42 protein-coding genes and 6 pseudogenes (1 of these 48 only partly in view) are annotated in these 42,962 nt (G+C 28.6%); 5 read left to right on the top strand and 43 right to left on the bottom strand.

What is annotated here, in order from left to right; translation table 11 throughout:
• The 11 genes from HV819_RS01745 to HV819_RS01785 all read right to left on the bottom strand — a co-directional run.
• Positions 1-403 carry the 5' portion of a MarR family winged helix-turn-helix transcriptional regulator gene (locus HV819_RS01745; protein WP_154541359.1) on the bottom strand. Its footprint begins 26 nt before the window's first position, so the window shows 403 of its 429 coding nt (coding positions 1-403); the start codon lies at positions 401-403; its stop codon lies off the left edge, out of view.
• Positions 404-828: 425 nt separating this feature from the next.
• On the bottom strand, positions 829-1,281 hold the full coding sequence (locus HV819_RS01750) for a GNAT family N-acetyltransferase (protein ID WP_176269377.1): 453 nt from the start codon (positions 1,279-1,281) through the stop codon (positions 829-831).
• Between the two features lie 452 nt (positions 1,282-1,733).
• Entirely contained in the window at positions 1,734-1,889 is a 156-nt protein-coding gene (locus tag HV819_RS11770) for a DUF4357 domain-containing protein (protein WP_328700323.1), read from the bottom strand.
• 196 nt (positions 1,890-2,085) lie between these two features.
• On the bottom strand, positions 2,086-2,334 hold the full coding sequence (locus HV819_RS11520) for a GIY-YIG nuclease family protein (protein WP_235942752.1): 249 nt from the start codon (positions 2,332-2,334) through the stop codon (positions 2,086-2,088).
• Positions 2,335-2,370: 36 nt separating this feature from the next.
• Entirely contained in the window at positions 2,371-2,562 is a 192-nt protein-coding gene (locus HV819_RS11525) for a GIY-YIG nuclease family protein (protein ID WP_229771233.1), read from the bottom strand.
• 472 nt (positions 2,563-3,034) lie between these two features.
• Positions 3,035-4,285 carry a hypothetical protein gene (locus HV819_RS01760; protein WP_154541355.1) on the bottom strand — a complete coding sequence of 417 codons (1,251 nt, stop codon included), beginning with the start codon at positions 4,283-4,285 and terminating at the stop codon, positions 3,035-3,037.
• 8 nt (positions 4,286-4,293) lie between these two features.
• On the bottom strand, positions 4,294-4,572 hold the full coding sequence (locus HV819_RS01765) for a GNAT family N-acetyltransferase (RefSeq protein WP_154541353.1): 279 nt from the start codon (positions 4,570-4,572) through the stop codon (positions 4,294-4,296).
• A 75-nt stretch (positions 4,573-4,647) separates the two neighbouring features.
• On the bottom strand, positions 4,648-5,496 hold the full coding sequence (locus tag HV819_RS01770) for a pirin family protein (RefSeq protein WP_154541351.1): 849 nt from the start codon (positions 5,494-5,496) through the stop codon (positions 4,648-4,650).
• Positions 5,489-5,908 (bottom strand): MarR family winged helix-turn-helix transcriptional regulator, encoded by a 420-nt coding sequence (locus tag HV819_RS01775; RefSeq protein WP_176269378.1) that lies wholly within the window; start codon positions 5,906-5,908, stop codon positions 5,489-5,491. The genes HV819_RS01770 and HV819_RS01775 overlap by 8 nt, the downstream gene beginning before the upstream one ends.
• Before the next feature lie 96 nt (positions 5,909-6,004).
• Positions 6,005-6,601, bottom strand: coding sequence for a hydrolase (locus HV819_RS01780; protein WP_154541347.1), 597 nt, complete (start codon positions 6,599-6,601; stop codon positions 6,005-6,007).
• A gap of 110 nt (positions 6,602-6,711) precedes the next feature.
• The gene (locus HV819_RS01785) at positions 6,712-7,338 is read right to left on the bottom strand and encodes a glutathione S-transferase family protein (RefSeq protein WP_154541345.1); all 627 of its coding nucleotides are present in this window, start codon (positions 7,336-7,338) and stop codon (positions 6,712-6,714) included.
• 271 nt (positions 7,339-7,609) lie between these two features.
• Between HV819_RS01785 and HV819_RS01790 the strand changes: the two are divergent.
• Positions 7,610-8,713, top strand: a pseudogene (locus HV819_RS01790) (IS256 family transposase).
• A 63-nt stretch (positions 8,714-8,776) separates the two neighbouring features.
• Here the strand turns inward: HV819_RS01790 and HV819_RS01795 are convergent.
• Positions 8,777-9,487 carry a CPBP family intramembrane glutamic endopeptidase gene (locus HV819_RS01795; protein WP_154541343.1) on the bottom strand — a complete coding sequence of 237 codons (711 nt, stop codon included), beginning with the start codon at positions 9,485-9,487 and terminating at the stop codon, positions 8,777-8,779.
• 433 nt (positions 9,488-9,920) lie between these two features.
• Positions 9,921-10,349: an HIT family protein gene (locus HV819_RS01800; RefSeq protein ID WP_154541341.1), complete on the bottom strand. Its 429-nt coding sequence runs from the start codon at positions 10,347-10,349 to the stop codon at positions 9,921-9,923.
• Positions 10,350-10,656: 307 nt separating this feature from the next.
• On the opposite strand from HV819_RS01800, the gene HV819_RS01805 reads away from it, so the two are divergent.
• On the top strand, positions 10,657-11,871 hold the full coding sequence (locus tag HV819_RS01805) for an ArgE/DapE family deacylase (protein WP_176269379.1): 1,215 nt from the start codon (positions 10,657-10,659) through the stop codon (positions 11,869-11,871).
• 192 nt (positions 11,872-12,063) lie between these two features.
• A complete protein-coding gene (locus HV819_RS01810) occupies positions 12,064-12,576 on the top strand; it encodes a DUF308 domain-containing protein (RefSeq protein WP_154541337.1) in 513 nt (170 codons plus the stop codon).
• 227 nt (positions 12,577-12,803) lie between these two features.
• Here HV819_RS01810 and HV819_RS01815 read toward each other — a convergent pair.
• The 20 genes and pseudogenes from HV819_RS01815 to HV819_RS01920 all read right to left on the bottom strand — a co-directional run bounded on the left by HV819_RS01815 (position 12,804) and on the right by HV819_RS01920 (position 32,371).
• A pseudogene (locus tag HV819_RS01815) lies at positions 12,804-13,359 on the bottom strand (class I SAM-dependent methyltransferase).
• 1,177 nt (positions 13,360-14,536) lie between these two features.
• On the bottom strand, positions 14,537-15,181 hold the full coding sequence (locus tag HV819_RS01820) for a DUF2812 domain-containing protein (protein WP_154541335.1): 645 nt from the start codon (positions 15,179-15,181) through the stop codon (positions 14,537-14,539).
• A gap of 60 nt (positions 15,182-15,241) precedes the next feature.
• The gene (locus tag HV819_RS01825; protein ID WP_229771232.1) at positions 15,242-15,514 is read right to left on the bottom strand and encodes a PadR family transcriptional regulator; all 273 of its coding nucleotides are present in this window, start codon (positions 15,512-15,514) and stop codon (positions 15,242-15,244) included.
• Positions 15,515-16,292: 778 nt separating this feature from the next.
• Positions 16,293-16,730, bottom strand: a complete 438-nt coding sequence (locus HV819_RS01830) for a GNAT family N-acetyltransferase (RefSeq protein ID WP_229771231.1) — start codon at positions 16,728-16,730, stop codon at positions 16,293-16,295.
• A gap of 129 nt (positions 16,731-16,859) precedes the next feature.
• Positions 16,860-17,288: an L-2-amino-thiazoline-4-carboxylic acid hydrolase gene (locus tag HV819_RS01835; RefSeq protein ID WP_154538971.1), complete on the bottom strand. Its 429-nt coding sequence runs from the start codon at positions 17,286-17,288 to the stop codon at positions 16,860-16,862.
• Between the two features lie 482 nt (positions 17,289-17,770).
• Positions 17,771-18,415: an SdpI family protein gene (locus HV819_RS01840; RefSeq protein ID WP_154538972.1), complete on the bottom strand. Its 645-nt coding sequence runs from the start codon at positions 18,413-18,415 to the stop codon at positions 17,771-17,773.
• Positions 18,399-18,683 carry an autorepressor SdpR family transcription factor gene (locus HV819_RS01845; protein ID WP_154538973.1) on the bottom strand — a complete coding sequence of 95 codons (285 nt, stop codon included), beginning with the start codon at positions 18,681-18,683 and terminating at the stop codon, positions 18,399-18,401. The genes HV819_RS01840 and HV819_RS01845 overlap by 17 nt, the downstream gene beginning before the upstream one ends.
• A 998-nt stretch (positions 18,684-19,681) precedes the next feature.
• The gene (locus tag HV819_RS01850; RefSeq protein WP_154539531.1) at positions 19,682-20,719 is read right to left on the bottom strand and encodes a M42 family metallopeptidase; all 1,038 of its coding nucleotides are present in this window, start codon (positions 20,717-20,719) and stop codon (positions 19,682-19,684) included.
• Between the two features lie 4 nt (positions 20,720-20,723).
• Positions 20,724-21,755, bottom strand: coding sequence for an ABC transporter ATP-binding protein (locus HV819_RS01855; protein WP_154538974.1), 1,032 nt, complete (start codon positions 21,753-21,755; stop codon positions 20,724-20,726).
• A complete protein-coding gene (locus tag HV819_RS01860) occupies positions 21,745-22,779 on the bottom strand; it encodes an ABC transporter ATP-binding protein (RefSeq protein ID WP_154538975.1) in 1,035 nt (344 codons plus the stop codon). Before HV819_RS01860 ends, HV819_RS01855 begins: the two co-directional genes overlap by 11 nt.
• 3 nt (positions 22,780-22,782) lie before the next feature.
• On the bottom strand, positions 22,783-23,655 hold the full coding sequence (locus HV819_RS01865) for an ABC transporter permease (protein WP_176269380.1): 873 nt from the start codon (positions 23,653-23,655) through the stop codon (positions 22,783-22,785).
• A gap of 11 nt (positions 23,656-23,666) precedes the next feature.
• A complete protein-coding gene (locus tag HV819_RS01870) occupies positions 23,667-24,596 on the bottom strand; it encodes an ABC transporter permease (protein WP_154538977.1) in 930 nt (309 codons plus the stop codon).
• 124 nt (positions 24,597-24,720) lie between these two features.
• Positions 24,721-26,331 carry an ABC transporter substrate-binding protein gene (locus tag HV819_RS01875; protein WP_154538978.1) on the bottom strand — a complete coding sequence of 537 codons (1,611 nt, stop codon included), beginning with the start codon at positions 26,329-26,331 and terminating at the stop codon, positions 24,721-24,723.
• Between the two features lie 1,232 nt (positions 26,332-27,563).
• Positions 27,564-27,733 (bottom strand): annotated as a pseudogene (locus HV819_RS01885) (replication initiator protein A); the annotation flags it as partial.
• An 86-nt stretch (positions 27,734-27,819) separates the two neighbouring features.
• Entirely contained in the window at positions 27,820-28,104 is a 285-nt protein-coding gene (locus HV819_RS01890) for a CD1845 family protein (RefSeq protein ID WP_456236999.1), read from the bottom strand.
• A gap of 285 nt (positions 28,105-28,389) precedes the next feature.
• The gene (locus HV819_RS01900) at positions 28,390-29,448 is read right to left on the bottom strand and encodes a HAMP domain-containing sensor histidine kinase (RefSeq protein ID WP_176269382.1); all 1,059 of its coding nucleotides are present in this window, start codon (positions 29,446-29,448) and stop codon (positions 28,390-28,392) included.
• Entirely contained in the window at positions 29,438-30,118 is a 681-nt protein-coding gene (locus HV819_RS01905; RefSeq protein ID WP_154538980.1) for a response regulator transcription factor, read from the bottom strand. The genes HV819_RS01900 and HV819_RS01905 overlap by 11 nt, the downstream gene beginning before the upstream one ends.
• Before the next feature lie 18 nt (positions 30,119-30,136).
• The gene (locus HV819_RS01910; protein WP_176269383.1) at positions 30,137-30,907 is read right to left on the bottom strand and encodes an ABC transporter permease; all 771 of its coding nucleotides are present in this window, start codon (positions 30,905-30,907) and stop codon (positions 30,137-30,139) included.
• Between the two features lie 14 nt (positions 30,908-30,921).
• Complete coding sequence (locus HV819_RS01915; protein ID WP_176269384.1) at positions 30,922-31,647, bottom strand: hypothetical protein; 726 nt, start codon at positions 31,645-31,647, stop codon at positions 30,922-30,924.
• Positions 31,640-32,371, bottom strand: a complete 732-nt coding sequence (locus tag HV819_RS01920) for an ATP-binding cassette domain-containing protein (RefSeq protein WP_176269385.1) — start codon at positions 32,369-32,371, stop codon at positions 31,640-31,642. The genes HV819_RS01915 and HV819_RS01920 overlap by 8 nt, the downstream gene beginning before the upstream one ends.
• Positions 32,372-32,587: 216 nt before the next feature.
• Here HV819_RS01920 and HV819_RS01925 point away from each other — a divergent pair.
• Positions 32,588-33,667: pseudogene (locus HV819_RS01925) on the top strand (IS256 family transposase).
• Positions 33,668-33,853: 186 nt separating this feature from the next.
• Here HV819_RS01925 and HV819_RS01930 read toward each other — a convergent pair.
• From HV819_RS01930 to HV819_RS01970, 10 genes and pseudogenes are all read right to left on the bottom strand, one after another.
• The gene (locus HV819_RS01930) at positions 33,854-34,750 is read right to left on the bottom strand and encodes a GIY-YIG nuclease family protein (RefSeq protein ID WP_176269386.1); all 897 of its coding nucleotides are present in this window, start codon (positions 34,748-34,750) and stop codon (positions 33,854-33,856) included.
• 129 nt (positions 34,751-34,879) lie between these two features.
• Positions 34,880-35,322: pseudogene (locus HV819_RS01935) on the bottom strand (N-acetylmuramoyl-L-alanine amidase); the annotation flags it as partial.
• Positions 35,323-35,639: 317 nt separating this feature from the next.
• Positions 35,640-36,017 carry a hypothetical protein gene (locus HV819_RS01940; protein WP_176269387.1) on the bottom strand — a complete coding sequence of 126 codons (378 nt, stop codon included), beginning with the start codon at positions 36,015-36,017 and terminating at the stop codon, positions 35,640-35,642.
• A gap of 33 nt (positions 36,018-36,050) precedes the next feature.
• Positions 36,051-36,680 carry an ABC-2 transporter permease gene (locus HV819_RS01945; RefSeq protein ID WP_154538985.1) on the bottom strand — a complete coding sequence of 210 codons (630 nt, stop codon included), beginning with the start codon at positions 36,678-36,680 and terminating at the stop codon, positions 36,051-36,053.
• On the bottom strand, positions 36,677-37,525 hold the full coding sequence (locus tag HV819_RS01950; RefSeq protein WP_176269388.1) for an ABC transporter ATP-binding protein: 849 nt from the start codon (positions 37,523-37,525) through the stop codon (positions 36,677-36,679). The genes HV819_RS01945 and HV819_RS01950 overlap by 4 nt, the downstream gene beginning before the upstream one ends.
• Entirely contained in the window at positions 37,518-37,898 is a 381-nt protein-coding gene (locus HV819_RS01955) for a GntR family transcriptional regulator (RefSeq protein ID WP_154538987.1), read from the bottom strand. The genes HV819_RS01950 and HV819_RS01955 overlap by 8 nt, the downstream gene beginning before the upstream one ends.
• 145 nt (positions 37,899-38,043) lie before the next feature.
• Positions 38,044-38,274 (bottom strand): annotated as a pseudogene (locus tag HV819_RS11535) (N-acetylmuramoyl-L-alanine amidase); the annotation flags it as partial.
• Positions 38,275-38,642: 368 nt separating this feature from the next.
• Positions 38,643-40,088 carry an ABC transporter ATP-binding protein gene (locus HV819_RS01960; RefSeq protein WP_176269389.1) on the bottom strand — a complete coding sequence of 482 codons (1,446 nt, stop codon included), beginning with the start codon at positions 40,086-40,088 and terminating at the stop codon, positions 38,643-38,645.
• A complete protein-coding gene (locus tag HV819_RS01965) occupies positions 40,075-41,616 on the bottom strand; it encodes an ABC transporter ATP-binding protein (RefSeq protein WP_176269390.1) in 1,542 nt (513 codons plus the stop codon). Before HV819_RS01965 ends, HV819_RS01960 begins: the two co-directional genes overlap by 14 nt.
• A 284-nt stretch (positions 41,617-41,900) precedes the next feature.
• Positions 41,901-42,458 (bottom strand): hypothetical protein, encoded by a 558-nt coding sequence (locus tag HV819_RS01970; protein ID WP_176269391.1) that lies wholly within the window; start codon positions 42,456-42,458, stop codon positions 41,901-41,903.
• A 121-nt stretch (positions 42,459-42,579) separates the two neighbouring features.
• On the opposite strand from HV819_RS01970, the gene HV819_RS01975 reads away from it, so the two are divergent.
• On the top strand, positions 42,580-42,962 hold a 383-nt coding region (locus HV819_RS01975), incomplete at its 3' end, for a transposase (protein WP_176269392.1).

Here is a 42,962-nt window from a genome sequence, read left to right on the forward strand (position 1 = left end):
TTCTCAAGTTATTTGATAATATTTCGGATAAACGAACAAACTCTTTCTGCTCTTCTTCTGTAAAAAATTCTAAAGCTATTTTATAAAGTGAATGATGCTTTTCTGATATACTCTCTAAAAGAGACTTGCCTTCATCAGTTAAACTTGTGTATAACTCTCTTCCATCGGATTTGTTGGGAAACTGCTCTATATACCCCATAGATTTTAGACCTTTAAGAGCCTTTGACAACTTAGTACGTGAAACACCAAGAATAATACTTAAATCTGAAGGCAGAGATTCTCCTTCTTTATTCACTTGATACAAGATATCATATTGTAACCATGTAATATCTTTTGGGTTTACAAGGTTTCTCTCAGCAACCATCTCACATTGTAAATCTATAAGCGCTTTCTTTAAATCCATAACTTAACTCCCCCCGAATATAATTTCTTTATAGAAATTATATCATAATTGAAATTATTTTTAAAATTTATTTTCAAACTTATGACTATATCTTAAAAAATACCATCCTTATTGCTTGTCCAGAAAAGAGGGTACATATCAGATTAGAACAAGATTAATTATATATTTCAATGAAAATTACATTTAATCTTACCTAAGCATATGATAACTCATCAATAACTTAACTTATATTCCCTAATTTATACTTTATTATCTTAATCTCCTAGTATAACTTATTTGTTAATCTATATTTTTTATTATAATAATTTATATAAAATACTTTATATGAAAAATATTAACATTTATTTACATTATCATAATGATTCATTCTCTAATATAGAAATAAATCTTAATTTCATATCAAAATACACCAATTATTAATAATCTTATTTTAGAGATTTCTTATAAAAGTAATCTTTACCATGCTTATCTCCATAGATTACTTCTTGAAGTTTATAGCCATATTTTTCATAAAGGTCCTTATGTTGTGTCATGATATAAGCCTTATCATATCCTAACTCTTTAGCCTTATCCTCCAAAAATAAAGTCATTTTTTCTGATAATCTTTTTCCTCGAGCTTTAGGATCAATATAAATCATGGCAATCCAAGGTTTAAGTCCTGGTTTTCTTATATAATCTTCTTTTACTAGAGAACCAAAAGCTAGAGGCTTGTCATTTTCTAAATAAAAGAAAAGACCACCATCTTTGCCAAATTTTTCTTCATACTTTCCATCTTTAATCTTCTTAGCAGTTAAAGGACCTGGTTTCCACTCTGCGTTTTCTAAAAATTGTAATAATTTTTCTTTATCTTTGCTATCTTTGTATTCTATAAATTCCATAATATCTTCCCTTCTTAAATTTCAGATAATTTAGCCTTCTGAATATAATTCACTATTATAAATATCAATCATTCCCATAATATAAAATCAATTTATTATAAAATAAAATATTTTGTTGTATATAAATTAGCATGATATAATAACATCTATCTTTACTAGACAATACAAAGTTTGAAACTATAGAATAATACTATTTCTTTATATTACCTATCCTAATTTTTATAAAAATTTTCATCTATTATTTTTAATTAAAAAATATTCAATTATTAAAATATTAAGTACCTAGTTAAAATAACACCTCTTAGAGTTTAATTTTTATCTCAATAATTTATTTCTAATATCTATATACGAGATTTTTTAATCAAGTTTTACCATTTATGATTTTTTATTTTATATTTATAAAAACATTAGCTTTAAATAAGTTATGCTTAAAGAAACTTATCTAAGATTACCTATTCTTGTATTTCACTTTCTTCCAACTCTTTCAAAGTTATGCCTTCTTTAATTTTCCAGTCTGTTTTTCCATTAGTATTCATCCCAAGTAAGAAAGCTGATGCATATGAAGGACTATTAAATAGATAATCTTTAGATATTGTCCCATTTATTATTCTTCATTTAATTTACATTTTCTTCTTAAGTCTGCTATTGATTTTGGTATTGCTTTAGAGTCTTTTTCTTCAATTTAACTTCCTGATAAAACTACAAATCCCTCACTAGTTCTCTTGCACTTTGCTTCTATAATCTTATTAGATTTTCTGCTAGTCCTTGATAAATATAAAACTTCATCTTCTTTAAAGCTTTCTACTATACTAGGCTTATCCTTTTATCTAATATAGGAACAAAAAGTTTATACCCTAATACACCAAGAACTATCTTAGAATATTCTAAAAAATCAAAAAATTCAGATTCCTTTTCTTCAGTCACATTTCCTGGATTAGAATCATTTACATTTATTACTTTGTACCTATCTATTTCCATAGCCATATTAGTGAAATTATTTTCTAAATGTGAAATCTCTGTTTGTCCAAAAGAATTATTCTGAGTTGTGAGCATGAAAACCTCAGAAAAATAGAATTTGTCCTTTAAATGTTAACCTATCCTATATAAAACTCCTTCTCCATTTTTCCTTATTCCTGCTTGACCAATGTAAACCTCATCTTCATCATTTTCTTTTTTTCCATAGAGAAAATATATACCACTCTGCTTTAAATCTGACCTGTCTTTACACTTATCTAAATAAGATCTTGGAATTTTATAAGCTAAACCAGTCCAATTGCCCATAGTACATTTTATTCTTCCAGTAACTTCTCCATCAATTAAGAAAAGATTAAAATTTTTACTATTTTTATATCTAAAACTTCACTTAATATTATTATATTATACAAAATTTGATTCACATATATAGAAAGAAAAATCCAATCCCATTAATGTTATACAATATAATTTAAAGTATTTCATAAAATATGATTATTTTAGTAATTTAAAAATGATAAATTACCTTGGGATTCTAAAGCTAAAACTATAAAGAGATAATAAATGAAATAAACTGACATATTAAATAGTTTGATTAAGACAAAATTAAACGGAACATATTCTATAATATATATGATACATTCCGATTAAAATATTATAAAGTCATTCCATATCTAAATACATATGCGACTTTTAAAATTTTATGCATAAACCCAAATCATAATAAAGAATAATGATTGACACAAAATTATTTATGGACTCTCATAGACCAATTATTGACTTACACATTTCTTTCTTTTGAACCTCTCCCCTTTGCAATAATTTCTCCCTTTATTTCAAATTCTTTAACTTCGCCGCCATCAATATTAAAACTTATAACCCCATCGCCATTTGTTTCAATGTTTTCTCCAACAACTAAATTTTCTATTACTGCGCCTTCAAGCACACTTATGCCGTCTGCTTTTAAAGTTTTTATAACACCTTTTACAAGTGTTTCCCCTTCTCCACCAAAGGTTTCAACTGATTTAGTGATAGTGATCTTCCCTACTGGTTTTGAAAATTGCATACCAATAGATCCATCACCAAGAGTTTTTATTGAATAAAATGTGGCATCATTTATAGTACCGTCGTATTGGTTGAATCCTCTGGCACCTTTACCATAAGTTTCAATTGAACTGTTTGCAAGGAATTTTTTAACTGTTCCAAAATTTACAAATCCGATACCACTTGAGCCATAGCTAATTACTTTTTCATTTGTTGTCCAATCATCGACAACTCCCCAAACATCAAGAACCATATCGTTGTTTCCATATGTTTTAACAACTCCATTTGAAACAATTTTCTTTGCATGAGCACCATATACAATAAATATAGCACCTGTAATTAAATTAGGTTGACCTGTTGGAATCATTCCGTTAGAGTAGATGTCTTTTGTTTCAAGTTCATTTACTGTAACTTTTCCTCCTTCGTCATTAAATCCTGATACAAATACTCCACTTCCAAGGACAGGCGCAAGTTCTCTTCCTATTTTTAATCCCTTAATATTTGCTATTATTTCGCTATCCTTAGATGGATTAAAGTTATAAATTGTAAACGCTCCTTGATATACAATTACGCCGTATTTCATAGGCCTTTCCGTAAATCCCCTTGCATCTGCAGAAACAATATCAAGATTTTCAATGTCTAAATTTAAAAATTTATTATTTCCTCTTGTAAGAATTTGAACTACACCTGTAACTGTAAGATCTTTTAGGTATATATCTTTTAAATCTTCTAGTTCTGAATTTATAAAGATAGCCCTTTCTTTATGTGATGTTTGAATTGCAAGATTCTTAATCTCATTATCGCCTTCAAGTCCAATTCCTCCACCATTCATAAAACTTATAAGCACATTTTTATTTTTACCAATAAGTTTCTTTCCTTTTTTCAATGTGATTGAATTTGGAATTGTAAATGAATTATAAATTTCAATTAAATCGTCATTTGAATTTAAAGCCTTTTGTAATTCTATATAGTTTTTTACCTTCATCATCCAACCTCCTATTTAAAAAGCACATCATCATATTCAGAATGTTTTTCAAACTCTCTTTTTGCATATGGGCATAAGGGAATAATCTTTATATTTTTTTCTCTCGCTCTTTCAATTATCTTTTCCACAAGTTTTGAAGCATATCCCTTACCTCTTAAACTTTCATCCACATATGTGTGATCTATAATCCATTTCATATCGGAAAGTGAAAACGTAGACTCTCCAACAAGTTTATTTTTCTCATCGTAAAGTACCACTCTATTTCTGTCTTTTTTAAATTCTACTCTCATTATTTCTCCTTTTTTCTAACAAAATAAAATCATCTTTAATTTTTAAAAGTGATTTTAAAAATTCGCTTTTCTAATTTAATCAGCATTAAATTCAATTTTTTCCTTTATAAATGTTCCATTTCTAAGATCTTCATAAGCTTGTCGGATTTCTTTCGAAGTATTCATTACAATAGGTCCTGCCCATGCAACATCTTCATTAAGCTTGTTGGAACTGATAAATAATACTTGTGCATTATTGTCTCCATTTTTAATTGTTAGTTTATCACCTTCTGATAGCTTTGCAGCTGTTTTTTCTTCAATATGCTCATCTCCAACATAAACATCTCCTACTAGTGTAAAAATCATGACGGATTTATCGTTATCTGTTTCAATTGTAAATTCTCTATTTGGCTCCAAATGAATATCATAATAATCAAGTGGCAAGTGTTCTCCTTTAAAACCATTATGATCCTTGTAGCTTCCAGAAATCAAACGAATCTTACCGCCCTCAATATCAATTTCTTCTATCTCATCCTTATGAATTTTAGTGTAAGTTGGTTTACTCATCTTTTCCTTTTGTGGAAGATTTAACCAAAGTTGAACACCAAGAAGTCTATCAGCTGCTGGAACCATTTCCTCATGTTCAATTCCAGATCCAGAGTTCATCCATTGAACCTCTCCATCGCTAATTCCATCTTCATTTCCAAGAGTATCTTTATGAACCATCTTTCCCTTAGAAAGATAGCTAACTGTTTCAATTCCTCTATGTGGATGCATTGGAAAACCTGCAGTATATTCATCTGGATTTATACTATCAAATGAGTCAAGCATCAAAATCGGATCGAAATCCTCCACAGTTTGATTACCTAAAACTCTTACCAAGCTTACTCCAGCACCATCTTTCGTTCTAAAACCTTGTACTTTTTTAATTACTTCTCTATCCATAAATACCTCCAATTTTCTTTAAAATTATTAACAAATTTTCTTTTTCTTCTTCTGTTAACATCGAGAAAGATTCTTCTAGCATTTCTGTATTTTTAACAATAACCCTTTCAATAATATCTCTTCCCTTATCCTTTAGGTGTAAAATACAAACTCTTTTATCATTTTTGCAAGAAAGTTTTTCGATATAACCAAGTTTTACCAAGTTGTTTACAATAACAGAAATAGTTCCTACACTACTCAAAATCTTCTTCATTACATTCCCGATACTCATATCTCCCTTGCTATAAAGAACTTCTAAAACTTCAAACTGACCAAAGGTTAAACCTTCTTCTTGAGCAAGTTTCATTGTTCTTTTATCGATTTTATCGATGCTCCTATGAAGTGCTATTATTAATTTTAATGAAATATTCATATATTCCCTCAACGATCTAACTCTTATATTGAAAAACGAAATAATTTAAAATAAATACCCATTCTTACAAGGTAATCCTTATTAAATTAGCCTCTATTAACTAAACAAAATTTTTGCAAATTCTTCTTTTGTTTCTTCCCTGTTCCAATCTCTTTGAAGTTCACAAGCAAGTTGTGTAAAACTAATAAGTTTTGCTCCAGCTTGTTCCATACGTCTAAGAGCAACTTTGTGTGCTAATTTACTTGTACCTCCAACAGCATCTACTACAACATAAACCTCATATCCTTCCTTTAGAGCATCAAGTGCTGGAAAACTAAGACATGCCTCAGTCCAAAGTGCTGTTATAATAAGCTTCTTTCTTCCAATTTTCTTTACAGCCTCATAAAATTCCTCATCTTCCCAAGAATTTATTGTAGTTCTATCAACTGGTTCAATATTTGGAAAAATTTCTTCGATTTCTTTTATTTGTGGTTCATTTTCACCACTTTTTACATTAACTGTGCTTAAAACTGTTGGAAGCTTAAAAATTTTTGCAAGTTTTGCTGTCTTTGTTATATTATTTACAAGTTCTTTTTGATCCATACTTTTTATGGAGCTAACTTGAATAGGTTGATAATCAATTGCTATAAATGCTGCGTTTTCTGGTGTTAATAAATGATCGAATTTTTGATCTCTAATCTTTTTTGAATTCATAATATTCTCCTTAAATTATATCTAATTAGATATAATTTCTTTTTAAAAAAATAGCATAAATTTAAGTTTAATTTTTACAAAAATCATGCTAAATCTACTCTAAAGGTCTCTTAAAATCTATTGAATTTTTTTGTAGAAAGCTCTATAATCTTTTGAACTTCCTCATCATTTTCCATAGTTTCCATAAACTTCTTTAAATTTGGATATTCTGTCCAAGACTTTGGAGTCTTTGAAAGCCAACGACTTAAAATATAAGCATATGCATCAAGAACTGTCTTTTTATTCTTATAGATATGAGTCTTTCCTTCAAGCATGTTATCCAAAATCATCGCAACACTATTAATCTTTTTATATGCAGCTTCAATAACCTTCTCTAAATCTTTCTCATCTCTGCTTGATGTATAATCTTCTGGACCAAACATTGGCCAAAAAGCTGGATGATAATCTGCAGATAAAAATGCTGAAATCTGATTGAACAAAAATTCATTTTCAAGTCCTTCATCTGGCCCTAAATCTTTTTCTTTATACTTACTTGCAATATATGATAATATTGCACCTGCTTGAGTTTTTATGTTTCCATCTTTTGTATCAAGAGCTGGAACTGCTCCTGATGGATTGATCTTCTTATATTCATCAGAACCTAACTCAACTCTTTCTACCTCAAAATCTGCTCCCGCCCATTGAAGAGAAATCCAAACGGATACAGCACATGTACCCGGTGCGTAGTAAAGTTTCATAAAATCCTCCTTTTATAATTTATAAATAACTTATAAGAATTCGTTCTAAATTCTTATATTTATTTTATACCCATTATTTAGACAAATATTCGTCTATTAATTTTTTCAATTCAATAATAAAATATTTTCACAATTTACTATTAAAAAATAACAAATGAAACAATCAAATTAGAAGATAGAGTCCGTATAATTGTGTAAAAAGAAAAAGGTCATTTAAAACCCAAACTAGTACAATGTTTTTAACAAACCAAAACTAAACTAGGAGGAACAAATGACCCAATTACATTTTACATTAAACATAGAAGATATTCAAAACTTAATTAACTAAGAAGTTAAAAATGATATGGCAAGAACTATTCTAAGTAAAATATTTAACGAGCTTATGGAAAAAGAAATAGATGAATATTTAGAAAATACAGCCTATCAAAGAGATCCTAACAGAATCACCTACCGTAATGGATACTATGAACGTGACTATACAACCAAAATAGGAATATTAACTTTAAGAGTACCTATTGCAACCATGCTAGAAATGTATGTTCAAGGAGTATCAAGAAGAAAAGTATCCAAGGTGATAGAAAATATATGTGGCAAAGCATATTCTAAATCCTTTGTATCATCTTTAAATAAAGAGCTTGACGAAGAAGTAAAGCTATGGAGAAATAGTGATTTAAGCAAACTAAAAATTCCGTATCTAATTGTAGATGTGGTCTACATAAAAGTAAGGGAAAACAATCGTGTAGTATCAAAAGCTTGTCATATTGCAATAGGAACAACTGAAAAAGGAAATAGAGAAATCATAGGCTTAGACCTAAGTTCTAGTGAAAGTGAAAATTCATGGTCAAACTTCTTTGAATATTTAAAAGCTAGAGGACTATCTGGACTTAAAATGGTAATATCAGATGCTCACAAAGCTCTAGTAAAAGCAATAAAAGAAACATTCGTAAATGTAATATGGCAAAGATGCCAGGTACATTTCTTAAGAAATATCCTATCAAAAGCACCAAAGAAAAACACAGAAGAATTTAGAACTGATATCAAAGCACTATTTAAAATCCAAGATATAAACTTAGCAAGAAAAATGAAAGAAGAAATATTCTCAAAATATGAGAACGAAAAGAAAATTCAAAATTCTTTAGACACCTTAGATGAAAGATTTGAAGATGCTTTTTCCTATTTATCTAATGGAGTAATTAATAGTAGACTTAAATCAACCAATTGCTTAGAAAGACTAAACGAAGAAGTTAGAAGATGTGAAAAAGTGATTAGAATATTTCCAAATCAAGAATCGGCTATTAGACTAATAGGAGCAATCCTCATTGATATCAATGAGGATTGGATAACATCTTCTAAATTGTATATTAGAATGAAATAGTAAATATTGAACTAGGATAATTTACACAATATTATGGACTTGACTATTTTAAAACTTATAGTCTCATATTTTTCTTCTTAATTGCTTTAATAAAAAATATATGATAGCAAAAATCTCTCCTCCAATTACTAATAATAGTACTATTGGCATAAAATCTATTGTAGATAGACCATTAGACAATATAATAAAATTCCACATCCAATGAAATAATATTGGTAGAAAAATATTTTTACTTTCTAAATATAGGGCCCCTAAAAACATTCCCATTATAAAAGTTGAACCCATCTGGTTTATAACCTCATTAATTGACAAACCAGCTAAAAGATTTAATAAATGCAAGAGGGAAAATAAAACTGCACTGCATAACAAGGCTGAAATTGTTGATATTTTTTTTACTAATCCGCCCAATACAATACCCCTATAAATCGTCTCCTCTGCAATAGCTGTCAAGGCTGTATCAACTAACAGAATAAAAAAAGCTATATTCAAAGCAAAATTATTTATCAGAAAAAAAATTCCAAAAGCTACAATTGTAATAAAAGCAATAGCAAATGGTAGATAATTCTTTTTTCCTTCATTGTCTAAAGCAAGCTCTTTTCTATGCTTTAGTCCATAGGATAGTGCAAACAAGGCTAATAAAAATGTAAATGGTAAAAATGTCTTACTGAAATTTGATGAATTATAATCAACTCCTAAAACTTTATAACTAATATAAAGTCCCATTGCCATAAAAAGCATATAAATAACTAATACAATACTATTTTTTTTGAGCATAATACTTTCTCCTAATTATTCTTTATTTTTATAGCAAATCTACCTCTTTTAAAAAAGTTCTATATATGGTTAAACTTGCTTAATTATAGTATAAATATATAAATACTCCTTTTTATATGTTATTTCAAGACTACATTTCTTTTTAGCTAATTCCATACCTTTGTAGACATTAGAATAAAACACCTAATATACAAAGGATTTGTAAAAATTCTTATCATCGACTAATATTATATTGTATTAAAAAAAGAACTGTCACAAATCTATGAATTTTTATGAATTTTATTCTTCTATCATCCTTCACTCTCTTAGGAATTCTTTTCATAGAATACTTGTCAAGATAAAATTTTAATAGAGAAATGTGGATACTTAAAACGATAAATTCATTTTGCAACAGCTTCTTTATTCTAGCTTTTAGAATTTACTATACTATAGATTACAAATCCAATTCCTTTTTTATTGAGTCAATAATCTTTTTATACTCATCTTCATCAAGATATATCCTTTCTGGATTCATGGCAAAGACTCCTCCCCATTCAAATTCATCATCCTCATATTTTGGAACTAAATGGAAATGAAGATGACAACCTGTATCGCCATAAGCACCATAGTTAATTTTCTTTGGCTTAAAAATTTTGTGGATTGCCTTAGCAACTTTTGCTATATCAGAAAAGTAAGCATCTCTTTCATCATCGCTAATATCTACTATTTCACTTACGTGTTTCTTATAAGCTACAATAACTCTTCCTAGATGACTTTGTTCTTTAAAAAGATATAGCTGACTATTTTCTAAATCACCAATCTTAATTCCAAATGCATCTACTAATTCATTATTCATACAATAAGCACAATTTTTATCTTTCATGATTTTCTCCTTTAATGATATCATTAGATTTATACCCTATTAAAATTAATAATATTTATTTTCTTTAGTTTTTGTCTTTAAAAATATTGTTCTAGTTAAGCTTCAAATAATTACTTATTTTCATAATTATACGGATATTTTTATTGTAGCTACAAAAATATACTAAAAACCTCTTAACAACCATTAAATTTGGGTATAAATAATTAGAATAAAATTTCATCTGTTAATAATTCTAACTAAGCTTATAGATAATTATTATCTTATTTAAGCTGTGAAATTTATATTATATTATTTAAGGAGTGATTATATGAATAGAGAAGAAAAAATTGAAGCCCTCAAGGATATTATAAAAATCAAATCAGTAAATGGTGATGAACTTTTAGTTGCACAATATTTGATGAATATGCTTAAGGGTGAAAATATAAAAACCGAGCTTATTCAATATGATAAGAATCGTGCGTCTCTTGTAGCAGAATTTTCCAATGGAGGTAAAAAAATTGGACTTACAGGTCACATGGATGTGGTAAGTGAGGGCAAGAGTTCTGATTGGCAACACGATCCATATGGTGCAGAAATAGTTGGCAACAAACTATATGGACGTGGCACATCTGATATGAAGGCGGGTCTTATGGCGATGACTATCGCTTTTATGGAACTAGCAGAGGAGAATTTTGAGGGTACGATTAGGCTTTTATTTACTGTAGGTGAAGAAATTGGTCAATATGGTTCTGAAGATTTAAGTAATAGAGGATATGCAGATGATTTAGATGCTCTTATAGTAGGAGAGCCTGCTTATCTAGGAAATATTTCACAAATAACTTATGCACATATGGGTTCATTCAACTATAAAATTTCTTCAAAAGGCCTTGCTTCACACTCTTCAATGCCAGAAATGGGAGTAAACGCCATAGACAATTTACTTGATTTTAGAAATATTCTAAAAAATAAGATGGAAGAAATCTGCAAAAATTATGAAAATGAAATTTTCGGACATACTATATTTAACATCACTCAAATAGAAGGTGGCACTCAAATCAATTCTATACCTGACAGTGCAAGCTTTAGCGGCAATATAAGGACTATACCAGAATTTGATAACAACAAGATGAAAGACTTTATAGAAAAATTAGTAAATGAATTTAATGGAGATAATAGAAATTTAAAATTCGAAGTTACTCAATCTTCAATGCCAGTACAATCAAATCCTAATTCAAAATTAATAAAGATAATTAGAGAGTGTGCTGATCCTAATAAAGCAGAAAATCTTTGCAACACAAGTACCTTAAATGAAGATTTCGTAAATGAGCTCAAAGAAAAAAAAGAAATGCCAATTTCTGCAACATTTTCAAGAGGTACAACAGATGGTGCAAATTTCTTTAACAGAAATAAAAAAATGGACTTTGCAATTTATGGACCTGGTGGTATAGAGGTAAGTCACAAAGTAGATGAATTTGTTTATATAGATAGATATTTGAAATTTATAGATCTATATAAAGAAGTTTTGAAAAAATACATCAAGTAATGAAGAAACTAAAATATCTATTGGGACTAAAATCTCAATAGATATTTTTATAAATTACAAAATAAAATCTAAAAACATTAAAATATTTTAAAGTGTAAGATATATCCTGGTATTTAAGGTAATCTTACTTTAATATTGTTGAATATATTATTATATGCTATAATCTAGCCGTAAGAATTAGGAGGAACTTTTATGAAAAAAGAAAATAAAATCCTATCAATATTGATAGGTATGGGTATCACTCTATTTGGTATGTTTATTTTAAGCAAGCCCATATCAACACTTTTAGCTATTATTTCACTTATGGCATGGGCTGTTTTGCTAAGAGGCTGCTTCTTTCTATATGATTCATATGCAAATTATAAAAGAGAGAATGACATTAATAAAGTAGAATTATTATATGGAATAATTTTATTGCTTCTTGGTATTATATTCTTAACTAATCCTTCATTTACAAGTTCACTTGTCTTCTATATGGTTGCACTTTGGTTCATAATTGATGGAGTTGCAGGAATATATTCCGCCTTAAATCAAAGCAATATAATGAAGTATTTTAATCTAGTATTAGGAATATTGTTGGTGTTTTTCGGATTTTCTATAGCAATAGAACCAATAAGAGCACTGTTTACACTTAATATACTTATAGGTATATCAATTATGACAAATGGAATTCAAATGATATCATCACAATTTCTTAAAAAATAGACCACTAGCTAATATTAGCTTTAACCTCTTTACTATATAAAACAGTAAGGAGGTATTTTTGTGAAATATAGTCAAACACTTTAATCAATTAAACCTTTCTAGTTTTAATTTAAAATATTTATATTATCACCTATTAAAGCTAACAAAATAAAACACCTTCTCTTAATAAATTCTAATATTCATTTTTTGGATATAAAAGCCAATTGATTTTTCTTATCCAAATGATATTAACAAATAAAGCCAAGATTAAACAACATTTTTGTTAAATCTGTTGGAGAATACACTTTAAAATTTAACATATCTGCCCATTTTTTGATATTTTTTTGTTCTCTAAATGCACCTTCGTTGCAAATTAAAATTGTCCATTATTTTTTTATACACGATAAACTTCTTTAAAGCAATCCTCTATATTATTCCAAAAGTATATGGTTTCAAAAGCAGTAACAATATCTATAGATTTTTCTTTAAAAGGAATTCTTTGTGCATTTCCTTCTATAATTTGACATCTTCCATTTTTTATTTGCATCTTTATTTAATAAGCTTGCTATCTCTACACTTGTTTTTGAATAATCTACTCCATATACTTTACGAACTTTTGTCAAAAAATACTCTATATTGCACCACCACATCCTAGATCTAAGATGATATCTTCTTTATCAATTTTCAAAAAATTTCTTCCTCAAATTGCTAATTTCTCATGACCTTATTCATACTTTTTAACATTAATCTTCCGCCAAAAATATCTTTTGGTTTTATAACATTTTCAAAGAAAATTTTAAACATAGCCCCCTCCAATTGATATTCTTTATCATTTTATTATATCGTGTTTTGATCTTTACAATTTAAATTTTTATTTAATAATTAACATCTTCTCTTTCTTGCCAGTATACTTTATTATCTATTTGTTTACCTTGATTTTTTATCCACCTACATAGAGCTAATATTCTTTTGACATTTAAGTTTCATCCATTTTTTTATCTTTGTTTTTAGACAAAAAAGAAGGACTCCTGAACTTAGGCATGAGAAGCCCTCTAAAATGAAAGAAAACTGTTTTTTCTTTACTTATGTTATTTGTTTAAATGAATATATAGAAAAACAAACACTTATATGGATTTTTAAAAAAGCTATTTCTACTATGATTTACAATCTAAATTCAATACATAGATTTTTTTAGTTTTTGTTCTTTTGCTTTATAGCTAAATATTTAACATAAATTAAGGCATTCTAATTTTTCAACCTCCGATTAGATTAAATAATAAAAAATTTTACGCTTATGCTTTTTATTTGCTTACCTTATTTAATTTTCCAAGCATCATGAAGATACCTACAACAATAATAATTGATTCTACAAAGGTTTATATAAATCAGACTACTTCTCCTTAAAATATTCCATCGAGCAGTGGATATAAATTAATAACTATCCTTCAAACAATCGCTTGAATAGATAATTGAAATTCAATAATATTATTTTTATGTTAGCATTTTTATACCTTTTCTAATCTAAGATATTCCTACATAATTAATATATATATATTAATTTCTTGTTTTAAAATTTAGTTATGTTTTATTATTAGTATACTCACAATTATACGGACTCTATCTATTTTATGGCAATCAAGCTTTAAATTATATTTGTTTGTCAATTAATAATTCTATTGATCAAATATAAATATTCATTCTATAGTGTAATGATTAGCATATTAACAAATGATAATTTATCAATAAAAAATAGGCTGTTGCAAATTATAAATTTGTATCGTTCCATCATTACAAGTTACTCATAGACAATTTGAGAATGGACTGACAGCTCATGGAGGCAAAATTGTCATATAAGAGATTTAATGATTTTGAAACGATTAATTCATTTTGCAATAGCCCTTAGAATTTATCAATTATTTTAATTCTTAATCATATTTAAATAATATTTGAATATCTAAAATCAAATTATATTTTAGATTTTTTAAGAATCAATTTTCTTAATTAAGTTGTTTATTATAGATAAATTAATTATAGAGTATATCATCACAGCTATACCTAATATAATCCATATAGCAATAACATTGTTTAAAGTTCTAAAACTTAAAAGTGTTTTATTAAATAAATAAGTACTAATTCCAAATGTTTTCATTAGTCCTATGGAAATAAGTATCATTAATAGAACTAATAGACAAATATATGGATTCTTTCTTTTCGATAGGTCTTCTATTTTACTATTCTTATCAGAGTATACTTCTATTTTTTTATCAGTATCATTTTCTAAAATCATAATTTCTCTATTTATCATACCATGACTTGTAGCTATACTACTTTTAATTGGATTAAAAAGTCTAAATTTAATATTTCCAAAAGATCTTTTACCTAAATTTAAAGGTGAATATAGTACTTTCATATCCATATTTTCAACAAATTTCATATATTCTCTTCGCTCTCTATTACTCATATATCCAATATATTGCACAATGTAGCTTTTGTTTTTGTCAGTCTTTTTAAATTTATGAATAAGTCCTCCACTTGAAACCAATTCATATCCTTGTTTTGCCATTTTATTTAAATAATTTTCCCTATCTTCAATAGGATTTAGAAAAATTTTGAAAACAGTATACATTTTACTCTCCTTCCAATAAACAATTACTCTCTTTCACTAATCTATCCATTCTTTCTATTTCTAAGTACAAAATCTCTTTACCAAGCTTTGTTGTCTTATAAATTTTTTTCTATTCTTTTTATCATTAAAATCAAGTTCAATCCATCCTTTTCTTTCTAAATTATTTATTGCTCCATATAAGGTTCCTGGACCAAATATTACTCTTCCACCAGTAATTTTTTCTACATCTTGCATAACCCCATATCCGTGATTTGGTTCTACCATTGCTAGTAATATTAAAAATGCCGTTTCTGTAAGTGGAATTTCACCAATTATATTTTTATCATTTTTCAACTTTCCACCTCTGCTATCTAGTATATTATATGTATATCGTGTTACGTAGTATAAGTCAATTTTTTTATTTCTTATTCTTTATTATTTAGGAAAATAGAATTTTTTGAGCAATCTTACCTTAATATAGACTAAAAAAATGAGATTAAGATAAAGTAAGTAAAATTCAAAATAGCTTTTAAGATTTCATTAAAAATCCTAAAAGCTATTAGTTTCAATATTTTTAAAAACTATTATTCTATTTTCTTTACATTAATTTTATATACTCTCATAGCTTTTATCAGCATGGATAAGATTTTAATTTTTCGAAAGACTCATATGCATAAAAAATCTATTCATTATTTTAACAATTATAGATTTTTGCTTAAATAAATTTGTTTTAAATAAAATTATATTATGGTTTAATTAAAGAGCAAACCCTCGCCATACTTGATATGGTATTTTGTGAAATTGTTATATAAATTAACCATTTAAAAATTATGACAAGAAATTTGATACTATTGTCTAGAGCTTTGACAACTAATAATTTAAGAAATACTAAAACTATTCTCTCACAAGTTAATTATTATAATTTAGTCAACTCTATAAAACTTTATTTTATAGTTAGTATATCTATCAATACATAAAAATACCTCTTTAATGGTTTGTCCAATAAAGAGGTACATATCATTTCAGAATTTAGGTTGATACACAAATTAATTACTAACCTAAGGAAGTATTATACTCATTCTAGTGTTAATGTTTAGTCACCTTATTTATAGATTTACTTAATAATATTCTTTTAAAATTTATGGTAAAAACACGCTGAATCTATCAAATCCAAAGCGCCTTGTTTTACATAAAAATTATAAGCTGAGCTATTCCTCAAAGTCGTAAAGAAAGCACCACTAATCCCAAGTTCATTTAATTCATCGATAGTATTCTTATATAAATTTGTTGCTACGCCTTTTCTCCTATATTTATCAGAAACAAAAAACTCATAGATATAATATGTGGTTTCAGTAGCGTATCTTCTATTATGACCCATTATCGCTCCAATTATTTTATCTCCATCAACTATTACATTTCCATAAAACTTAGGAAATTCTAATATAGTATATAATGATTCTAAAGCTGTTTCTTCAGTCCATTTATCATTCCATGGTGGAGCATTGTATATAGATACCATTAACTTTGCTAAATCTTTAAGGTCTGATTTTAAAATTTTTCTAATTTTCAAATTATGTAATCTCCTTCTTATACATTTTCTTTTCAACCATACCAAGTATTATAATAATTTTAAATTTATTATAATTATTTTGTGCGACTAATTTATATTAATTACATTTTTTACCAGTTCATATTTTCCCTACTTTTTTATTCTATAGTAAAAATCACAATATTCACCTCCCCTAGCCAATGTATTTTTCCTTTCAAAAATAATATTTGGCTTTAAAGCTGCTCCTGATACATCATCGCCTGAGCAAAAAATATCACAAAACTCTGCTACTTCATATTTTTTACAATAATTATAATATATGCATTGTTTTATATTAAATTGGCACAAATTACGATCTGCTTTTACGAATTCAATTTGGAAACCTTCTGGGGATTGTCTATATGATGTTTTCACAATCTTTTCAATAATCTTAGGAACTAACAAATAAATGTAAGGGATTTTCATTATTTTTCTCAAAAACTTAGCTCTAGGATAAACCTCTGTTTCATTAAAAATATTTCCTGTTTTTTCAAGAGAATCTATTTCTTTCTCTTTCAATGTTTTATATATTGCTATCATTGGAAAAATTCTAATTATAGCAATGAATTATATTGTCTTTTGAAACAATTTCTTTAAAAAGTAATTCTTCAAATATTTTTTTTGAAATTAAATATTCTTCTTTTAATAAATGTTTTTTATAAACATTGAATTTTTCTAATGCTTTTCTTTTTCATGTATAAAGATAATTGACTAGACCAATTGTTAACAAAGATGAATTATATACGGAAAGATCAATTTCAATTTCCTTTAAAATAATTAAGAGTGTGATCATAAAGCTTTTTATTGTTCTTACTTTTTCTAAGAATTTCCCCCCATTTTAATACTTAGTCCCCATAATTTAATTAAAAGATATAGGATTTGATAAATAAAATAAGAATTTTCTTTTCTATATAGATGCAAGGGAAGTCCAGCCAATATCTCACCTATTAATTTTGAACATGAAAAAACTCAGATTTCTGAGTTTTTCAAATTATAGCATACATTCTTATATTACTTTATATTTAAAGTCCATTTCTTACATGTAAAAGAAATGAATAAATTCCTGGAATTAAAACAGCTATAATGACTACAATTAGCATAGGAAAAAGATTTTTAAACAAATCGATAAAAGTTGCCAAAATTAGAAATATACCCAAAACAATATATAAAATCCCAGCTAAATGATGTGTTTTATTCCAATTTTCTTCATTTGCAAGTGTCCAAGGTATTTTAATTCCTAAAGTATAATTTTGCCTTACCTTTGGAAGATAATTTCCTATAATTATGAAAATTAGTCCAATAAATACGCTAAAAAATAAAGTAATATTTAATCTAATTCCCAAGTTATATAGATACATAAAAGCTGATACAAATATAGAAATACAAGGTATTATCCACAAAACAAGAGTATACATCTTATCACTTATATTTTGTTTGCGTGGATCCTTAGCAGTTACTACTGAAGCAAATAAATGGATTAATAACAAAATAAGTGGAAGTCCAACTATTCCAAAAATTTTACTACTAAACCCGTTGGCTTCATTATCAAATCCAATATGCGTCGCCATCGTATCAGGAAGCTTATCCCATAATAATAACCCTATTAAAATAGGTAATAATATGATTATGCTTGTTAAAATTAAAGTCTTTCTATTCCTCATTAGCATTTGTGTCACCCTCCTTTAAACTCGCTATCCAAATCATAACGTCCTCTAATACCGATATATTTAACTGGTAATAAATATAGTTTTTTTCTTTCCTTTCAAAAATAAGATCCGCATTTTTTAAAATTTTCAAATGATATGAAATAGTGGCACCAGTTGTGTTAAAATTTGAAGCTATTTCCCCAGCAGACATTGCACCTTTCTTTAACAATTCTAAAATTTTTCTTCTCTCCGGGTCTGATAGTACCTTAAAGGTATCAGCAAAAGCCATATTGATATCACCCATCCTCTCACTATTTAGAATTCTATCTAAATAGATAGTGCTTTATGTTTGCCTTTTTGTCAATACTATTTAGATGTTTTTCTAAATAATATTATAATATTTAGACTTTATCAATATAATCTTCTATGTAGCTATTATTTAAATTTATTTTTCTTATTACTTTTTTTGATAAACATGTCATTTGCAAGACAATTTAAGTAAATATAAATCAAAAATAGAAAGACTAAATTTTACTGCCTTAATAGTAATAAAGGTATGACTTTCCACTGTTCTTAATTTTTAGAAATTTTCTCCGTTTTAATATTTGACCGCCTTAAATATAAATTAAGACTATTTCCCTAGCTAAAGCTTTATAGAAAATATACCAAATCTCTCCATCTTATATATAAAATATAATTTGAAAGTTTCAAATAATTTTAATAAAAAATATTTATAATAAAGTTTTAAGAACAAGGAGATTGGCAATAGAATAGCTGGCTAATTGAGTAAAAAATATCACAAATATAAATTAACTAATAAATTTATCCAAGACTGTTGTTTCAAGACATATTAGATAATAGGAAACCTAAAACAAACATACTTGTAAATATGCTACTCACTAAGTATAGCAAACATAAGATTTTTTATCGAGTTTTAAAATATAATTTTGGTCATCTACATATTGATATAAAGAAATACTGATAAGATAACTAAAGAGAAAAAATAAAACTTGAATTATATTTTAAAGAGGAATAATTTTGTATAAGGATGAAAATATCATAGATGTATTGACTTATAAAAACAATAAACTTTAAAAAAATTAGAATTATTTGTTCAAGTAAATGATTTTTAAAAGACTATGAGCAATAAAAGTCATAGTCTTTATATAGCAACCTAAAGATTTTTTGGATTAGTTTTTTTTTAATTCCTAATTCCTTAAGTCTTTATGCCTTAATTTACTTATTAAAATTAATATTTTTATTCGATTTTTCCAAGATATTTGCAGATTAATATTCACTTAGCATATATTCTCTTAATAAGTCTATATTATTTTTATATCCATCATAGTGACTTCTTTCATAGTGGTGGGTTGCATTTACTCCAAGTCCTATACAAGCAAAGTTGAAATCTGTTCCTTGTAGGGCATAAGTTGTTGCATCAGAACCATAACGAAAGTGAACGTCTGTTGCGTAGTCAATATTATTTTTAATTGCTATTTCTTCAAGTCTATGACGAAATTCATAATCATAAGGTGTTCTGGAATCTTTTGCAAGTATAGTTACCTTTTTCTCACAAGATGTGTGATAAGAGCCTACAGTCCCTATATCAAGTGCCAAAATTTCATGTACATCATCAGATACTCCGTAAAGTCCATGACCTATTTCTTCATAGTCTGTCAAAAATAGGTAGGTTGTGTGAGAAACCTCCATTTTTTCGTCCAAAATCTGTTTTACTGCTGCATATAAAACTCCTACACAAGCCATATCATCAAGATATCTTGATTTTATATAGCCGTTTTCAGTGATTACTGTTCTAGGATTAAAGCTTACAAAATCTCCAACATTTATACCTAGTTTTAAAACACCTTCTTTTGAAGAAACATCAGCATCTAGTCTTACTTGAACGGAATCTTCTGTTCTTGAAGCTTCTCTTACTTCATCGGAAAATACATGGATAGAAGCCTTGTCAGGCAAAAGTGTTCCTGTGATTTCTTTTTCTTCTCTGGTATGAATAATTAGGTTTTCTCCCTCTACAGATTGCCAAGCATAGCCACCTATATTTGTTATTCTAAGATAGCCATCATCTTTTATTTCTTTTACAATGGCACCTAATGTGTCGATATGGGCTGCAACAGCTCTTGCTTTTCCCTCACTTTTTCCAGGAAGAACTGCATAAATAGCACCCTTTTTTGTTCTTCTTACTTCAAGTCCCATATCTTCAAAGCGTTTTTTACAAAGTTCTCTTTGTTTAAAGGTATATCCACCTGGAGAAGGTGTTTGTAAAAGTTCTTTGGTTAGTTTCATTGCGTATTCTGTATAATCCATCATATTACTCCTTAATTGTCACTTCATTTGTTGATGATTTTAGTGTTCTTGGCTTTAAATTATTTACATAATGACAGGCAACCGAATGATTTTCGCCAATATCTAAAAGTTGTGGAGCATCTTTTACACATTTTTCTTGAGCATATGGACATCTAGTGTGGAATTTACAACCTTTTGGAGGGTTTGCTGGTGATGGAAGATCACCTTCTAAAATTTGCCTTTCGACAACAGCACTAGGATCTGCTACAGGAGCTGCAGAAAGTAAGGCTTGGGTATAAGGATGAAGAGGATTTTCATATAATTTCTCTTTGGAACCCATTTCTACAAAGTTTCCTAAATACATTACTCCTACACGTGTAGAAATATGTTCCACTACAGAAAGGTCGTGGGATATGAATATATAAGAAAGACCTCTTTCATCTTGTAGATTCATTAATAGGTTTATAATTTGAGCCTGAATTGATACATCTAGAGCAGATACAGCCTCATCACAAATAACAATTTTAGGATTTAAAACAAGGGAACGAGCTATACCTATACGTTGTCTTTGCCCCCCTGAAAATTCATGAGGATATCTTGTTGCGTGATAACCAGCAAGACCACATTCTTCAATTGTGTTTATTACTTTTTCCCTCATATCTTCTTTATCTTTATACAAGCCGTTGTTTGACAAAGGTTCTGCTACAATTTGACCTGCTGTCATACGTGGATTTAAAGAAGAGTAGGGATCTTGGAAAATCATTTGAAGATCTGTACTTAGTTTTCTTCTTTCATCTTTATCCATGCCAACAAGTTCTTTACCCTTGTATTTTACACTACCTTCTACTCCTTCATAAAGCCCAAGTATAGCTCTTGCAAGAGTTGACTTGCCACAGCCGGATTCTCCTACTATACCCAAGGTTTCTCCAGGATATAAGTCAAATGATACTCCGTCCACAGCTTTTACATCACCAACATTGTGTCTAATAAATCCCCCTGTTATTGGAAAATATTTTTTTACATTCCTTACTTCCAGAATCGGTTTTTTATTTTCCATCTTTTTCCTCCTGATCATATAACCAACAAGATACTATGTGTTCATCAAATTCCACAGGAGTTGGTGTTTTTTTCAAACACTTGTCAAAACATTTTGAACATCTATCTGAAAAATAGCACTTATCTCCGAGATTAATTGGATTTGGAACTTGTCCTGGTATTGTGTATAGTCTATCTTGTTTTATTCCTATCATAGGTTTTGCCTTCATAAGTCCTTTTGTGTAAGGATGGAGAGGATTACCATATATATCTTCAACATATCCTTGTTCTACTACTTTTCCTGCATACATAACTACAACATAGTCTGCCATCTCAGCAACTACTCCCAGGTCGTGAGTAATAAATAGAATGGATGTTTTTGAATTTTCCTTTAAATCTCTTAATAATTCCAAAATTTGTGCCTGAATAGTTACATCCAAGGCTGTAGTAGGTTCATCAGCTATCAAAAGGTCAGGATCACAAGCTAGAGCCATGGCTATCATGGCACGTTGCCTCATACCACCTGATAGCTGGTGTGGATATGAATCATTTATAGCTTCAGGTCTTGGGATTCCAACTTTATTTAATAGACTTATGGATTCTTTCCTTGCATCTTCCTTACTAAATTTTCTATGTCTTCTTAATACTTCACTAATTTGATAGCCAATCTTTAGTGAGGGATTTAAAGAAGTCATAGGCTCTTGGAAAATCATGGCTATACGGTTTCCCCTAATTTTTTGCATCTCTTTATCTGAAAGTTTTGTAATATCAAGACCATCAAAATATATATGTCCACCAACAATTCTTCCTGTAGGTTCTTCTATAAGTCTCATCAAAGAAAAACTTGTTACTGATTTCCCACACCCAGATTCTCCTACTACACAAACCGTTTCCCCTTTCATTATTTTGAAGGAAACCCCATTTACAGCTTGAACAGTCCCTCCTTCTGTAAAGAAATTCGTATGAAGATTATCAAATTCAACCAAGGTCTCTAAACCAGAATGGTCAACTTTTTTTACTTTATTTTTTATTACTTTTTCTGTCATAGATTACCTCTTTTGTTTTGGATCTAGTGCATCTCTTAAGCCATCTCCAACTATATTTAAAGCAAATATAGTAATAGAGATAACTATACCTGGATATAGTGTCAAGAATGGAGCATATCTTATATATTGACGCCCTTCTGAAAGCATAGCACCCCATTCAGGAGCAGGTATTTCAACGCCTAGTCCTATAAAGCTTAATGAGGCTGCATTTAGTATAGCCGATGCTATTCCTAAGGTCATTTGTACAATAATCGGAGCTATACAGTTTGGAAGAACGTGTCTAAATATTATACGAAAATCCGATGCTCCTGATAGCTTTGCAGCTTCAACATACTCTTGTTCTCTAGCTGAAATTACTGACGAGCGCATAATTCTTGCATAAGTAGGTATAGAAGATAAACCAACTGCTATCATTAGATTTCTGACACCTGTTCCTAGTGCTGCAGCTATTGCTATAGCCAAAAGAAGTTGAGGTATAGATAGTAAAATATCTGTAATCCTCATTATAAAGTTATCTATTCTACCACCATAGTATCCTGCAATAGCTCCTAAAAATCCGCCCAAAATTGTAGCTATACCTACAGAAATAATACCTACTGTTAATGATATTCTTGCTCCATAAACTATTCTTGAGAATATATCTCTTCCAAAATTGTCTGTTCCCAATATATGTTCACGAGTGTTTGTTGCAAATGCATTTGAAATATCCTGAACATCATATGAATATGGGGCTACAAAATCTGCAAATATCGCTATTAAAACTAATAATAAAAGTATAATCAAGCCAACAACCGCTAGCTTATTCTTTTTGAACCTATACCAAAAAGATTTAAAACTTGAAGATCTGCTTGCTTTTAATGTTTTTGTTGTTTCCATATGAAATTTCCTCACTTATATTGACTTTGAATCTTAGGATCTAAGAATCCGTATAACAAGTCAACTATTAAATTTATTAAACAATAAACAATAGCTATAACCAAAACTCCACCTTGAACAACAGGGAAGTCTCTCATTTTAATTGAGTCTGTCATAAGTCTTCCCAAACCTGATATGGAGAAGATTGACTCTGTTAAAACAGCTCCACCTAGTAGGTTGCCAAATTGCAAACCAATACTTGTAAGAACCGGTATAAAGGCATTTTTCAAAGCATGAATCACTATGGTAGTTTTTTGCTTTAAACCCTTAGCTTTTGCAGTTCTTATATAGTCTTGTTGTAAAACTTCAAGCATTGACGAACGTGTCATTCTCATAATTACAGCTATAGATTGTAAACTCAGTGCTGCTACTGGTAAAATCATTTGTTTAGGTGTTGAAAAACCTGATGGTGGCAGTAAGTTTAGATTTACTGAAAATGCAATAATTAACATTAAACCTAGCCAGAAAACAGGTACACTTAGTCCAAAAAGACCAAACAACATAACTACATTATCTAGGATCGTGTACCTTTTTATTGCCGATATTATTCCCAATGGTACACCAATCAATACCGCTATAGTAATACATAAGACAGCAAGTTTAATAGTATTTGGAAATACTTGTTTAATTAAACCTGATACTGATGTTTTTGACCTATAAGATATTCCCAAATCATGATCTACAACAAGTTTTTTCATATAATTTCCATACTGAACTAGGAAAGGATCATTTAAGCCCAATTCTTCCCTCAGCTGTTCAGCTTCTGCTGTAGAAGAGTTCTCTCCTAATATACTTAAAGCGGGATCTCCTGGAGTGAAATGTAATAAAGTGAATATTATAAAAGTAACCCCTATTAAGGTTGGGATTAACAATAAAATTCTTCTTATTATGTATTTAATCATATTATGTATTCCTTCTTTCTTAAGACCCCTCGGCCTTTAAATAGTGTACCTACATAAGAAACAGAAAAGGATATACCCTTTCTGTTTACTTATGAGTTTATTATTTTTTCTTTACTTTTTTTAATTATTTATTAAAAGAAACAGGTGCTATTCTGTGATAAGCATATGATGTAGGTTCAAAACCTTTTACATAGCTTCTTACTGCGAAAGCTTGTTCTGTTGTAACAAGTGGTAATATTGGTAGTTGATCGTAAAGAATGTCTTGTGCTTTACCATAGACTTCTGAACGTTTACTATCATCTTCTGTTAAACGGCCTTCTTGTAAAAGTTTATCAAATTCTTCGTTTTCAAAGTGTGAATAGTTACTTCCTTCAGCAGATGCACCACTATTTAGTAAGGCGTAAAGCATTACGTCAGCATCAGCTATATTTGTAGCCCATCCTAGCATGTACATATCATATGCTGTTGGATCTTTCAATTTTTCTAGAAAAGTTGACCATTCTAGTGTTTCAACCTTTGCTTTAATTCCAACTTTTTCAAGTTCTGATTGGATGATTGTACCCATATCTACTCTTAGAGGGTTTTCGTTTGTGATGATTGTTGTTTCAAATCCATCTCCAACCCCTGCCTCTTCTAGAAGTTTTTTAGCCTCATCTATATCTACGTCATAAAATTTTAGTTCTTTTTGTTTAGAATATTTAATATCTGATGGGACCATAGCTATTGATGGCTCTCCTAGTCCTTTATATACTGAATTTACAATTGATGGTATATCCAAGGTGTGGGCTATAGCCTTACGAACATTTACATTATCAAATGGTGCTTTTTTACCATTAAATCCTAAATAGGTTATAGAGTTTTGCTTCTTTCTGATTACATTGATATCAGGATTATCTTTAAGTTTATCTAAATCCAATACCCCAATATCATAAGCTATATCAGCATTTCCTGTTTCAACCTCAATAGCCCTGTTTGTAATTTCTGTAACTGTACGATACTCTACATTTGGAATTGCTGGTTTTTTTCCCCAGTAATCATCAAATGCTTTTAATTCTACCTTGTCGTTTTTAGTCCAAGAAACCAATTCATAAGGTCCTGTTCCACAAGGTTTAGAGCCAACTTCCTTACCAGCTTCTTCTACTGCTTTTTTATTCATGATGTAAGAACCTGGGTGAGTTAAATATGCCAAAAATACTGAGTTTGGTTCTTTTAGTGAGAATTCTACTGTATTTTCATCTACAGCTTTTAGTGTATCTAGGTCAATTCCATCATAGTATTCTTTAACAGCCGGAGCTTTAGCAGCCCTATCTAAGGTAAATACAACATCATCTGCAGTAAGTGGTTCTCCGTTTTGGAATTTTACCCCCTTTCTTAAATGGAAAGTATATTTTTGGTTTCCTTCAACATCCCAGCTTTCAGCAAGTCCAGGACTGATTGTCCCATCATTTTCCATTACTACCAAACCATCAAATATTTGCATCATGATATTTGAAGCTGCCACCTCGTTTTGTGCAGATGGGTCCAATGATGATGCATCATAACCAACTACAATTTTTAGAATATCCTTATTAGGATCAGCTGTTCCAACTTTTTCAGTTGTGCTTACATTACTAGAAGATCCACCTTCAGTGCTTGATGCATTGTCAGCAGGTTTATCTACAGTCTTGGCACAACCAGCAAAAAGCATCAAGGCACTTAATGTCAAGCCTAATAATTTACTTTTTTTCAGTTCCATATTTTCCCCCTATAAAAATTATAAATATAAGTACGTTTTCCCATTAGCTATCTTCGTGATAAACTTTTAATATTTTAAATAGCTTTCGTACATTAATCTATTTATGTGATATATGATATCATAGATTTTATATATTTACAAATAAAAATTATATTAATTCTATAAATATGTTATATTAGTTTTATTGCTGTTATTGTTTTTTATAAAAACAGAATAAAAATCTAGAATTTTAGTGCATTTACGCCTTAAATAAAGGTATTAAAATAAGCTTTTAAAACACCCAAAATATTTTAAATAAATATACAATCTTTTGTATTTATAACGTAATTTATTTTAAAATAATATCATATTAAAGTGATGTAATAATTATTTAAACTATTCCAAGTGTATAACTTCAAACTGAGAGAGCTAGTTTTGTTATAAGAAAAAGGAAGTTGCCTGTAAAATTTTCCTTAACCTGTCTTTAAATCTTCAAATTTCCTTGAATATAAAATATTGACTAAATCTATGGTTAACAATGATAAATCAGAATTTGTTTAATCTTTCTTCTACTTCATTCATAGAATTACTCTTTACTTCTTTCTTTAGCTTTGTTAAAATGGAATTTATAACTGCTCTTCTTAAAAAGATGATGAAAAAATTCTCTCCTAGTCTTTAGCTTTGTCTCTCAATTTAAATATTTTATTTAAAATGTTTATATTACATCTCCTAATTTTATGTATAAAATAGCACCTACTTTTGTAGATGCCAAATTTTAAATTAGTTATTTCTATTTTTGCTATTCAACCCTATTATCATACCTAATAACATCCCAATAGACATACCAATAGCTAAATTTTCCTTACCTAATGCTATTCCCATTGCAGTTCCTAGACACATACCAATAAACATACCTTAAGACATATAATTTTCATTTTTTTGTTTGTCTTTATTAGACTTATATCTAGCTTTTTTCTTAGAACTATTAATCAAATAAACAGCTAAAATACATATTAAAAATAGTGGTAATAATATTCTCAAAATTTCCATATAATATTCTCCCTTTATTAATTTTATCCAGTTAAAAAAAGCAGTCAAACACCTATATCATAAAAAGATTCACTAATATCAATACCTCATCTTATATCACTATCAAGAGCTATTATGATTGCAATAACTCCATCTATCTTTTCCAAAATTTGAATTACTGTCTTTAGCTCATTATTTCTTTCTAGCTGATTTACATATGAAAATTCTATCCAGTTATTCTTAAAGGATATTCCTGTTCGTTTTAAAAGTATGGAATAAAGTATGATCGCTTCTGCCGATAATCCCTTAAATGCTTATCCATCGACTAATATTTCTGGTACTTTCAAAAGTTGAATCTCTCTGCTTTTCTGTTATATAAATAGTCAAAATCCATCGCTTCACCTCCTATCCTTGAAAATTTGCAAAGAAAAAGACGATAGTTTTTTCTATCGCCTTTGATAACCATTTTTATGAAATTTTTTAGATTGATTTTATCGCTTCATTGATTCCCTGAAGGAACGCTATAATGGTTGCTCCAATCATCGGTATTCCGTATGGACTTACTAAAAAACCAATAATTAATGCTTCGATTCCGATGGTAACTTCTTTTTGTAAAAAAGATGCTATTGCTCCAAATATACAAAACATCATCAGCAAATATAGCGGTGCCGTTCCTATGCCGAGCAGGAATGTTAGAAAGGTGGTGAGGATGCTCATTATTAAACTGATTGGAAACAGGATTATCTTTATTATCCACCTCATCATTTCTTATTCCTCACTTCCTAAATCATTCTTTGTATCTCCACACACCATATCAATGCAAACATAAACATCAATATAATTATTCAGAACTTTTTTTCGTCCTCCGTCACCATCTTCATTAAACACATAATGCTTGTAAAACTGCTTAAAATGCAGGATTTTTACGATTTCGCTCTTTGTTTCAACGCTATGCACTCCACATAGCTTGAGTGGTCAGCATTAATAACATCCCCAATTTTTCGATTTGCTTGTTCTTGGAAATATATCGACTTTTTATTTTTAAAGTTACTACTTGGCTTTTGGAAGTTCAATATAAAATGCCGTCCCTTTAAAAACTTCACTTTCTACTTCAATGCTGCCCTGTGCTTTATTTACTATTTCTCTTATAATTGTAAGCCCAAGGCCCATACCTTCATTTTTTGATGGTCTTGAGTCATCCACTTTATATAGGGGTTCAAATATTTTATCTAAATTATCTTCCCTAATCCCAATACCATTATCTTCAAAACGTATATAAATATAATCCCCATCTTCTTCAATGTCTATATTTATAACCGGAAGCTCTTTGTCATTATATTTCAAAGCATTTATAAATAAATTTTCAATGAGAATTTCTAGTTCTCTCTTATCTATAGTTAATAAACTTTCATCAAGAACATCATTTTTATAAGAAAGTTTTAATGAATTTAATTGATAAGATTCGCTAAGGCCTTTGATTATTGTATCCATGCTTTTCTTTATAGAAATATTTGATTTCATTTCACCCTTTGAATTCACATAAATTGAAAAATTTCTCAACTGCTCGATTCTCTCTTCCAATTGACTTATCTTACTATCAATAATATTAAAATAAGATTCTTCCTTTTCTTCTGTTAGCGCAATATCATCTCTTAAGGAATCTACATAGGTTTGGATGACAGTTAGTGGTGTCCTTAGATCATGAGATATGGCATTAATTATAGACTGCTTTTCTTTTTCTAACTTAGAATTCATTAATGATAATTTATTTAAGGCTTTTGTCATTTCATTAAATTTTCTAATTAAATCTCCTATTTCATCATTCTGATGGTTTTCAAGCCTTATTTGGTAGTTGCCTTGGCTTACTTCTTCTAGACCCTCTAATAATTCTTTGATTGGCTTTAGTATCATATCTTGAATATAATTCAAAAATATAATATTAACGATAACAATAGGAACTGAAATAAGGAGAATTAGTCCAAAAATTGAACCTAAAATGTTAGCTGGAGGATGAATGGGGATTCCAGTAACAACTAATAGAAGAATAGGGATGCTAATAATAACCAAAAGAAATATACTTAATTTTTTGCTTAATGAGTTATTTTCCAAATTTATACCCCACTCCCCAAACAGTCTGGATATATTCTGGATGGTTTAGATCACTTTCTAATTTTTGACGTAGCCTATTAACAGTAACCGTTATTGTACTTATATCTCCTAGGGCTTCAAGCCCCCAAATTTGATTATATAGCTGGTCTCGTGTAAACACCTGTCCTGGATTTGATGCTAAATAAATTAAAACATCGAATTCTCTTGGTGATAAGTCTATGACTGTCCCATTTTTTTCTACCCTGTGTTCACTAGGATAAATTTTTAACTCTTTGAAGCTTATAGGATTAGATAAGCCCTTATTAAATATTTGACTTCGTCTAAGCATGGCCTGGACTCTAGCAAGTAATTCTCTCATCCTAAAGGGCTTTGTTACATAGTCATCCGCACCTAGCTTCAGACCCATAATTTTATCGAATTCTTCGACTTTTGCAGATAGGATTATAATGGGTATATTTGAGACCTCCCTAATTTTTCGACATATTTCATACCCATCCATGCCAGGAAGCATTAAGTCTAAAATAACTAAGTCAGGGTTAAAGACATGAAATATATCCATGGCTAAACTTCCATCTTGACATATCTTTACTTCAAATCGTTCTTTAACTAAATAATCTAAAATTATATTTGCTATATCCAATTCATCTTCTATCACCAATATCTTATTCATACTTAACCTCCTGAGCATTCATGAATGAATATCCATCTTTTTAAAATACCATATATTTATACAATATAAAATAATAGAGGAAATAATCGATACTATAATCATTTGTACTGATTGATCATAAGCAATCTCTCCTCTTATAAAGAAAGCTGGTAGTTTATACATGTAATTTGTTACAAAGAAAATTTTTAGCTTTTCTGGTATTGTTAAACTTAATATATAATATGCTGCCCCGATTCCAAAAACTGCATTTGAATTTCTTAAAAAAAATGCAAGAAACATAAGCAACTGTGTTAAAGTTAGAGCTGGTAATATGGCTGTTAGTGTACCAAGAAAAATAACAGCAAAACCATACATGCCTTCTAATTGTTTGCCCCTTATATATAGCAATTCTCCATTAAACATTATTTCACTACCAGTTTTTAAAAAGATTTCTCCAATCAAGTAGGCTGAAATTATATTAAATAATATAATTGTAATAATCCCTACTGTTGCTGTTAAAAACTTAGATAAGAAAACCTTTGAACGCTCACCCACAATGATTATAGGTAATTTTAAGGTTCCTTTCTGGTAATCGGAAGCAATAAGATAGGATGAAATATAGACTACAAATAAAATTACAAATAGCAAGGCTTCAGGAATTGCCATCAAAGCAAAAGATGGCGGATTAATTGATACCATACCCATCTGAAACACTTTTATAATGTGAGATACTAGTATTGTCAAAAAGAAAAGCCATATATATTTATTTTTTATTATTTTATACAATTCATTTCCTAGATATCTGCTCATTTTCCTTCACCTACCTAATATAAAATATCTTTGTTTTTAAATAATACTGTTCCAAACAAAAAGGAAAATACTCCTATCAGCAGCGATAGTACGATAATTGGAAGTATGTCCCTGTATCCAATCACTTGGAGTGAGGTTAACTTTTGACCTATCTGTGTATTAAAGAAAAACACACAAAGAAAAATCATCGTTATATTCACCGATATTGGGCTCTTTATAAATAGACCAAGTAGCATAGTCACTGAACCATAGGCAAAAATAGGCATAAGTAGTTTCGAATAATTTACAAGAGTATATAAAAAATCATCTAGACTACTTGAACCCCTACGGTAAAAATCAATTTGCCAGGTATTATTTAAATAAATCACCCCTATAAGGTAACAAGTAAGCAAAAAGAAGAAGGTGCTAAACAAAATTACTAATAAAAAACTTAATAATTTTGACAGTAAATGCTTATACCTAACAGGTTCATTCATTATGTTTAATTTCAAAGTTCCCCCTAGCAAATCTTCTGTCACTATCTGGGATATAATAATTGGCACAAAAAAAATTAAAAGTTGAGTATATATGTCTAACATATCACTAGGAAAAGTTAATATGCTAGCAAGTTCCCATGAAGAATCTTTTGGATTATAGACAGATGCATTAATCCATATAAGGGCTATTTGGGACAATAAAAATATAACTATAACTTTTGATTTTTTTATTTTTAAATATTCATTGTAAATCAAATTAAGCATGATGGTAGCCTACTTTCTGAAAATATAATTCTTTAAGATTTGCTACATTAGATTGAAAAAGGAGTTCTTTAAGCTCACCTTCTACACACAATTTTCCCTGATGTAAAATCCCTATACGATTGCATATCCCTTCCATCTCGTGAAGAAGATGGGAGGATATAAAAAAAGTCTTTTGAAAAGTCTTCGCAAGATAAATTATGAGTTCATTTATTTCTTCCATTCCATTTGGATCTAGACCATTTGTCGGTTCGTCAAGAATAATCAAATCTGGATTTCCAAGTAAGGTATTGGCTATTCCTAGTCTTTGCTTCATTCCCATAGAATAATTAGAAAACTTATCTTTTTGTCTATCACTTAGATGAACGAGTTCAAGCACTTCTTGTATTTCTTTTTCCCCTACATTATCAATAAGATTTGCCATTAATTTCAAATTTTCATATCCTGATAGATTTTCATAAAATCTAGGAGCTTCGACCATGGCACCTAAATTTTTTAATGAAGTTTTCTTTTCATTAAAAACTGACTTCCCGTTGATTAATATTTCACCTGAATCAGGGAAAACTAGACCCGTAATCATTCTGATTGTCGTCGTTTTTCCTTGACCATTCGCTCCAATAAATCCATATATATCTCCTCGACTGACAGTTAAATCTAACTTATTAATAACCTTTCTTTTGGCGAAAGACTTATTTAAGTCATTTATTTTTAATATTTCATTTGTCATATAATAACCTCCTTGCTTAATCTATAACTATTATAGCAAGGAGATATAACAAATTTCTAACAAGTCTATAAAATTTTGCTTAAACCTATATATTTTTCTCTTATATTAAGTGCTTCCATAGTATAAAATATTATGTGTAAAGTAGAAAAAGAGAACTCAAACTTGTAAAGTTTTGTTAAGTAAAAGAAAAAACATAAACTAACAAGGAGTTCTCTTATGAAGAATTTTAACACAGATTTAATACAAATACTAGCCCAAGGATTAGATATTAATGAATTTTTTAGGCAACAGTTAGAAATAGCCATTAATGATTTATTAAGATCAGAACTAACAGTATTTTAGACTATGAAAAATGGGAATATAAAGGCTATGGCTCTGGCAATTCAAGAAATGGATATTACCATAGAAACTTAAAAACTAAATTTGGAGAGCTTGAACTTCAGATACCAAGAGATAGAGAAGGAACACTTGAACCACAATCATTAAAAAAATACGAAAAAGACATATCAAACATAGAAAATCAGATAAGATCAATGTATGCCAAAGGAATGACAACAAGAGACATATCAAGTCACATCAAAGATATCTATGGTTTTGGAATATCAGAAACAATGGTAAGTAAAATAACAAATAAAATACTACCAACCATAGAAGAGTGGCAAAATAAACCACTAGAAAAAATCTATCCTATGGTCTTCTTAGACGCCATACACTATCACGTAAGAGAAAACAACATAGTAGTCAAAAAAGCAGTATATATAGCCCTAGGCTACAATCTAGAAGGCTTTAAAGAAATACTAGGAATGTGAGTAGGAGAAAACGAATCAAGCAAATATTGGCTCTTAGTATTAAATCAGCTAAAAGAAAGAGGGATAGAAGATGTATTAATATTCTCAACAGACAACCTTCCAGGATTTAGCCAAGCCATAGAAGCAGTATACAAGGCACCAACAGAAGAACTAGCTTTAACAAACCTAGAAATATTTGAAGAAAAATGGGATAAAAAATACCCAATGTGTGTAAGCTCTTGGAAAAATAACTGGACTTAAACTTCTCACATATTTCAAATATCCAGAAGGAATAAGAAAACTAATATATACAACAAACGTGATGGAAAACTTCAATAGACAACTAAGAAAAGTAAACAAAAATAAAACAATATTTCCAAATGACTACGCACTACAAAAAAGCTTGTACCTTGCAATGATAGATGTCTCAAGCAAATGGACAAGTAGAATTCGTGGCTGGGATCAAATCTTATCCCAATTATCAATATTTTTTAAAGGGAGGTTTTAAAAACAGGTAAAAAAACTATAAAAGCAGCTGGAAATTTTCATGAAAATTTGCAGCTGCTTTTTATAGTTTTTCTTTACCATAATCAGGAGGTTTCTATACACAAAATTTTACACAGTCTCAATTAATTAAATATTATGTCCAGTTTTATGGGTGCACTTCATTTTTACAGTCTTAATACCTTAATTTCTATTGAATTTCTTTTTCTTCTAACTCTTTTAAGGTTAAGCCATCTTTATTTTTCCAATCGGTTTTTCCATTTCTACTCATGCCAAGTACAAACATCGCTGCATATGATGGACTATTGAATAAATAGTTTTTTGTTAGCTTCCCATCTATTATTTCATTATTAGTCCTGCACTTATCTCTTAGTTCTTTTATACTCTTTGGTAAGCTTTTTGAATCTATAATCTCTATCATGCTACCTTTTAATACAACAAATCCTTCACTCGTCCTTTTGCATTTTCCTTCTATTAATCTATTTGATTTCCTACTTGTTCTTGATAGATATAAAACTTCCTCCTCTTGAGGCTCTTTTTTAACATTAGACTTAATTTTGTTATCTAGTATTGGTACGAAAAGTTTATATCCAAGTACCCCTAAGACCATCTTGGAATATTCTATAAAATCTTCCAACTCTGATTCTTTTTCCTCCGTCACATTCCCAGGGTTTGGATCATTTCCATTTCTTACTTTATACCTATCAACATCTATTGCCATATTGGTGAATTTATTCTCCAAGTAGGAGATTTCGGTTGGACCAAATGAGTTGTTTTGTGTAGTTAACATAACTGCATCAGAAAAATAAGCTTCATCTTTTAGGTGTTCAGCTACTCTAAATAAAACTCCCTCACCATTTTTCCTTATTCCTGCTTGACCTATATATACTTCGTCATCTCCATTATCATTTTTACCAAACAAAAAATAAACTCCACTTTGCTTTAAATCGGCTCTATCTTTGCATTTGTCAAGATATGGTCTAGGAATTTTATAAGCAATTCCTGTCCAATTAGATAGGGTACACTTTATTCTTCCCGTAACTTCTCCGTCCATTAAAGAAAGATTAAAATTTTTGCTGTTTTTCATCGTTCCACTCCAAACATTAAATAGTTAATTATATTATACCAGTTTGAAATGTTTTTTATTTGCATATTGCTCAAAATAGAAAAGCCTAATAAACTTCTAAATTGAAATCATCAGGATTTGATTATCCTATTAAATTAACTGATTAACTCTTTTCTGAACTGCATAGTAATCATATCCTGCGTTAATTAATCTTCTTTTTCTCTCATATCTATTTCCCCAATCTCCTCTAATGACTTCTCTAGCTAATTGGTCGATTGATTTTCCTAAGGGATAAACTAGCTTCCCATTTACATCGAATACTTTTAATCCAAATCTATTGGCACATCTTTTAGCATTATCTAAATTTCTAAATGCATCTTTCTGGCTTTTTGCATCAGACCAAAATCTTCTAACTCTATAAAGTCTAACTTTTGGTCTACTTACTTATGTACTTCCTCTAAGTCTTTTATTCACTTCACTTGATATATATGAAAATTTACTTCCAAGGTATGGATCAGATTGGAATACTACTCGTGTTTTTGTAGGACTCCATCTTTTACACCAGTGTATGTGCAATTCTTGATTCCATTTCTAAAACTCTCACTAGTTGGATACAATTTAATGTTTGGCTTTTGAGATGACTATAAACCATGTTTGCACACCCTTATTTTTTAACGTTATAATGTATTGAAATAAGAAAATAGCCTGTACCATAAGTTGGCACAGGCTCCTAACTCTAATATTTTATCAATTTTTATCCACTTTTCTTTTAGCTTCGTGGATAATCATATCTAAGACTTACTAATGATCTTTTTTATCTTTCACCCATAAATAAATTAATCTGAATATTGGAATTGCAATTAAAATATAAACCCATACTGTAGGTATTTTACTAATTTCCTACACCTCCTTATAACAAGTCAAATTTACCAACAATAAATAGCATCGCAGAAACTATGCACAACATAATGGCTCTTTTTAAAGAAAAACTGTATATTTTTTCATGATCTTTCTTACTATATTTTATTTTCTTTATATCTCCCATTTCCATGCTCATAGGCACTTGAATTTTATTCTTTGATACATAAGTCTTCCCATTTATTGAATATTCAAATTGCGCCCATTTTGAATTGCCTTTTTTTACGGATTTAGGATTAGGTTGCCATATTGATATTATCTTGCCACTAGTATAATCAGTATTATTTCTCAATATATAACTTCTTCCAAAATCCACTAACCCCAAAATCAACAATATTGTCGCAGAAATATAAATGAATTGTTTTTCCATGCACTATCATCCTAACAAATATAAAAAGCATTTTTAATACTGCTTTTTTTCCATAATATTAATTGATGATTTTATGGAAACTCCAAGGACTACGAGGAATAAGATTATTATACTTAAGATGCTTATCTTAAATGAATAAAAGCTCAAAATATCTATTAAATTTGGTATAATATCTAATTTTCCTAATAAATTGGATATAGCAAATATTATCAAGAATGTTATCATAACAATAATTCTGCCTTTTTCCGCACCAAATTTAAGAATGAATGGTAACTGAATTGCAGGTAATAAATTTATTGAAACACCACTTAAAATTGATATTAGTATTATTTTATCTATACCAATCTTATCCTCAATTAATAGAAGTATAAAAATAATAATTGAAGCTACTAAACTAAATGCAAATGAAAAGAATAATTTGCTAAAAACATAGGAGCTTTTTTTGATTGGCATTGAGAAAGCAAATTGCTCAAATTTAGATTGTACATCATAGCCAAAAGCTATAGAATTTAGAATTAATGGCATAAAAACACACATCAATGGAATCATAATTAAAGTTTTACTGTATATGGAGTAAACACTTAGTGCAATACATAATATAAATGATAATAAAAGTGTCCTCTTCAAAGTTGCTATGTCTTTTATAATTAAAGCAATTATCATTTAATTTCTCCTTTCACAAAATATACCATTATATCTTCTATTGATGGCTTCTGTAGTGTTATTCCATTTGGAACAAGATCTCTTTTAACTAATAGTTGTTGACCAAAAGAGTGCACTCTTTTTCCTATAATTGCTTTATCGTCAATATTTTCTACTTCCTTATCTGATAAGTTACAAAGTGCATAGTTCTCTTCTAATTGATCCTTTGTTTCAAAAAATAGAACTTTACCTTCATCTATGAAGGCAATATAATCGGCAATTTTTTCTAAATCTGATAAAATATGTGATGATATTAGTATCGTGTGATTTTCATCTTGCATATAATCCAAAAGTAAATCTAATATTTCTTCTCTTACAACAGGATCCAATCCACTTGTCGGTTCATCTAATATAAGAATTTCAGCATTATGCGATAAAGCTATTGCTATTGAAAGCTTCATCCTCATTCCTCGAGAATAATTTTTTATCATTTTTTCTGATGGCAAATTAAACTTGTCTTTCAACTTATTGAAAAAAACTTTATCCCACTTTGAATAGACTCTCGAACAAAATCTTTCAACGTCTAATAAATTCATCTCCTCAGGAAATAACAAATCATCAAACACTACACCTAAACTATCTTTTATTTGAATACTATTATAATCTTGGATATCAAATATTTTAATGATTCCTTCATCTTTGTTTAACAAACCCAATAATAATTTTATGGTTGTACTTTTTCCGGCACCATTTTGACCGATATATCCAACAATTGTTCCTTTTGGAATAGAAATATTTATTGGTCCTAATTTAAAATCGTCAAATTCTTTTACTAAATTACAAATTTCAATTGCGTTATTACTCATATTCACCCTCCTCATAACTTTTTAACATGTTTATTAGTTCGTCAATTGATATATCTGCGATTTCTGACAGTTCAACTGATTTTTGTAACATTGATTCAATTTCCTTTAAGTATTCTTCGCGTATAAGTTCTTTATTTTGTGGAGCAACAAAATTTCCCTTGCCTTGAACTGAATTAATGAAACCATCCATTTCCAATTCATCAAAAGCTCTTTTAGCTGTTACCATACTTATTCTTAATTCTTTTGCTAAAAACCTTATCGAAGGTAGCTGTTCTCCAACTACTAACTGTCCAGAAATTATTTGTGCTTTAATTTGATTTTTTATTTGTAAATATATAGGATCATCACAAGAATTATTTATTTGTATATCCATTTTTCACCACCTACTGTTATTTCTGTTTCAACTGTTATTATTATAGCCTAACAGTATGGCTTTGTCAACTTTTGCTTATAAAGTAAGTATATAGATAATTGAAGTTATTGACTCCTTATTTTATCTAAATTTTGGAGTACGTTCCAAATTTACTACTCTGACTTTTTGCATCAGACCAAAATCTTCTAACTCTATAAAGTCTAACTTTTGATCTACTTACTGAAGTATTGCCTCTAAGTCTTTTATTAACCTCATTCGCTATATATGAAAATTTACTTCCAAGGTATGGACCATGGCAGTTTGTATTGGAATACCACTCGTGTTTTTGTAGTACATCTTCCTTACCACCAGCATATGTGTAATTCTTGATACCATTTCAGAATATAAAAATAAATTTTCTAATAGAGTTCATATGGACTTTGGATTGGTAAAATATGAATTGAAAATGATGATAGAGAAAATAAATAATTCACCATATACAATCAAATAGTAGATTTGATTGTATATGGTGAATGAGTAATAATCTATAAAACTTATAAGTTAGAGTTTATACAAAAATTTGGTAGTTCCCCTATGAGTAATCAATACAATTATTTTATTATTACTGATATTTTTTAATAATTCAGTAGTTTTAATATCACTATCTTTATCTATAGAGGATATTAGTTCATCTAAAATAATCATATATTTATCTTCTAAAATTGTTTTAGACCACTTATTTTTTGCAACTTTTCTCCTGATTTTTTATTTTACTTTAGTGTTACATTTAATTTCACAATCTTTCAAATATATAATATTGAAATTTTTGTATTCATTCCTATATTTAGTATCAGTGAATAGAAATGTTTTGCCAGTATTTTCAAATTCTTCAAATATTAATGATCTAATAGCAAAATCTATAGAAAATAAATTATTGTCGATTAAAATCACATCTTTACCTGAAATCAGAGTCCTGGCTATAGCAATCCTATCTATTTGTCCTCCTGATAATTCATCATTAATTAATTTTTTCCTACCTTTCAAGTCATTTAATGAAAAAATATCTACAATTTCTCTATACCTATTAGGCTTACTGTCAGTAACTATATTCTCATATAAATCTTCACTTAATACTGATGATTTTTTAAGAACCAAACAATATTCTCTATTACTTGCAAGCTCTTTTAAAATTCTGCTCTTACCAGATCCATTCTCTCCAATTAGTACATTTACTTTACCCAAACTTATACTATTTAGTATCTTATCAACATTAAAACTAGATTTATCTTTGCATAAATTTAAGTTCAGCTTATCATTAAAGGAATCTAAACTCACTTTCAAATCATTGTTTATAACTACAAATGTCGATACATATGTCGATAAGTCATTTATGATAAAACTATAGCTTATCAATAAAGCAAGGTCCCCTACAGAAAAGTTTCTAAAATATATCACTGCTAATAGTATAGCTATTAAATTCAAATCTACTAAACATTGGTTGATAGTGTTTATCATAATATTGAAATAGCTATACTTAAACTTATCACTCTTATTTTTCTTTAAATGTTGATTATAGATATCAAAATATTTATTCTCAAGAGACTCAATCCTTATTTTTCTGCCTTCACCTATGGCGTCTTGGTATATCTTTATAAGGTTGGTTTCATTATTTCTGATAGCCACGCTTTTCTCATAAAGCTTATCTTTCAGAATATTTAAAATGAAAAATATAAGTATGGGAACTACTAGTATAACAATAGCTAAATAAATATTTATTGAGACAATTATTATAAATGCTATTATAGAACCAACTACATTGCACATGGTATCTACTCCATATGATATGTAGGATACTATTGAGTTAACATCATTTTGAATGATATCTATAAATATTTGGTTATTAGAATCCGACACTTTTCTAGATTCAAAACACTTGCTAATAATTCTCTCATACATAACATTGGCCCACTTATGTTGTGCCTTAATATCTATATCTGCTCCCAATTTTATAAGAGGAAATCTCAACAAAAAGATAATAGTATATAAAAATACAATGATTAACAGATTATTATTTTGATTTAAATCAAAATAAAGTTTTATTAGATATGATAATACCAAGGGAATATTATGTGCTAAAAGCCAAATTAGCAAGTCTAGTACAAAGTATTTAGGATATTCTTTAATTATAGTTTTTACATTAAATTTTACCAAAATCAATCACCTCATCTACCTTAGCAATAATTCTCTCTTCATGACTGATAATAACTATTATCTTATCCATATTATCAACAAGTTTAAAGAAAGTATCACATTTACCTTCATCAATCCCCAAAAACGTTTCATCCATTATGATGATATCCTTATTTGAATTTAAAGCCTTTAGCAGATACAAACTCCTATATTCACCATTAGATAATTCATCCAATGGAGTAGCAAAATCTTTATTTGGAAGAAAACTATTAAGAATTTTTTTTGATTCTTGATTTTCACTAATCACATCAGCAATGATAGCTTCATTAGATAATTCGATTTTTTGATCTATGTATTCTATCTTTTCGCTGATATACCCTTTCTTAAGCATCCTTATGTCCATATCATTATATTTTATACTTCCATCAATTGGATCAAATAGCCTAACCATCAAGTTAATCAGTGTTGACTTTCCCGATCCAGAAGCTCCTCTTATAAGATATTTTTTCTTTCGAAAAGTGTAATTAAAATCTTTGAAAATTTCATTCTCAGAGTAGGCAAAACTTACATTAGTAAACTCAATTTTGGATACTTTTTCACTCAAAACATAATTTCCATATTCTAGTTTTCTGGAATTCAAATCTAAAAAATCAAATATTCTTTCTTTGACAACACCTATATTGGGTAGGGTCTCTAACTGCAATCGTATTTCCATAATTGGATCTTCTATTAAATCAATATAATATATAAACAGATACAAACTTCCCAAAGTTACTAGTCCATTTTCGATTAAAAATATTCCTGATATCATCACAATTATCTTCATGGATGAAAATACAAAAATAGAACTAATCCAATACTCATAAGAAATAAAGTTTGATATAACTTCGTAATTGAAAAATTTCAGTATTGATTTTCTTAACCTATTTATTAAATAAGTATCTTTGTCTATGTATATAAATTCCTCTAATAAAGTAAAAGTCTCAGAGAATAAACTTATCATTCTATCATAAGCAGCCTTGGTGTTTTTAACCTTGCTTTTAGATTTTTTCTTAATTTTATTTATTAAGATTAAAAAAACTATAATCATCACAATAAATAAAGATGAAAAATAAGATAACTTATTTACTGATACAATAAAGATGCCAGAAAGAATTAAAATATTTTTAAATATTATCGACAAGAAGTTTATATAAAAATCTATTAAAGAATCTACATCCTCATTTAAATTAATCAGTTTTCCTTCATCTTCTCTAATAATATTTAGATAAGAACTATCAAGCAACTTAGACATCAAAGTTTTTTTGAGATCATACTCTAATGAATAATTTAGATAATTTTCCAATAACATATCAAAAATATTAAAAATTCCCTTAGCTATCATTAGTAATACAATCACTAAAAAAATATTTTTCAATCTGTAGATATTTGAAATATTATCTATAAATTTAGATATATAAATAGGATAAAAAACCATTATCAAAGAAATTAAAATAAGCAAAATTCCATGAATAACAATAATAAATTTTTTTCGTAAATCAATTTTCATAAATTCCCTTTAAAATAATGAGCTGCTGCAAAACTATGATTGTCTTGCATCATCACAAGAAATACCATATAAAAATTTCACTCTCTCTGCTAGCTTATTGAAATTTTCTATATGAAGTCTTTTGATTGAAAATCAACAATTTATTGATTATGCAACAGCCCTTGTGTTTTCCTATGCTTTCTTAATTATTCTAATTTTCACAACATTTTTTGTAGAAATACTACCTTTGCATTTAGACATAAATTCACCTCCTTAAATTTATTTATAAATAATATATATATTATTTATATTTCTTTAATTATTTTGACTTCTTCATCACTATAAATATAGTGGACTACTTCTTTTGTTTTGATAAATGTACTCGTTATTTCGTTATATATTTGACTTGGAATTTCTTCAAGATAGTCAATAAATTGTTCTATAATATCTTCTACTTTAGAATTAGATACTAAATAATCATAATACGAACATTTTTTACTTAATGCCCAATAAATTTTTCCATCCAAATAATTTACTATCATAAATGGAAGTAGCATACAAAATAACGGTTTATTTTTTTGAATTTTACAGTCTCCTTTTGAATCTCGCAACTTATATGTTAGGGACTGATGAGTTAAATCAATGTTTCCACTTTCATCATTATCAAATGTATTTAATAAATTTATATTATCATTCAAACAAACAATTTCCGCCCCTATATCCACTAATTCATCTACTTCACTTTCAATAATGTGTATAACTCCTTTACAATCACTATATTCGCATTCTATACATGATGAATGTACATTAGAAAATAAATCTTTGTTTAATCTATCTTTAATTAATCTAATATTATTTTTCATATTCAATCCTTAGTTATAATATAGATAGAGTCCGTATAATTGTGTAAAAAGAAAAAGGTCATTTGAAACCTAAACTAGTACAATGTTTTTAACAAGCCAAAACTAAACTAGGAGGTATCAAATGACCCAATTACATTTTACAATTAATCAAGAAGAAATACAAAATTTAATTAATGAATCTGTAGATGATAAAATTGCCAAATCCATCTTAACAAAAGTTTTTAATGAACTTATGGAAAAAGATGAATACTTAGAAAATACAGCATATCAAAGGGATCCTAACAGAATCACCTACCGCAATGGCTACTATGAACGTGACTATACAACCAAAATAGGAACTTTAACTTTAAGAGTACCTAGGACAAGAGATGGTAAATTCTCAACAGAAGTCTTTGAAAGATATCAAAGAAATGAAAAAGCACTACTTGTAACCATGCTAGAAATGTATGTTCAAGGAGTATCAACAAGAAAAGTATCCAAGGTGATAGAAAATATATGTGGCAA

Origin of the sequence: Anaerococcus faecalis (assembly GCF_013371425.1) — a bacterium.
GTDB classification, from domain to species: domain Bacteria; phylum Bacillota; class Clostridia; order Tissierellales; family Peptoniphilaceae; genus Anaerococcus; species Anaerococcus porci.

What these genes read in the sequence shown, in the direction of transcription:
- HV819_RS01845 (WP_154538973.1), bottom strand. Translation starts at nt 18,683, where the DNA reads ATGGCTTTTGCTGATACCTTTAAGGTACTATCAGACCCGGAGAGAAGA.
- HV819_RS01810 (WP_154541337.1), top strand. Translation starts at nt 12,064, where the DNA reads ATGAAAAAAGAAAATAAAATCCTATCAATATTGATAGGTATGGGTATC.
- HV819_RS01955 (WP_154538987.1), bottom strand. Translation starts at nt 37,898, where the DNA reads ATGGATATACAAATAAATAATTCTTGTGATGATCCTATATATTTACAA.
- HV819_RS01870 (WP_154538977.1), bottom strand. Translation starts at nt 24,596, where the DNA reads ATGATTAAATACATAATAAGAAGAATTTTATTGTTAATCCCAACCTTA.
- HV819_RS11525 (WP_229771233.1), bottom strand. Translation starts at nt 2,562, where the DNA reads ATGGGCAATTGGACTGGTTTAGCTTATAAAATTCCAAGATCTTATTTA.
- HV819_RS01930 (WP_176269386.1), bottom strand. Translation starts at nt 34,750, where the DNA reads ATGAAAAACAGCAAAAATTTTAATCTTTCTTTAATGGACGGAGAAGTT.
- HV819_RS01920 (WP_176269385.1), bottom strand. Translation starts at nt 32,371, where the DNA reads ATGACAAATGAAATATTAAAAATAAATGACTTAAATAAGTCTTTCGCC.
- HV819_RS01780 (WP_154541347.1), bottom strand. Translation starts at nt 6,601, where the DNA reads ATGAATTCAAAAAAGATTAGAGATCAAAAATTCGATCATTTATTAACA.
- HV819_RS01875 (WP_154538978.1), bottom strand. Translation starts at nt 26,331, where the DNA reads ATGGAACTGAAAAAAAGTAAATTATTAGGCTTGACATTAAGTGCCTTG.
- HV819_RS11520 (WP_235942752.1), bottom strand. Translation starts at nt 2,334, where the DNA reads ATGCTCACAACTCAGAATAATTCTTTTGGACAAACAGAGATTTCACAT.
- HV819_RS01840 (WP_154538972.1), bottom strand. Translation starts at nt 18,415, where the DNA reads ATGCTAATGAGGAATAGAAAGACTTTAATTTTAACAAGCATAATCATA.
- HV819_RS01775 (WP_176269378.1), bottom strand. Translation starts at nt 5,908, where the DNA reads ATGAATATTTCATTAAAATTAATAATAGCACTTCATAGGAGCATCGAT.
- HV819_RS01765 (WP_154541353.1), bottom strand. Translation starts at nt 4,572, where the DNA reads ATGAGAGTAGAATTTAAAAAAGACAGAAATAGAGTGGTACTTTACGAT.
- HV819_RS01970 (WP_176269391.1), bottom strand. Translation starts at nt 42,458, where the DNA reads ATGAAAAATAATATTAGATTAATTAAAGATAGATTAAACAAAGATTTA.
- HV819_RS01860 (WP_154538975.1), bottom strand. Translation starts at nt 22,779, where the DNA reads ATGACAGAAAAAGTAATAAAAAATAAAGTAAAAAAAGTTGACCATTCT.
- HV819_RS01835 (WP_154538971.1), bottom strand. Translation starts at nt 17,288, where the DNA reads ATGATAGCAATATATAAAACATTGAAAGAGAAAGAAATAGATTCTCTT.
- HV819_RS01760 (WP_154541355.1), bottom strand. Translation starts at nt 4,285, where the DNA reads ATGATGAAGGTAAAAAACTATATAGAATTACAAAAGGCTTTAAATTCA.
- HV819_RS01915 (WP_176269384.1), bottom strand. Translation starts at nt 31,647, where the DNA reads ATGCTTAATTTGATTTACAATGAATATTTAAAAATAAAAAAATCAAAA.
- HV819_RS01750 (WP_176269377.1), bottom strand. Translation starts at nt 1,281, where the DNA reads ATGGAATTTATAGAATACAAAGATAGCAAAGATAAAGAAAAATTATTA.
- HV819_RS01945 (WP_154538985.1), bottom strand. Translation starts at nt 36,680, where the DNA reads ATGATAATTGCTTTAATTATAAAAGACATAGCAACTTTGAAGAGGACA.
- HV819_RS01905 (WP_154538980.1), bottom strand. Translation starts at nt 30,118, where the DNA reads ATGAATAAGATATTGGTGATAGAAGATGAATTGGATATAGCAAATATA.
- HV819_RS01965 (WP_176269390.1), bottom strand. Translation starts at nt 41,616, where the DNA reads ATGAAAATTGATTTACGAAAAAAATTTATTATTGTTATTCATGGAATT.
- HV819_RS01800 (WP_154541341.1), bottom strand. Translation starts at nt 10,349, where the DNA reads ATGAAAGATAAAAATTGTGCTTATTGTATGAATAATGAATTAGTAGAT.
- HV819_RS01865 (WP_176269380.1), bottom strand. Translation starts at nt 23,655, where the DNA reads ATGGAAACAACAAAAACATTAAAAGCAAGCAGATCTTCAAGTTTTAAA.
- HV819_RS01890 (WP_456236999.1), bottom strand. Translation starts at nt 28,104, where the DNA reads ATGATGAGGTGGATAATAAAGATAATCCTGTTTCCAATCAGTTTAATA.
- HV819_RS01770 (WP_154541351.1), bottom strand. Translation starts at nt 5,496, where the DNA reads ATGGATAGAGAAGTAATTAAAAAAGTACAAGGTTTTAGAACGAAAGAT.
- HV819_RS01855 (WP_154538974.1), bottom strand. Translation starts at nt 21,755, where the DNA reads ATGGAAAATAAAAAACCGATTCTGGAAGTAAGGAATGTAAAAAAATAT.
- HV819_RS01940 (WP_176269387.1), bottom strand. Translation starts at nt 36,017, where the DNA reads ATGGAAAAACAATTCATTTATATTTCTGCGACAATATTGTTGATTTTG.
- HV819_RS01850 (WP_154539531.1), bottom strand. Translation starts at nt 20,719, where the DNA reads ATGGATTATACAGAATACGCAATGAAACTAACCAAAGAACTTTTACAA.
- HV819_RS01785 (WP_154541345.1), bottom strand. Translation starts at nt 7,338, where the DNA reads ATGAAACTTTACTACGCACCGGGTACATGTGCTGTATCCGTTTGGATT.
- HV819_RS01795 (WP_154541343.1), bottom strand. Translation starts at nt 9,487, where the DNA reads ATGCTCAAAAAAAATAGTATTGTATTAGTTATTTATATGCTTTTTATG.
- HV819_RS01910 (WP_176269383.1), bottom strand. Translation starts at nt 30,907, where the DNA reads ATGAGCAGATATCTAGGAAATGAATTGTATAAAATAATAAAAAATAAA.
- HV819_RS01805 (WP_176269379.1), top strand. Translation starts at nt 10,657, where the DNA reads ATGAATAGAGAAGAAAAAATTGAAGCCCTCAAGGATATTATAAAAATC.
- HV819_RS01950 (WP_176269388.1), bottom strand. Translation starts at nt 37,525, where the DNA reads ATGAGTAATAACGCAATTGAAATTTGTAATTTAGTAAAAGAATTTGAC.
- HV819_RS01820 (WP_154541335.1), bottom strand. Translation starts at nt 15,181, where the DNA reads ATGTATACTGTTTTCAAAATTTTTCTAAATCCTATTGAAGATAGGGAA.